The 57,204-nt window shown below is 66.5% G+C and carries 49 protein-coding genes (2 of these 49 cut by a window edge); 18 read left to right on the top strand and 31 right to left on the bottom strand.

All coding sequences use genetic code 11. The features are described 5' to 3' along the window. The 6 genes from ruvC to U5760_RS05380 form a co-directional block, all read right to left on the bottom strand. On the bottom strand, positions 1-203 hold the beginning of the coding sequence (gene ruvC, locus U5760_RS05405; protein WP_322010187.1) for a crossover junction endodeoxyribonuclease RuvC. 340 nt of this gene lie to the left of the window's left edge; only the first 203 of its 543 coding nucleotides appear in the window; its start codon is at positions 201-203; its stop codon lies beyond the left edge, outside the window. 177 nt (positions 204-380) lie between these two features. Continuing rightward, on the bottom strand, positions 381-1,946 hold the full coding sequence (gene purH / locus U5760_RS05400) for a bifunctional phosphoribosylaminoimidazolecarboxamide formyltransferase/IMP cyclohydrolase (protein ID WP_322010185.1): 1,566 nt from the start codon (positions 1,944-1,946) through the stop codon (positions 381-383). Positions 1,947-2,005: 59 nt separating this feature from the next. After that, the gene (locus tag U5760_RS05395; protein ID WP_028226532.1) at positions 2,006-2,239 is read right to left on the bottom strand and encodes a Fis family transcriptional regulator; all 234 of its coding nucleotides are present in this window, start codon (positions 2,237-2,239) and stop codon (positions 2,006-2,008) included. After that, the gene (gene dusB, locus U5760_RS05390) at positions 2,236-3,306 is read right to left on the bottom strand and encodes a tRNA dihydrouridine synthase DusB (RefSeq protein ID WP_322010182.1); all 1,071 of its coding nucleotides are present in this window, start codon (positions 3,304-3,306) and stop codon (positions 2,236-2,238) included. Before dusB ends, U5760_RS05395 begins: the two co-directional genes overlap by 4 nt. Positions 3,307-3,561: 255 nt before the next feature. Then, complete coding sequence (locus U5760_RS05385) at positions 3,562-4,842, bottom strand: UbiH/UbiF/VisC/COQ6 family ubiquinone biosynthesis hydroxylase (protein WP_322010180.1); 1,281 nt, start codon at positions 4,840-4,842, stop codon at positions 3,562-3,564. Further along, positions 4,839-6,284, bottom strand: a complete 1,446-nt coding sequence (locus U5760_RS05380) for an aminopeptidase P N-terminal domain-containing protein (RefSeq protein ID WP_322010178.1) — start codon at positions 6,282-6,284, stop codon at positions 4,839-4,841. The genes U5760_RS05385 and U5760_RS05380 overlap by 4 nt, the downstream gene beginning before the upstream one ends. A 286-nt stretch (positions 6,285-6,570) precedes the next feature. Between U5760_RS05380 and U5760_RS05375 the strand changes: the two genes are divergently transcribed. After that, complete coding sequence (locus tag U5760_RS05375) at positions 6,571-7,182, top strand: glutathione S-transferase family protein (RefSeq protein ID WP_322010176.1); 612 nt, start codon at positions 6,571-6,573, stop codon at positions 7,180-7,182. A gap of 67 nt (positions 7,183-7,249) precedes the next feature. Here the strand turns inward: U5760_RS05375 and U5760_RS05370 are convergent, their stop codons facing one another. From U5760_RS05370 to U5760_RS05360, 3 genes are all read right to left on the bottom strand, one after another. Then, positions 7,250-8,857 (bottom strand): FMN-binding glutamate synthase family protein, encoded by a 1,608-nt coding sequence (locus tag U5760_RS05370; RefSeq protein WP_322010174.1) that lies wholly within the window; start codon positions 8,855-8,857, stop codon positions 7,250-7,252. Positions 8,858-9,148: 291 nt separating this feature from the next. Next, positions 9,149-10,384 carry a tRNA 2-thiouridine(34) synthase MnmA gene (gene mnmA / locus U5760_RS05365; protein WP_322010172.1) on the bottom strand — a complete coding sequence of 412 codons (1,236 nt, stop codon included), beginning with the start codon at positions 10,382-10,384 and terminating at the stop codon, positions 9,149-9,151. Positions 10,385-10,397: 13 nt separating this feature from the next. Next, the gene (locus U5760_RS05360; RefSeq protein WP_322010170.1) at positions 10,398-10,949 is read right to left on the bottom strand and encodes an NUDIX hydrolase; all 552 of its coding nucleotides are present in this window, start codon (positions 10,947-10,949) and stop codon (positions 10,398-10,400) included. A gap of 299 nt (positions 10,950-11,248) precedes the next feature. Between U5760_RS05360 and U5760_RS05355 the strand changes: the two genes are divergently transcribed. Genes U5760_RS05355 through U5760_RS05345 form a run of 3 tightly spaced genes read left to right on the top strand, consistent with a single transcriptional unit; the run spans position 11,249 to position 14,194 of the window. Next, positions 11,249-12,400, top strand: coding sequence for a Re/Si-specific NAD(P)(+) transhydrogenase subunit alpha (locus U5760_RS05355; protein ID WP_322010169.1), 1,152 nt, complete (start codon positions 11,249-11,251; stop codon positions 12,398-12,400). 19 nt (positions 12,401-12,419) lie between these two features. Continuing rightward, positions 12,420-12,743 (top strand): NAD(P) transhydrogenase subunit alpha, encoded by a 324-nt coding sequence (locus tag U5760_RS05350; protein ID WP_322010166.1) that lies wholly within the window; start codon positions 12,420-12,422, stop codon positions 12,741-12,743. Further along, complete coding sequence (locus tag U5760_RS05345; RefSeq protein ID WP_322010164.1) at positions 12,740-14,194, top strand: NAD(P)(+) transhydrogenase (Re/Si-specific) subunit beta; 1,455 nt, start codon at positions 12,740-12,742, stop codon at positions 14,192-14,194. Before U5760_RS05350 ends, U5760_RS05345 begins: the two co-directional genes overlap by 4 nt. 105 nt (positions 14,195-14,299) lie before the next feature. Here the strand turns inward: U5760_RS05345 and U5760_RS05340 are convergent, their stop codons facing one another. The 8 genes from U5760_RS05340 to U5760_RS05305 form a co-directional block, all read right to left on the bottom strand. Further along, positions 14,300-14,986 (bottom strand): YafY family protein, encoded by a 687-nt coding sequence (locus U5760_RS05340; RefSeq protein ID WP_322010162.1) that lies wholly within the window; start codon positions 14,984-14,986, stop codon positions 14,300-14,302. 154 nt (positions 14,987-15,140) lie between these two features. Next, positions 15,141-15,530 carry a VOC family protein gene (locus U5760_RS05335; protein ID WP_322010161.1) on the bottom strand — a complete coding sequence of 130 codons (390 nt, stop codon included), beginning with the start codon at positions 15,528-15,530 and terminating at the stop codon, positions 15,141-15,143. 208 nt (positions 15,531-15,738) lie between these two features. Beyond that, positions 15,739-17,064 (bottom strand): class I SAM-dependent RNA methyltransferase, encoded by a 1,326-nt coding sequence (locus U5760_RS05330; protein WP_322010159.1) that lies wholly within the window; start codon positions 17,062-17,064, stop codon positions 15,739-15,741. A gap of 144 nt (positions 17,065-17,208) precedes the next feature. Then, the gene (locus U5760_RS05325) at positions 17,209-19,389 is read right to left on the bottom strand and encodes a site-specific recombinase (protein WP_322010157.1); all 2,181 of its coding nucleotides are present in this window, start codon (positions 19,387-19,389) and stop codon (positions 17,209-17,211) included. 55 nt (positions 19,390-19,444) lie between these two features. Further along, positions 19,445-20,164, bottom strand: a complete 720-nt coding sequence (locus U5760_RS05320; protein WP_322010156.1) for a PqiC family protein — start codon at positions 20,162-20,164, stop codon at positions 19,445-19,447. Next, entirely contained in the window at positions 20,161-21,801 is a 1,641-nt protein-coding gene (locus U5760_RS05315; protein WP_322010155.1) for an intermembrane transport protein PqiB, read from the bottom strand. The genes U5760_RS05320 and U5760_RS05315 overlap by 4 nt, the downstream gene beginning before the upstream one ends. Next, positions 21,794-22,456, bottom strand: coding sequence for a paraquat-inducible protein A (locus tag U5760_RS05310; RefSeq protein WP_322010154.1), 663 nt, complete (start codon positions 22,454-22,456; stop codon positions 21,794-21,796). Before U5760_RS05310 ends, U5760_RS05315 begins: the two co-directional genes overlap by 8 nt. A 10-nt stretch (positions 22,457-22,466) precedes the next feature. After that, entirely contained in the window at positions 22,467-23,243 is a 777-nt protein-coding gene (locus U5760_RS05305) for a paraquat-inducible protein A (RefSeq protein ID WP_322010152.1), read from the bottom strand. Between the two features lie 275 nt (positions 23,244-23,518). Here U5760_RS05305 and U5760_RS05300 point away from each other — a divergent pair, with 275 nt between their 5' ends. Further along, positions 23,519-24,100, top strand: coding sequence for a YceI family protein (locus U5760_RS05300; protein WP_322011059.1), 582 nt, complete (start codon positions 23,519-23,521; stop codon positions 24,098-24,100). Positions 24,101-24,220: 120 nt separating this feature from the next. Here U5760_RS05300 and secF read toward each other — a convergent pair whose 3' ends face one another. From secF to queA, 5 genes are all read right to left on the bottom strand, one after another. Further along, complete coding sequence (secF, locus tag U5760_RS05295; RefSeq protein ID WP_322010150.1) at positions 24,221-25,171, bottom strand: protein translocase subunit SecF; 951 nt, start codon at positions 25,169-25,171, stop codon at positions 24,221-24,223. 15 nt (positions 25,172-25,186) lie between these two features. Further along, a complete protein-coding gene (gene secD, locus U5760_RS05290; protein WP_322010145.1) occupies positions 25,187-27,241 on the bottom strand; it encodes a protein translocase subunit SecD in 2,055 nt (684 codons plus the stop codon). Positions 27,242-27,359: 118 nt separating this feature from the next. Continuing rightward, complete coding sequence (yajC, locus tag U5760_RS05285) at positions 27,360-27,686, bottom strand: preprotein translocase subunit YajC (RefSeq protein WP_322010143.1); 327 nt, start codon at positions 27,684-27,686, stop codon at positions 27,360-27,362. Positions 27,687-27,941: 255 nt separating this feature from the next. Further along, the gene (gene tgt / locus U5760_RS05280) at positions 27,942-29,141 is read right to left on the bottom strand and encodes a tRNA guanosine(34) transglycosylase Tgt (RefSeq protein ID WP_322010141.1); all 1,200 of its coding nucleotides are present in this window, start codon (positions 29,139-29,141) and stop codon (positions 27,942-27,944) included. Between the two features lie 101 nt (positions 29,142-29,242). After that, the gene (queA, locus tag U5760_RS05275; RefSeq protein ID WP_322010140.1) at positions 29,243-30,340 is read right to left on the bottom strand and encodes a tRNA preQ1(34) S-adenosylmethionine ribosyltransferase-isomerase QueA; all 1,098 of its coding nucleotides are present in this window, start codon (positions 30,338-30,340) and stop codon (positions 29,243-29,245) included. Positions 30,341-30,523: 183 nt separating this feature from the next. Between queA and recG the strand changes: the two genes are divergently transcribed. From recG to ubiA, 7 genes are all read left to right on the top strand, one after another. Next, a complete protein-coding gene (recG, locus tag U5760_RS05270) occupies positions 30,524-32,845 on the top strand; it encodes an ATP-dependent DNA helicase RecG (protein ID WP_322010139.1) in 2,322 nt (773 codons plus the stop codon). Positions 32,846-33,025: 180 nt separating this feature from the next. After that, positions 33,026-33,985 carry a hydrogen peroxide-inducible genes activator gene (locus tag U5760_RS05265; RefSeq protein WP_322010138.1) on the top strand — a complete coding sequence of 320 codons (960 nt, stop codon included), beginning with the start codon at positions 33,026-33,028 and terminating at the stop codon, positions 33,983-33,985. 258 nt (positions 33,986-34,243) lie between these two features. Further along, positions 34,244-34,384 carry a hypothetical protein gene (locus U5760_RS05260; RefSeq protein WP_322010137.1) on the top strand — a complete coding sequence of 47 codons (141 nt, stop codon included), beginning with the start codon at positions 34,244-34,246 and terminating at the stop codon, positions 34,382-34,384. Between the two features lie 66 nt (positions 34,385-34,450). Then, positions 34,451-35,896, top strand: a complete 1,446-nt coding sequence (locus tag U5760_RS05255) for a catalase (protein ID WP_322010136.1) — start codon at positions 34,451-34,453, stop codon at positions 35,894-35,896. 109 nt (positions 35,897-36,005) lie between these two features. Continuing rightward, positions 36,006-36,182, top strand: coding sequence for a hypothetical protein (locus U5760_RS05250; protein WP_322010135.1), 177 nt, complete (start codon positions 36,006-36,008; stop codon positions 36,180-36,182). Positions 36,183-36,352: 170 nt separating this feature from the next. After that, on the top strand, positions 36,353-36,841 hold the full coding sequence (locus tag U5760_RS05245) for a Dps family protein (RefSeq protein ID WP_322010133.1): 489 nt from the start codon (positions 36,353-36,355) through the stop codon (positions 36,839-36,841). Between the two features lie 134 nt (positions 36,842-36,975). Next, complete coding sequence (ubiA, locus tag U5760_RS05240; protein WP_322010131.1) at positions 36,976-37,839, top strand: 4-hydroxybenzoate octaprenyltransferase; 864 nt, start codon at positions 36,976-36,978, stop codon at positions 37,837-37,839. A 63-nt stretch (positions 37,840-37,902) separates the two neighbouring features. Here ubiA and proC read toward each other — a convergent pair whose 3' ends face one another. From proC to U5760_RS05210, 6 genes are all read right to left on the bottom strand, one after another. After that, the gene (gene proC / locus U5760_RS05235) at positions 37,903-38,718 is read right to left on the bottom strand and encodes a pyrroline-5-carboxylate reductase (RefSeq protein ID WP_322010129.1); all 816 of its coding nucleotides are present in this window, start codon (positions 38,716-38,718) and stop codon (positions 37,903-37,905) included. Between the two features lie 36 nt (positions 38,719-38,754). Then, a complete protein-coding gene (locus U5760_RS05230) occupies positions 38,755-39,453 on the bottom strand; it encodes a YggS family pyridoxal phosphate-dependent enzyme (RefSeq protein WP_322010128.1) in 699 nt (232 codons plus the stop codon). Between the two features lie 163 nt (positions 39,454-39,616). Next, on the bottom strand, positions 39,617-40,846 hold the full coding sequence (gene glcF / locus U5760_RS05225; RefSeq protein ID WP_322010126.1) for a glycolate oxidase subunit GlcF: 1,230 nt from the start codon (positions 40,844-40,846) through the stop codon (positions 39,617-39,619). 18 nt (positions 40,847-40,864) lie between these two features. Beyond that, on the bottom strand, positions 40,865-41,953 hold the full coding sequence (gene glcE, locus U5760_RS05220) for a glycolate oxidase subunit GlcE (protein ID WP_322010124.1): 1,089 nt from the start codon (positions 41,951-41,953) through the stop codon (positions 40,865-40,867). A 117-nt stretch (positions 41,954-42,070) separates the two neighbouring features. Further along, entirely contained in the window at positions 42,071-43,564 is a 1,494-nt protein-coding gene (locus tag U5760_RS05215; protein WP_322010122.1) for an FAD-linked oxidase C-terminal domain-containing protein, read from the bottom strand. Positions 43,565-43,678: 114 nt separating this feature from the next. Further along, positions 43,679-45,094, bottom strand: coding sequence for an FAD-binding oxidoreductase (locus tag U5760_RS05210; RefSeq protein WP_322010119.1), 1,416 nt, complete (start codon positions 45,092-45,094; stop codon positions 43,679-43,681). A gap of 199 nt (positions 45,095-45,293) precedes the next feature. On the opposite strand from U5760_RS05210, the gene U5760_RS05205 reads away from it, so the two are divergent. Both U5760_RS05205 and hmpA read left to right on the top strand, forming a co-directional pair. Beyond that, a complete protein-coding gene (locus U5760_RS05205; protein ID WP_322010118.1) occupies positions 45,294-45,866 on the top strand; it encodes a cob(I)yrinic acid a,c-diamide adenosyltransferase in 573 nt (190 codons plus the stop codon). 194 nt (positions 45,867-46,060) lie between these two features. After that, positions 46,061-47,296, top strand: coding sequence for an NO-inducible flavohemoprotein (hmpA, locus tag U5760_RS05200; protein WP_322011058.1), 1,236 nt, complete (start codon positions 46,061-46,063; stop codon positions 47,294-47,296). 43 nt (positions 47,297-47,339) lie between these two features. Here the strand turns inward: hmpA and U5760_RS05195 are convergent, their stop codons facing one another. The 3 genes from U5760_RS05195 to U5760_RS05185 form a co-directional block, all read right to left on the bottom strand. Continuing rightward, positions 47,340-48,344, bottom strand: coding sequence for a GlxA family transcriptional regulator (locus U5760_RS05195; RefSeq protein ID WP_322010116.1), 1,005 nt, complete (start codon positions 48,342-48,344; stop codon positions 47,340-47,342). A gap of 191 nt (positions 48,345-48,535) precedes the next feature. Beyond that, positions 48,536-48,988, bottom strand: coding sequence for a GDP-mannose mannosyl hydrolase (locus U5760_RS05190; protein ID WP_322010114.1), 453 nt, complete (start codon positions 48,986-48,988; stop codon positions 48,536-48,538). A 320-nt stretch (positions 48,989-49,308) separates the two neighbouring features. After that, on the bottom strand, positions 49,309-51,264 hold the full coding sequence (locus tag U5760_RS05185; protein ID WP_415914046.1) for a hypothetical protein: 1,956 nt from the start codon (positions 51,262-51,264) through the stop codon (positions 49,309-49,311). A 597-nt stretch (positions 51,265-51,861) separates the two neighbouring features. Here U5760_RS05185 and U5760_RS05180 point away from each other — a divergent pair. From U5760_RS05180 to U5760_RS05165, 4 genes are all read left to right on the top strand, one after another. Then, the gene (locus U5760_RS05180) at positions 51,862-52,866 is read left to right on the top strand and encodes a GlxA family transcriptional regulator (RefSeq protein ID WP_322010112.1); all 1,005 of its coding nucleotides are present in this window, start codon (positions 51,862-51,864) and stop codon (positions 52,864-52,866) included. Between the two features lie 131 nt (positions 52,867-52,997). Then, positions 52,998-54,497 (top strand): mannose-1-phosphate guanylyltransferase/mannose-6-phosphate isomerase, encoded by a 1,500-nt coding sequence (locus U5760_RS05175; protein ID WP_322011054.1) that lies wholly within the window; start codon positions 52,998-53,000, stop codon positions 54,495-54,497. A gap of 31 nt (positions 54,498-54,528) precedes the next feature. Beyond that, on the top strand, positions 54,529-55,917 hold the full coding sequence (locus U5760_RS05170) for an undecaprenyl-phosphate glucose phosphotransferase (RefSeq protein WP_322010110.1): 1,389 nt from the start codon (positions 54,529-54,531) through the stop codon (positions 55,915-55,917). 105 nt (positions 55,918-56,022) lie between these two features. Continuing rightward, positions 56,023-57,204 carry the 5' portion of a polysaccharide biosynthesis tyrosine autokinase gene (locus tag U5760_RS05165; protein ID WP_322010109.1) on the top strand. 1,044 nt of this gene lie beyond the right edge of the window, so 1,182 of the gene's 2,226 nt are visible here — the first part of the coding sequence; the start codon lies at positions 56,023-56,025; the stop codon falls past the right edge of the window.

Below are 57,204 nucleotides of genomic sequence, written 5' to 3'. Positions count from 1 at the left end.
ACCTTTTCGATCGCGGCCTGATCGGGCGCATGCTGGCGGATCAGCGTGGCGACGCCCTCGTAGATCGTGCCGAGGCGCGTGGGCAGATCGGCGTCGCCCGTGCGGATCACGCCGCTCGCGATATACGTGAGCTGATGGCCGCGACGCTCGATCACGCCGAAGCCGGTTACGCGCAGGCCGGGGTCGATGCCGATGATTCTCATGAAAGCCGTAAAAAACCGATGTGCCTGCGATGGTACAACGAACGCCCCGCCTGCCGCGAGCCGTGCCGTGCCGCAAAAGGTCCGAAAGCGGGCGACAAAAAAGCCCACGGGACGGTGTCCGGCGGGCTTTCGGGCTGCTGCGCGGCATGCGGCGCAGCAGGGTTCACAGGCACAAGCTTAGTGGCGGAAGTGGCGGATGCCCGTCATCACCATGGCGATGTTGTGCTCGTCGGCGGCGGCGATCACTTCGTCGTCGCGCATCGAGCCGCCCGGCTGGATCACGCAGGTCGCGCCAGCGTCTACCACCACATCGAGGCCGTCGCGGAACGGGAAGAACGCATCCGAGGCGACTGCCGTGCCCGCGAGCTTCAGACCCGCGTTTCCGGCCTTGATGCTGGCGATGCGCGCCGAATCCACGCGGCTCATCTGGCCCGCGCCCACGCCCATCGTCATGCCGTTCGCACAGAACACGATGGCGTTCGACTTCACGAACTTCGCGACGCGCCAGGCGAACAGCAGGTCGTCCATTTCCTTGGGCGTCGGATGGCGCTTCGTCACCACGCGCAGTTCGTGCGGCTGCACGTTCTTCGCGTCGAGCGACTGCACGAGCAGGCCGCCGCCCACGCGCTTGAGGTCGAAGGCGTTATGGCCGTCGCCCAGTGCGATTTCGAGCAGGCGCACGTTCTGCTTGGCGGCGAACACGGCCTTCGCGGCTGCCGAGAACGACGGCGCGATCAGCACTTCGACGAACTGCTTCGACACGGCCTGGGCGGCCGCTTCGTCGACTTCGCGGTTGAACGCGATGATGCCGCCGAACGCCGAGGTCGGGTCGGTCTGGAACGCCTTCGCATACGCTTCGTGCGCATCGGCGCCCACGGCCACGCCGCACGGGTTCGCGTGCTTGACGATCACGCAGGCGGGCGCGTCGAAGGTCTTCACGCATTCCCAGGCCGCGTCCGAATCGGCGATGTTGTTGTACGAGAGTTCCTTGCCCTGCAGCTGCGTGTAGTTCGCGAGCGCGCCGGCGGGCGTCGCGAGATCGCGGTAGAACGCCGCGCTCTGGTGCGGGTTCTCGCCGTAGCGCAGGTCCTGCACCTTGTCGAACGCGAGGTTCAGCACGGCCGGGTACGTGTTGCGCGACTTGTGGTCGAGTTCGGCGGTGAGGCTCGTGAGGTAGTTCGTGATCGCGCCGTCGTACTGCGCCGTGTGCGAGAACACCTTGGTCGCGAGGCGGAAGTTCGTCGCGTAGCTCACGGTGTTGCCGTTCGTGCGCATTTCCTCGAGCACGGTGGCGTAGTCGGCCGGATCGACCACCACGGTCACGTCGCGGTGGTTCTTCGCCGCCGAGCGCAGCATGGTCGGGCCGCCGATGTCGATGTTCTCGATCGCGTCCGCAAGCGTGCACTCGTCCTTCGCCACGGTCTGCACGAACGGATACAGGTTCACCACCAGCAGGTCGATGGTGGGAATGTCGTGCTGTTGCAGCGCGGCCATGTGCTCGGGCAGGTCGCGGCGCGCGAGGATGCCGCCGTGCACCTTCGGGTGCAGCGTTTTCACGCGCCCGTCGAGCATTTCCGGAAAGCCGGTGTAGTCGGCCACTTCGGTGACGGGAAGGCCCGCGTCCGCGAGCAGTTTGGCGGTGCCGCCGGTCGACAGGATCTTGACGCCGAGTGCGGACAGCGACTTCGCGAAGTCGACGATGCCCGACTTGTCGGAAACGGAGATGAGCGCTTGCTGGATCATGATGGAGGAGGGAGCCGAAGAGATCGAGGATGCCGCGCCTGAGGCCCTGCAGCCGGCCGTTACAGCAGGCCGTGCTGCTGGAGCTTCTTGCGCAGCGTGTTGCGGTTGATGCCGAGATACTCGGCGGCCAGCGACTGGTTGCCGCCGGCCTGCTCGAGCACCACCTCGAGCATCGGTTTTTCGACGATCGAAATCACCATTTCATAAACGTCGTGCGGGTTGGAGCCGTCGAGATCCTGGAAATACATGCCGAGGCTCTCGCGGACGCATTGTTCGATGTTGTGCTTGCTCATGCTGCCAGTCGATCGTTTGTTTCGCCTTCGCCGCTTTCGGGGGTGTCGAGCGTTTCGTCCTCATAGACGAGGCGCTCGGAACGCGTCTTCTGTTCATCGAAGAACGCGTTGACGGCAAGGAGCTGTTCGCGCGTGGTGTCCAGCGTATTCATGCGATGCCGGAACGCATTGGCGCCGCAAAGGCCGCGAGTGTACCAGCCGATATGCTTGCGCGCAGTACGGACGCCCGTAAATTCGCCATAAAACGCGTAATGGTCTTCGAGGTGCTCGTTCATGATCGACTGGATTTCATCCACGCGCGGCGGCGGCAGCAGCTCGCCCGTGGCGATGAAATGTTCGATCTCGCGAAAGAGCCACGGCCGCCCCTGCGCGGCGCGGCCGATCATGATCGCGTCGGCGCCGGTCGCGGCGAGCACCTCGCGCGCCTTCTGCGGCGTCGTGATGTCGCCGTTGGCGACCACCGGAATGCGCGCGGCGGCTTTCACCGCGGCAATCGTTTCGTACTCCGCTTCGCCGTGATAGAGGTCCGCGCGCGTGCGGCCGTGCACGGTCAGCATCGAAATGCCGCAGTCCTCTGCGATGCGCGCCACGGTCAGCGCATTGCGGTTCTGGCGGTCCCAGCCGGTGCGGATCTTGAGCGTGACGGGCACGGCGTCCGGGCCCACGCCCACGGCGTCCACCACGGCCTTCACGATGCGCGCGACAAGCGGCTCGTTCTGCAACAGCGCCGAGCCCGCCGCGACGTTGCACACCTTCTTGGCCGGGCAGCCCATGTTGATGTCGATGATCTGCGCGCCGTTGGCCACGTTGTAGCGCGCGGCTTCGGCCATCATCGCGGGATCGGCGCCGGCGATCTGCACGGCGATGGGCTCGACCTCGCCCGCATGATTGGCGCGGCGCAGGGTCTTTTCGCTCTTCCAGAGCTGCGCGTTCGACGCGACCATCTCCGAGACCGCGTAGCCCGCGCCGAGACGCTTGCACAGCTGACGGAACGGCCGGTCCGTGACGCCCGCCATGGGGGCGACGAACAGGTTGTTACGCAGAGTGTGACGGCCGATGGTGAGCATGACGCGCGTTTTGCAGATGCAGGCAGAAGCCGCCGTCGCGCCTCATTCACGCGAGCGTCAAAAACGCTCGGAAACGGGCAGGCGCGGTCGCGGCCGGAAAAGGGGAATCGCGTATTTTAGCGTTAACGGCATGGGCGGTCGCGTTGCGTAGGCTGCAACGTTGTCGCGCAGCGCCACTTCGGCAGCACGCCGCACGCTTGCCATAAAAGCGATTCGACCCCACGTTGCCCCAGCCTGCTGGCGGGGCCTGTTTCGTCAGGTCCGCTGGCCGAACATCATTTGCCGGGCAAGCGCCGTCTTGACGGGCGGCACGAATTCGAGCGCGGTGAGCGCGAGCCCGCGCAGCGCCGCGAGCGGCGCGAAATCGACGGTGAAAAGGCGCGCGAGCGTATCCGTTGCGCCGATCGTCATGCGCCGGTCGAGTGCGCGCTGGCGCCCGAAATCGGCGAGCGCGAGCGGCGACGCGCCATGGTGCGCGAGAGCGTCGGCGAGCGCGTGCGCGTCGCGCAGGCCCAGATTCAGCCCTTGGCCCGCCACCGGATGCAGCGTCTGCGCCGCGTTGCCCACCGCGGCGATGCGGCCGTGGCCGCTCACGAGCGCATCGAGCGCCGAGAGGCCGAGCGGGAACGCGGCGCGGCCGTGAATCTGCGTGAAGCGGCCCATGCGCGAGCCGAACGCGGCGTCGAGTTCCGCGAGGAACGCGGCGTCGGTTAGCTGGGCGCGGCGCTCTGCTTCGTCGGGCGAGGCGCACCAGACGAGCGCGTAATCGGCGCCGCGCACGCCGCCCATCGGCAGCAGGGCGATCGGGCCTTCGCTCGTGAATCGCTCCCAGGCGACGTGCGGCTGCGGTGCCGACACCGTCACCACGCCGACCAGCGCGGTCTGGCCGTAGTCGCGCGTGCGCCGGGTCTCGCCGTTTTCCTCTGCGGCGGCTTCTCGTGCGGCGTTGGCGCTTGCATCGGGGTCGCCGTGCGCGGCCCGATCCGGGCGGGGCCGGTAGAGGCCGCCTTCGGCGTTGACGAGAATGCGCGTGCGCAACCGGCGTTCGGTGCCCGCGACGACGACGGGCAGCGTCACCCCGTCGTCTTCGACGACGGGGTCGAGCGCCTGGGTGCGATGCAGCCAGTGCACGGGCGTAGCGCGCACGGCTTGCGCGAGTGACTGCACGATCGCGCCGTAGCGCGCGACGTAGCCGAGCGCCGGCAGCTCGTAGTCGTGGCGGTCGATCAGCGTGCGGCCGAAGTGGCCGCGCTGCGAGACGTGAATACGTTCGATGGCGGTGGCGTCGTGCGGCCAGGCCAGCGCTTCGAGCAGCGTGCGGCTGCCTTGCGAGACGGCGATGGCGCGCGGGTCGCCGGCGCTGTCCTCGGGCTCGCGTGCGTCGATCAGCGCGACCGACAGCGTGGAGGTCGCGCTGCGCCGCGTGAGCCAGCCGGCGAGCGCCATGCCCACCGGCCCGGCGCCGACGATGGTCACGTCATAGTCGAACGCAGCGGCGGCGGTCGTCGCCTCGGGGGTATCGGCTGCCGCGCTCATGACTTGCGCGCGTCCTGCATCAGCTGCTCGATGGCGGCGGCTTCGACGGGCACGTCGCGCGTGATGAGCTCGCACCCCGTCTCCGTCACGATTGCGTTGTCCTCGATGCGGATGCCGATGTCCCAGTAACGCTCGGGCACGTCTTCGGCGGCGCGCACATACAGGCCCGGCTCGATCGTGAGCGTCATGCCCGGGCGCAGCGTGCGCCACGGCGGCGGCGCGTCGCCCGGGGTCGCGCTGTCGTGGGTGCCGCGCTCGCGGTAGTCGCCCGCGTCGTGCACGTCCATGCCGAGCCAGTGGCCCGTGCGGTGCATGTAGAAGCGCGCGTAGGCGCGCCGCTCGATCACCTCGTCCACGTTCGCGAACTGCTGGCGGTTCAGGATGCCGGTGTCGAGCAGGCCTTGCGCGAGCACGCGCACGGCGGCGTCGTGCGGCGCCTCGAAGTTCACGCCCGGACGCGTCGCGTCGACGGCCGCCTGCTGCGCCGCGAGCACGATGTCGTAGAGCTCGCGCTGCGCGGCGGTGAAGCGGCCGCTTGCCGGGAAGGTGCGCGTGATGTCGGAGGCATAGCCGTTCAGCTCGCACGCGGCGTCGATCAGGATCAGGTCGCCTTCGCGCGCCACCGCGTTGCCGGCCGGGTAGTGCAGCACGCACGCGTTCGCGCCCGCGGCGACGATCGAACCATAAGCCGGGCCTTGCGCACCGTGCTTGCGGAATGTGTAGAGCAGCTCGGCTTCGAGCTCGTATTCGTGGATGCCCGGGTGGCACGCGGCCATGGCGCGGCAGTGCGCGAGCGCCGAGATCTTCGCCGCGCGGCGCATCGTGTCGAGTTCGTGGGCGTCCTTGAAGAGACGCATGTCGTCGATGAGCGGCAGCAGGTCGTAGGTGGCGGCAGGCGCCGTCACGCCGCTGCGCCCTTGTGCGCGCACGGTGTCGATCCAGCCTCTCACCTGGTTGTCGAAGCGCTCCGATGCGGCGAGCGCATAGTGCAGCGCGGGCCGGTTGGCGATCAGCTGCGGCACGCGGGTGTCGAGTTCGTCCCAGGCGTGGGCGGCGTCCATGCCGAACGCTTCGCGCGCTCCCTCCGGACCGAAGCGAAAGCCTTCCCACGTCTCGCGCTCCGCGTTCTTCGCGCGGCAGAACAGGATCGAGGCGGGCTGGTTGTCGTTCGCGTTGGCGTCGAGCACGAGCAGCGCTTCCGGTTCCGTGAAGCCGGTCAGGTAGTAGAAGTAGCTGTCGTGCCGGTAGGGGTAGTCGGCGTCGCGGTTGCGCAGCGCTTCGGGTGCCGTGGGCACGAGCGCGATGCCGCCGCCTCGCTCGCGCATCGCGGCGAGCACGCGTTCACGGCGTGCGCGGTAGAGCGCGGCGCCGCCGTCGGGGCCATGCGGCGCGTCGGCGGTGGGATGGGGAGCGTGCGGGGCGGGCGTGAGGGTCGTGTCCATCGTGCGATTGTAGCGCCGTGTCCGGCTACCTCGCTCGACTCCCCGCTTACCGCGCCTCACAGGAATCGCGGCCCCTGTGGAAAGACCTCACATCGCCGGTTGGCCGCAGGGTTGCACCCATGCCGCGCTGTTTGCCTCGCATCCCGGCGCAACCCTCGCCGATGTTGCATCCAGCCCACATCTCATCCGATTCGTTATCTCGTAATCGTAGTCGGCGCCGGGTGCTGCGTCGGAACCGTGTCAATCCAACGTATACTGCCGCCGGATTACAGAAAAGGCAGGTGCGATGAAACTTATCGGTTCGCTCGGCAGCCCGTATGTCCGCAAGGCGCGGATCATGCTCGCCGAAAAGAAAATCGACTACAAGCTGGAGCTCGAGAACGTGTGGTCCGACGACACGGCGATCCACGACTTCAACCCGATCGGCAAGGTGCCGTGTCTCGTGATGGAAGACGGCGAGGCGGTGTTCGACTCGCGCGTGATCTGCGAATACGTGGATACGCTTTCGCCGGTGGGCAAGCTGATTCCGCCTTCGGGGCGCGAGCGGGTGGAAGTGCGTTGCTGGGAAGCGCTCGCCGACGGCATTCTCGACGCGCTCGTGGCGATCCGCCTCGAAGGCACGCTGCGCACGCCCGAGCAGCGCAGCGACGCGTGGATCGCGCGCCAGCGGCGCAAGGTCGACGAAGGCCTGAACGCGATGGCCAAGGGCCTCGCGGGCAACCCCTGGTGCGCGGGCAACCGCTACACGCTCGCCGATATCGCGGTGGGCTGCGCGCTCGGCTATCTCGACTTCCGCACGCCGGAGCTGAACTGGCGCGACCCGCATCCGAACCTTGCGCGCCACTTCGAGAAGCTCTCGCAGCGGCCGTCGTTCGTGGATACCTTCCCGCAGGGCTGATCCCCTGAAATGCCAAACGGCGGCCGAGGCCGCCGTTTGTCTTTGTTGCCCGGGGAGCGCGGCGCGATCAGACGATCTTTTCCGCCTCCGGCGCGAACGAGTCGCTGCGCGCGACCGGCCACCACTTCTCGTACAGCTGGTAGCGATAGCGGCCTTCCAGCAGATCGCCCGGCTTCAGGTACTTGAGCAGGTCGGACATCAGCTTCACTTCGTACGAGGAAATGCGCCGCACGATGTGATGCGCGCGCAGATCCTGCGGGCCCGCGAGACCCGCGGCCTGGAGGATTTCCTGCAGCGCATGCAGCGTGTTGTGATGGAAGTTGAACACGCGCTCGCCCTTGTCGGGCACGTTCAGCGCGCGCTGGCGCACCGGGTCCTGGGTCGCCACGCCCGTCGGGCAGCGGTCCGAATGGCACTTCTGCGCCTGGATGCAGCCCACGGCGAACATGAAGCCGCGCGCCGAATTCACCCAGTCCGCGCCGATCGCGAGTGTCTTCGCGATATCGAATGCGGTGATGATCTTGCCGCTCGCGCCGATCCTGATCTTCTCGCGCAGGCCGATGCCCACGAGCGTGTTGTGTACGAGCAGCAGGCCTTCCTGCAGCGGCGTGCCGATGTGGTCGGTGAATTCGAGCGGCGCCGCGCCCGTGCCGCCTTCGGCGCCGTCCACCACGATGAAGTCCGGCAGGATGCCGGTTTCGAGCATGGCCTTGGCGATGCCGAAGAATTCCCACGGATGCCCGATGCACAGCTTGAAGCCGGTGGGCTTGCCGCCCGAGAGCGTGCGCAGGCGATCGACGAATTCGAGCAGGCCGCGCGGCGTGGAGAACTCCGAATGGCGGGCCGGCGAAACGCAATCCTGGCCGATCGGAATGCCGCGCGTTTCGGCAATTTCGGGCGTGACCTTGGCGGCCAGCAGCATGCCGCCGTGGCCGGGCTTCGCGCCCTGCGAGAGCTTCACTTCGATCATCTTCACCTGCGGCTCGCTCGCGAGACGCTGGAACTTCTCGGCGCTGAAGGTGCCGTCGTCGTTGCGGCAGCCGAAGTAGCCCGAAGCGATTTCCCAGATGATGTCGCCGCCGTTCTCGCGGTGATACTTCGAAAGCGAGCCTTCGCCCGTGTCGTGTGCGAAGCCGCCTTTCTTCGCGCCCAGGTTGAGCGCGCGGATCGCGTTCGCGGAAAGCGCACCGAAGCTCATGGCCGAGACGTTGAAGATCGACATCGAGTAGGGCTGCGCGCGGTTCGCGCCCACCAGCACGCGGAAGTCGCAGCCGCCGATCTTCGTGGGCGCGAGCGAGTGGCTGATCCATTCGTGGCCCACGGCTTTCACGTCGAGTTCGGTGCCGTACGGGCGGCTGTCGACGGCGTTCTTCGCGCGCTGGTACACGAGGCTGCGCTGCGCGAGCGAGAACGGTTTTTCGTCGGTGTCGTCCTCGACGAAGTACTGGCGGATCTCGGGCCGCACGAACTCGAAGAAGAACCGCAGATGACCCCAGATCGGATAGTTGCGCAGGATGGCGTGGCGCTCCTGCGTCATGTCGTAGAGACCGAGCAGGACAAAGAGCGCCGGCACGATGGCGCACAGCCACGAAAGATGATGCAGCGCCGCGGCGGCGACGCAGGCCACCGTCAGCAGGACGGCAATCCACATCGCCAGATAACGTCGGGAAAACATGGGGGGACTCCTGTGTCGACCGGCGTTCGCGCCTGGGCGCTGGCTCCGGTCCCGTGCAACATGGTTGCGATTCTTGATCGTACGCGCGCGTTTTACCCGTCTGGGCGGGCTCGACGCGCTGCCATCCGCGCCGTCCGGTGGCGCGGATGGCGCAAATGATGCCGCAAGTTTGTGAAACTGGCTGGGAATCCGGCAGAAGAAGTGCGTTGCGCGTCGGAGCGCAAGAAGGCTGCGTGGGGCCGGAGTCAGCGCGCAATGGCTGACGCCCGGTGACCCAGGAGGAGAGGAGGCTTACGCCTCGCTTGCCGGGCTGTCGAGCAGCGCGGGCTTTTTGCCGGCTGCGCCTTGCGCCGGCTTCGCGCGCTTCGTTCGCTTTGCGCGCACGGGCGCAGGCGGCGGCACGGCCGGAACGTGCTGTTCGAGCGTCTGCACGGCTTCGATGATCCCGCCGCCGAGGCACACGTCGCCGTCGTAGAGCACCGCCGACTGGCCGGGCGTCACGGCCCACTGCGCGTCGGGGAAGTGCAGGGCGAACTGTCCGTCGCCGAACGCGCCGGCCTCGCGGAAAACGCAGCGGGCATCGGCTTGCCGGTAGCGCGTTTTCGCGCCGCACGCGTGGCCCTCTGCCGGCGGTTCGCCCGCCACCCAGCTCACGTTGCCCGCGCGCAGATCGTGCGCGAGCAGCCACGGATGATCGTGGCCCTGCACGACGTAAAGCGTGTTCGAGGTCATGTCCTTGCCCGCGACGAACCACGGCTCGCCGCTGCCGTCCTTGCTGCCGCCGAGGCCGATGCCCTTGCGCTGGCCGAAGGTGTAGAACGCGAGGCCGATATGCTCGCCCACCACCTTGCCGTCGGGCGTCATCATCGGGCCGGGCTTCGTCGGCAGGTAGCGGTTCAGGAAGTCGCGGAACGGCCGTTCGCCGATGAAGCAGATGCCCGTCGAATCCTTCTTCTTCGCGTTCGGCAGTCCGATCTTTTCGGCGATCTCGCGCACCTTGGTCTTGGGGATCTCGCCGAGCGGGAACATCGTCTTCGAAAGCTGCGCCTGGTTCAGGCGGTGCAGGAAGTACGACTGATCTTTCGTGTGGTCGAGGGCTTTCAGCAGTTCGAAACGACCGTCGCGGTCGGGGTTCTGGCGCACGCGCGCATAGTGGCCCGTGGCGATGGTTTCCGCGCCCAGCGACATCGCGTGATCGAGGAACGCCTTGAATTTGATTTCGGCGTTGCACAGCACGTCGGGGTTCGGCGTGCGGCCGGCCGAATATTCGCGCAGGAATTCCGCGAACACGCGGTCCTTGTACTCGGCGGCGAAATTCACGGCCTCGACATCGATGCCAATCAGGTCCGCTACCGACACCACGTCGATCCAGTCCTCGCGCGTCGAGCAGTATTCGCTGTCGTCGTCGTCTTCCCAGTTCTTCATGAAGAGACCGACCACGTCGAATCCCTGCTCCTTGAGCAGCCATGCGGTGACCGACGAATCGACGCCGCCCGACATGCCTACCACGACCTTACGTTTGCTCATTGCTCTGCTGCCTTCAACCTTGAGGACTCGCCTTGGGTTCTGCGCGTTGTTTCGTGCGTTGTTCCGCCTGTTGTTCCGCTTTCGGTTCCGCTTTGGGCCCAACCGCATGCACATGCACGAACTCGACCGGCACCCGCACTCCCGCGAGGTAATCGTCGATGCACTTCATCACGAGCGGCGTGCGGTGCCGCTCCGGCGCGGCGCGCAGTTGGTCCGCGCTCATCCAGACCGTGCGGACGATATCGGGGTCGAGCGCGCGGTCTTGCGGCGCAGCGGCAACGCTGCCGCAATACGTGAAGCGCAGATAGGTCGCGCCGCTTTCGCCCGGCTTGCCGAAGTGCGTCATGTACACGCCCACCAGCGCTTCGGGCGTGAACGCGTAGGCGCTCTCTTCGAGCGTTTCGCGCACCACCGCCTCGGTCAGCGTTTCGCCGGCCTCGAGATGGCCGGCGGGCTGGTTCAGGCGCAGGCCGGCCGGCGTGTGCTCTTCGACGAGCAGAAATTGCCCGTCGCGCTCGATGATCGCCGCCACGGTGACGTGCGGGGCCCAAGTGTCCTCGTTCATGGTCCGCCATTTTACCGGGACACGCCCCGCGCTGCTGGCGGCGGGCGTGGCCGGGGCGCGGGGGCGCCGCGCGTGGCCCACTGGCATGGGCGGCCCTACCGGACGGTCGGTCGGCTCCGGCGCACCCCGCCGAGCATGCCGCAGCGCGCAACCCCGGCTTTTCGCGGGGTCGATCCGCCCCCGGCTTTCGGTTAAAGTGGTGCGTCCTTATGCCGTTGCACTAGAAAAGAATACTTGCCGGCGTACCTTGCCGGCCCCCCGAATCTTTAAAGCGCTGGAAGGTCGAGGAGGATTCAACGATGCATATCGGAGTACCCGCAGAAACGCGGGCGAACGAAAGCCGCGTGGCCGCGACGCCGGAGACAGTCAAGAAATACGTCGCGCAGGGCCACACCGTGACGCTCCAGAGCGGTGCGGGCACGGGGGCGAGCTTTCCCGACGAGGCGTACCGCGCCGTCGGCGCCCAGATCGCCGATGCGGCCGCCGCCTTCGGCGCCGACCTCGTGCTCAAGGTCCAGTCCCCAACGCTCAGCGAACTGCCGTTCATGAAACGCGGCGCCGTGCTCGTGGGCATGCTCGATCCCTTTAATGCGGAGAATGCGGCGAGGCTCGCGGAAGCGGGCGTGACCGCGTTCGCGCTCGAAGCCGCGCCGCGCACCACGCGCGCGCAGAGCCTCGACGTGCTCTCTTCGCAGGCCAACATCGCCGGCTACAAGGCGGTGCTGGTGGCGGCGAACCTCTATCCGCGCTTCATGCCCATGCTGATGACGGCCGCGGGCACCGTGAAGGCGGCGCGCGTGCTGATCCTGGGCGCGGGCGTGGCGGGGCTGCAGGCCATTGCCACGGCGAAGCGCCTGGGCGCGGTGATCGAGGCTTCGGACGTGCGCCCCGCGGTGAAAGAGCAGATCGAGTCGCTGGGCGCGAAATTCATCGACGTGCCCTACGAGACCGACGAGGAGCGCGAAGCCGCGCAGGGCGTGGGCGGCTATGCGCGGCCCATGCCGCCGTCGTGGCTCGCTCGCCAGTCGGCTTTGGTGCACGAGCGCGCGAAGCAGGCCGATATCGTCATCTCCACCGCGCTGATTCCGGGCCGCGACGCGCCCACGTTGCTGCCCTCGGAAACGGTGCAGGCGATGAAGCCCGGTTCGGTCGTGATCGACCTCGCGGCGGGACGCGGCCCGGTGGCCGATCCGGCCACGGGACGGCGCGGCGGCAACTGCCCGCTGACCGTCGCGGACGAGGTGGTGACGCACCACGGCGTGCGGATCTGCGGCTACACGAACCTCGCTTCGATGGTCGCCGCCGACGCGTCGTCGCTCTACGCGCGCAACCTGCTGGACTTCCTGAAGCTGATTCTCACGAAGGAAGGCACGCTCAACATCGACCTCGCGGACGACATCGTCGCGGCCACGCTGCTGGCCCGCGACGGGGCCGTCACGAAGAAGGCATGACGAGGAGGAGAACGAAGACATGGAAGTCATCAACCACACCGTCATCAACCTGATCATCTTCGTGCTGGCCGTGTACGTGGGCTATCACGTGGTCTGGAACGTCACGCCCGCGCTGCACACGCCGCTCATGGCCGTGACCAATGCGATCTCGGCGATCGTGATCGTCGGCGCCATGCTTGCCACGGGCCTGACCGTCGGTTACGCGGGCAAGTTCTTCGGCACGCTGGCCGTGCTGCTCGCGGCCGTCAACGTGTTCGGGGGCTTTCTCGTCACGAGGCGCATGCTCGAGATGTTCCGCAAGAAGGAGCCGAAGAAGCTCGAACAGAAGGAGGGCGCACGATGAGCATGAACGTCGTTACGCTGCTCTACCTGGTGGCTTCGGTCTGCTTCATCCAGGCGCTCAAGGGGCTCTCGAACCCGAAGAGCGCGCGCGCCGGCAACGTGTTCGGCATGACCGGCATGGCCATCGCGATCCTCACCACGCTCGCGCTGATCGTGAAGGAGTCCGCGCAGTTCGGCTCGAACCTCGGGCTCGGCCTCGGGCTGCTGTTCGGGGCGCTGGTGATCGGCGGGGGGCTCGGCGCTTACGTGGCCGGGCGCGTCGAGATGACGAAGATGCCCGAACTGGTGGCCGCCATGCACTCGCTGATCGGTCTCGCGGCGGTGTGCATCGCCTACGCGGTGGTGTCGGAACCCGCCGCGTTCGGGCTCGTGGCCGAGGACGCGCCGTATCCGGGCTTCCTGCCGTACGGCAATCGCATCGAGCTCTTCATCGGCACGTTCGTGGGGGCGATTACCTTCAGCGGTTCGGTGATCGCGTTCGGCAAGCTCTCGGGCAAGTACAAGTTCCGTCTGTTCCAGGGCGCGCCGGTGATCTATGCGGGCCAGCACCTCATCAACCTGATGCTGGCGCTCGGCATGATCGGCTTCGGGATTCTGTTCTTCCTCACGCAGTCGTGGCTGCCGTTCATCGTCATGACGCTGATCGCGTTCGCGCTGGGCGTGCTCATCATCATTCCGATCGGCGGGGCGGACATGCCCGTCGTGGTGTCGATGCTGAACTCTTATTCGGGGTGGGCGGCGGCCGGCATCGGCTTCTCGCTGAACAACGCGATGCTCATCATTGCCGGCTCGCTGGTGGGCTCTTCGGGTGCGATTCTCTCGTACATCATGTGCCACGCGATGAATCGCTCGTTCTTCAACGTGCTGCTGGGCGGCTTCGGCGGCGAGGCGGGCGAAGCGACGGCGGGCGGCGCGAAGGAACAGCGTCCGGTGAAGTCGGGTTCGGCCGACGATGCGGCGTTCATGCTCGGCAATGCGGAGAGTGTCGTGATCGTGCCGGGCTACGGTCTCGCGGTGGCGCGCGCGCAGCATGCGCTGAAGGAGCTCACCGACAAGCTCGTGGAGAAGGGCGTGGACGTACGCTACGCAATTCACCCGGTGGCGGGCCGTATGCCGGGGCACATGAACGTGCTGCTCGCGGAAGCCGAGGTGCCCTACGACATGGTGTTCGAGATGGAGGACATCAACAACGAGTTCGGTCAGACCGACGTGGTGCTGGTGCTGGGCGCGAACGACGTCGTGAATCCGGCCGCGAAGAACGATCCGAAGTCGCCGATTGCGGGCATGCCGATCATCGAGGCGTACAAGGCGCGCACGGTGATCGTGAACAAGCGGTCGATGGCGGCGGGGTATGCCGGGCTCGACAACGAGCTGTTCTACATGGACAAGACCATGATGGTGTTCGGCGACGCCAAGAAGGTGATCGAGGATATGGTGAAGTCGGTGGAGTAACGACCGATCCAGTCCGCCGCAACCGGTAGAAGAGAAAGAAGGAAAAAGCGCGCAGCGATGCGCGCTTTTTCGTTTGATGCTCAGACCGCTTCCACGACCACGCAGCTAGCGCGAAGGCGCTTTCACGCGCCGCATGTAGTCGGCGAGCCGGCGCCCGCTGACATCGGGAAAAGGCTCCAGCACCTCGACCTCGCCCATGCGCGCGATGTCGAAATTGCGGAAGTCCTCGCGCAGTTCGCACCATGCGCCCACGGTCCAGCGCGCGCCCCAGTACACGAGCCCGAGCGGCCACACGCGCCGTTGCGTATGCGCGCCGAGCCGGTCGCAATAAGCGAAGCGCACGACGAGCCGCGTATCGACGGCACGGTGCAGCGCGTCCACTTTCTCGGAGAACGCCCGGTCGACGTGAAACGACGGCACGAACACGGCAAGGCGTTCGAGTACCACACGCTTGTCCGCCGGCATGGCGGCCGCGATCTTGGCGAGCGCGCTGCGCGCGCCGCCTGCCAGCGCGGCGCCGCCCCACGATTCGGCCATGCGCGCGCCGACCGCGAGGGCCGTGAGTTCGTCGGCGGTGAAGGCGAGCGGCGGCAGGCTCGCGCTGCGCGCAAGACGATAGCCGATGCCCGCCTCGCCCTCGATCGGCACGCCCGAGAGCTGCAGGTCCCGCACGTCGCGATAGACGGTGCGCGGCGAGACTTCGAGCCATTCGGCAAGCTGCTGCGCCGTGGTGAGACGGCGGCCGCGCAACAACTCGGCAATGCGAAAGAGACGGTCTGCGCGACGGGACATGGGCGCTTGCGTGGAGTCGACGAAGGGGCGGCCGGGGGCCTGAGCGCGGCCGCTGCCGCGATGATAGCGCCGCTTGCGCGAACGCAGGCGCGCGAGGGGCGGCCGTTCTCGAACACGACGCCCCCGCGCGTTTCAGACTGGCTTCAGTCCGGCATCACACCAGCTTGGGCGCATGCAGCCCGACGCGATTGCCCTCGGTATCGATGAAGAAGCCGATATAGCCGTAGTTGTTCGGCAGCTCCACCGCAGGCCCCTGCTTCTTGCCGCCGGCCTTCACGACGCGATCGAGTACGGCCGTCACCGAAGGCTGCGCGTTCAGGTACACGAGCACGCCTTTCGGATCGGGCTTCGAGTCCTGCGGATTGAAGACGATGCAGCCGCCGGTATCGGCCTCGGTATGCGCGAAGAGGGCCATGGGCACGCCGCCGACCACGTCACGCTGCAGCGACGTGTCGAGCGCCGCTTCATAGAAGCTGGCGGCGCGCTCCAGATCGTGCGCGGGGATTTCGAACCACGAGATGACACGGGACACTTCGGACGACATGATGCGCTCCTCGAATGCGGACTGCTGACGGTGGAAACGGCTGGATCGCCAGATGGCGTAGGAGGAGTGTGCCGGCCCCCTGCTGACAACGTACTGTCAGCAGGGGGCGCAGGCGAACTTGTCAGCAGCTAGTGGAGCTTGTTCCGGAGTGCGAAGGCTATTGGTTGCCCGCTCGTTGCGAGCGGGCGCAGGGATAGGCTCGGTGTGCTCAGGCGTTTTCGTTCGCCTGCGTGCCGCCGCCGTTCGCGGGACGCTGGCGCACGCTGCCCGCGATCAGGTCGAAGCGGAATAGCCGGCATTCGAGCGCGCCGTTGTAGAGCGGCGTCTTCGCCGATTCGCGCAGGCGCAACTGCCCCGGCAGCTTGCGGTCCGAAGTCAGCACGAACGCGCGCCAGCCCGTGAAGCGCTGCTTGAGCGCGTCGCCCAGCGCCTGGAAGAACTCGCTGTCCGGTGCATCGTCCTGCGTCTGCGCGCGGCGAAAGCCTTCGTCGCCGCCGTTGTCTTCGCCGCGCAACTCGCGGGCCGTCGGGCGCGCCTCGCCGCGTGCGTTGCGGCCGCGCACCTCGATGCGCTCGCCGTACGGCGGGTTGGCCACGAGGATGCCGGGCGCGTCGGCGGGCGGCGTCATGTTGCGTGCGTCGAGCTGCTTGAGCGGCACGTTGCCGAGCCCGGCGCGCGCGAAGTTGGCGCGCGCCTTTTCGAGCATCACGTCGGAAATGTCGCTGCCGAAAATCAGCAGATCGTGGTGCGGGCGGCTTTGCGCTGCGTTGCGGGCCGTGTTGGCCTCGCTCTTCAGATGGCGCCACGCCGCCGAATCGAATTGCTTCAGGCGCTCGAAGCCGAAGCTGCGGTCGAGCCCCGGCGCGATGTCGAGCGCCACCTGGGCCGCTTCGGCGAGGAACGTGCCGCTGCCGCACATCGGGTCGTAGAGCGGCGTGCCGGGCGTCCAGCCTGTGAGGCGCAGGATGCCGGCCGCCAGGTTCTCGCGCAGCGGCGCCGCGCCCTTGTCGAGGCGCCAGCCGCGCTTGAAGAGCGGCTCGCCCGAGGTGTCGAGATAGAGCGTGCAGTCGCCCGCCGTGAGGAAGGCGAAGACGCGCACGTCGGGATACGCGGTGTCGATGCTCGGGCGCGCGCCGGCCTTCGAGCGCATGCGGTCGCAGATGGCGTCCTTCACGCGCAGCGTCGCGAATTCGAGGCTGCGCAGCGGCGACTTGATCGCCGTGATGTCGACGCGCAGCGTTTCGTTGGGCGTGAACCACTGCTCCCAGCGCTGTCCGGCGGCGAGCGTGTAGACGTCCTGCTCGCTGCGGTACGGGCCCTGGGCGATTTTCAGCAGCACGCGGCTCGCGATGCGCGAGTGCAGGTTCGCGGCCATGCCGCCGGCCCAGTTGCCGCGCAGATGCACGCCGCCGGGCACTTCGGCGCCGACCGCGAGTGCGCCGGGCGGCAGGCGCCCCGAGGCGATTTCGGCCAGTTCGGCGGCGAGCGCGGCTTCGAGGCCGCGCGGGCAGGGGGCAAAAAATTCGAAAGACATGAGGGGGGAAGGGACGCTGCGGGGAAGGCGCTATTGTACGCGGGTTGCGGCGGCGCCCCGAGTGGAGCGCCGCGTGCATGGCGCCAGGTGTGTCCGTGCCATGCCTGCCGGCGCTTTGCCGATGTCAGTCGATGTCAGCCGATGTCAGTGCGCGCCTGCCTCGTCGGCATTGCTGGCTTTGCGCCGCGGCCACACGAGATCCACCGGATGCCGCGAAATGCGCCGCCAGATCGCGCGCATGAGCGGCCGCACGTCCTTGCGCCCCAGGTCGCGCGAACGCAGCGCCATCTGCAAGGCGAGCGCGAAGCTCACCGTCACGTTGAGGACCGCCATGCTCGCCACGCCCGCGACTGCCCACCAGAGCTCGCCGGACCCGAGTGTGGAGGTGCCGAGCACCCCCATCGCCACGCCGATCGATCCTGACGACAAGGTGACGTGGCGCACCTCGAAGTGGAACGCGATGGCCGAGACCACCGCCGGCACGACCCCGAGCATCAGCCCGAGCGCGACATTGCCCCATACGCCTGCCGCGTTGCTGCGGCAAAAGTGGGCAAAGCGCGCGGCGCCCGCGGCCCCGAGCGTCATGCGCAGGCGCCGGTTCCAGGCGAGGGCGTCTTCCACGCGATGCAGCACGAACCAGTTGTCGGCCCAGCCGGCAAAGAGGCTCGACGCCCACAGCAGCACGCCCGTGAGCGCCGCGTAGAGCGGCGTCGGCCCGGCGAGCGAGAACGACTGGAGCGTGGCGTGCGCCTTGGCGGGCGAGATCAGGTTGACGTGAAAGAGCCAGCCGCAGACCAGCTGGATCGCAAGGCAGGCGGGAAACACGAGCAGCACGTTGCCGAGCACGGCCGCCGCCTGGGTGCGGATGAGCGCCACCACCGACGAGACGAAGCGTGCCTGCCCGGCCGGCTCGTCGGCGCCGTCGAGCTCGCGGGCGAGCGTGGGCGCCGTCATCGCGGGCTGCTTGGTGGCGAGCGAGAAGTGGCAGAAGTGCATGACGAGGAAGCTCACCGCATAGTTCAGCCCCGCGAACACGCCTTCGATCATCGACGGCAGATGCGCCCCCGTCACGCCGAACTTCACGTACACGGTGACCGCCGTCACGAGGCCGCCGCCGGCGGCCATGCGCAGCATGGTCAGGTATTCGGCGCGGTCGCGGGCGATGTAGTGCTCGCCGGTATCGGCGGATAGCTCGACCACCTTGCGCGAGAGCAGCGCGAAGTTGCTGCGTACGAGGTGCAGCACGCTCTGACTCGCCTGGTTCGCCTTCACGAGATCCGCGACGAGGCGCGCCTGCATGCTCAGGTCGCTGGCGGCCATCCAGGCGTCGAGCAGTTGCTCCGCGCGCTGGATACGCATGCGCATGCGTTCCACCTGGAACACCGTATCGACGCGCACGCCGTTGCGGTAGAGGTGGGCGAAGACGTCGTCGGTGGCTTCGCGGCAGCCGTCCAGCAAGACGCGCAGCCACGTCACCTCCTGCAACAGACGATCGGGCTCGCCCGAGTCGCGGGCATTTTCCACGGCCAGCATCGCCCGCGTGAGGCGGAAGAACGGCAGGCGCTCGACGGCCACGCGGGCGTCGTCGCCGGACAGGCGGCTGCGCACCGTCGGCGAAAGGCCCGTCGAGCTGATCTGGCAGGTGAGGTTGTGCAGCGCCGTCAGCAGATCCACGGAAAGGTCGCTGCGCCCGGGCATGGCGGCCGCGGGCGCGTCGGATTCCGCTGCGCTGGCCGTAGTGGCGGGAGCTGTCCCGGCGACGGTTGTTTCCTGTTCCGCTCCGACGATCAGGTCCTTCAGGCGGCTCAGCAAGTCCGGCGGCAGCGTAGCGATCCATTCGGGGTCGTGGGCGGCCGGAAACATCAGCGTGAAGAGCGCGGCGAGGTCGCGGCGGTTCGGCGCGGGCGGAATCAGCTGCGCCTGGATGCGCTCCGAGAGCGCGCCGAGGAGACCCGAATGCACGGGCATGCCCGCATCGCAGAGGAGCGAGATGCTGTCGGACTCGCGCACCAGCTTGCGCACCATCGCGCCCACATTGGCTTTCCAGGCCGGATTGCGGTCGAGCACGTGCAGCAGATAGCGCACGCGCGCGTGCTCCGGCGGCCCGCGGCGCGGCGCGTCGGCCGGCCCGGCGGAGAGCGGGGAGGGCGACGCGGCGTCCAGCTTGCCGCCGCGGTGGATCCAGTGCGCGAGTTCGATCAGCCAGTCGCTGCGCTCGGCGTAGGGCGCATCGGCATTGGCGACGGCCAGCAGCGCGTCGAGCTGGTGGCCGGCGCTGCGCGAGGCGCGCCATTTTTTCCAGAGGGTCTTGACGGTACGGAACATAAGGGAAAGCGGAAGTGTCGGCCCAGCATAACGGCTGCGGGCCGGCACGGGGGAATCAGCCAGCGCCGGAGTCTGCCGGCGCCGCCGCCGGGCAGGCGATGGGGGGCATCGGCCTTGGCCGGCTGGTGGTCTTGCTGCCCGGCGTCATGACGGGCTGCGGCGCGGCGGCGAGCGCGCGCACCCCGCTCGCGATCGCCGCCGAGAGCGCGGCGACCGCGCGCCGGTGTCCTTCGACGAGCGCGTCGTAGCCGGTGCCGACCTTCTCGTCGAGCACGCTGCGGCAGGTCATGACCTGCTGCGAGGCGAGCGAGCGCACGCTCCAGACCGCATCGATGAGCGCATGCGAATCGGGCCACGACTCGAAGCGCTGAACGCGCACGCTCACGCGGTACACCGGCACGCCTTCGGGCCGCGGCGAACCATATACGTCGATGGTGCCCAGCTGCTGCGTGAGGTCGCCCGAGAGCGCGCGGCGGATCTCGTCGCCGGGCAGCGACGCCCAGCGCCGCTGCTCGAGCACGTCGACGCGGCTTGCGTCCGTCTGTACGACGAACTGCGCCTTGGCGACCTGCGGCGGCACGTCGATCGGCGCGAGCTCGATCAGGAGGGCCGGGTTCGCGCTCGCCACGGGCGGCGCGGTGCGCGCCGCGTCGTCGGTCGGGCTCAGCGTGTAGAAGTGGCTGGGCGGCGACGCGCAGCCGGCCAGCACGGCCGCGGCTGCCGCAGCGGCTGCGGCCAGAGCGGTGGTCCGCGTGAAGAGCCGGTTGAACGTCATGGGTTGTCTCCTGATTTGCCGCGCAACAGCGACTCGGGGTGGCGTTCCAGATAATCGGACAGCGAGTTGAGCGACTGCAGCGTGCGCGTGAGCTGCTGCATCGCTTCGTGCACGTCCGACTGCAGCGGCGAATCCTGCTGCAGCGTGGACTGCGCTGCGGCAAAGGTCTTCTGCGCTTCGTCGAGCGTGCCGCGCAGTTGCGGGAGCAACTGGCCGTTCACCTGGGTGAAGAGCTGGTTCGCGTTCTTGAGCGAGTCGTTCAGATTCGTGCCGATCTGGTCGAACGGAATCTTGTCGAGCTTCTTCGCGATGTCGGCCACCTGCAGTTGCAGCTCCTCGAGCGAGTTCGGGATGGTGGGCAGCTGGATCGGATCGTGGTCGAGATCCACCTTGGCCGACGGCGCCTTCGGGAAGATGTCGAGCGCGACGTAAAGCTGGCCCGTGAGCAGGTTGCCCGTGCGCAGCTGGCCGCGCAGCCCGCGGTCCACGAGACGCTGCAGCAGCTCGCGGCTTTGCGGCGTGTACGGCGCCGGCGCTTCGCCGTTGTGCACGCGGCGCGACAGGCGCAGCGGGTACAGGTCCACGGTGACCGGCATCGCGAAGTTATGCTCCTTCGGGTCGTACTCGATGCCGATGTCGGTGACCTGGCCGAGCACGATGCCGCGGAAGTCCACGGGCGCGCCCACCGAAAGGCCGCGCAGCGACTGGTTGAAGTACATGACCACGCGCACCGGCGCGCCGTCCGGCTCGCGCATGGCGTCCGTCTCGTTGTCGGCGAGGTTGAAGGTCGCATTGTCGGGCGCCTGCGGGCCGAGAGCCTTGCCGGGGGGCGCCTGGAACGCGAGGCCGCCTACCACGATGGTCGCGAGCGACTGGGTATCGACCTTGATGCCGCTCGAATCGAGCTGCACGTTCACGCCGCTCGCGTGCCACCAGCGCGTGTTGGTGCCCACGTACTGGTCGTACGGCGCGCTCACGAACACCTGTACGGTCACGCCGGTGCCGTCCTTGTCGAGCGAGTAGCCCGTTACCTGCCCGACCTGGATGCGCCGGTAGAAGATCGGCGTGCCGATGTCGAGCGAGCCGAGCGTGTCGCTGTGCAGCGTATAGCGGTGGCCCTTCTCGTCGATCGTCACGGCGGGCGGCGCTTCGAGCCCGGTGAAGTCGGTGGCCGTGTCCTTCGAGCGGCCGGCGTCGGCGCCGATATAGGAACCCGAGAGCAGCGTGGAGAGGCCCGAAACGCCGCTTGCGCCCACGCGCGGACGCACCACCCAGAAGCGGCTGTCCTTCACGGCGAACGCTTCGGCGTCCTTGGTCAGCTCGACGGTGACGAGCACGTGCGAGAGGTTGGGCGAGAGCTTGATCGCGCGCACCGAACCGATATCGACGTCCTTGTACTTCACCTTGGTCTTGCCCGGCTCGAGGCCTTCGGCGCTCGCGAAGCTGATGGTGATCGTGGGGCCGCGATCGACCACGGACTTCACCACCAGCGCGATGCCGATCAGCGCCGCGACGAGCGGCACGATCCAGACGAGCGAAGGCAGCCAGCGCTTCGGCCTGACGATCTCAGGCTCCGGCAGCTCGGGCGGGAGCGGGCCGCCCGCGGAAGGCGGGGTCGGTCCTTTCGGGTTATTCATGGGCGCGATCCTGATTGTGTTGCGTGGGGTTCTGTGTGTCGTCGTCCACGGGGTCCCAGATGAGGCGCGGGTCGAACTGCATCGACGCCATCATGGTAAGGATCACGACGCAGCCGAACGCGATGGCGCCCGGGCGCGCGGTGATCACTGCAAGCGACTGGAAGCGTACCAGCGCCACTGTCAGCGTCACGACGAAGATGTCCAGCATCGACCAGCGGCCGATGAATTCGACGATCCGGTAGAGCTTCGTGCGCTCGACGGGGCGCCACGTCGAGCGCCGGCCCGCCGTGAAGGCGAGCAGCGCGAGGACGAAGAGCTTGAGCATCGGCACGAGAATGCTGGCGATGAAGACGATGACCGCGAGCGGCCACGAACCCGAGGTCCAGAAGTACACGATACCGCTCATGATCGTGTCGTCTTCGTCGCCGACGAGCGACGCTGTGTGCATGACGGGCAGCAGGTTGGCCGGGATGTAGAGCAGCGCCGCGGCGATCAGCAGCGCCCACGTGCGCGTGATGCTGTCGGGATGGCGCTCGTGCAGCGTCGCGTGGCAGCGGTCGCAGCGCGGGTGCGGGTTGCCGCGTTCGCGCGGCTGCACGTGCCCGCAGGCATGACACGAGACGAGGCCGGCTTCGGTGGCGGTCAGATATTTCATGGCGGCGCCTTCAGTGCGGGGACGAACCCGAGGGCTTCGGGTTGCCGCCCGGGGGCTTCGGCGCGGCCGGGTCGTAGATGTCCGGCGTGCCGGGGAGGCCGGGCAGGCCGGTCGCGTCGGCGCTGCCGGACGCGGCTGCGTCGTCGGAAGCCGGGATGCCCGCGTGCCGCCTCGCTTCGCGATCGCGCAGCGCGTCGGCGATGTCCCAGAGCGTGCGGGAATCGAACGTCAGCACCACGGTGAACATGAGCGTGAGCGCGCCGAACGCGAAGAGCGCCGTTTCGGGAATCACGCGCGCGAGGCTCACCATCTTCACGATCGTGATCAGCACGCCGAGCATGAACACTTCGAGCATGCCCCAGGGCCGCACGAACTCGATGGCGCGCAGCACCTGGTTGAAGCCCGGCGGAATCACGCCGCGCCGGATGGGCAGCAGGACATAAAGCAGGGCGACGAGCTCGGTGAGCGGAAAGAGGATCGTCGCGCAGAACACCATGACGGCGACGATCTCCATGTTTTCGCCCCACAGGATCACGAGCGCGCCGAAGAGGCTCGACTCCGAGGTGATGCCGTTGGCATCGAGCTCGATGATCGGAAACGACTGGGCGATGATGAAGGTGATGAGGGCGGCGACGGTCATCGCGCAGATCCGGTCGATCTGCGCCGACCCGCTGCTGTAGAGGGTCGCGCCGCAGCGCGAGCAGCGGGCGGTTTGCCGGCCGAGCAGCTGGGGCTTGCGGTAGAGCGCGTCGCATTCGTGACACGCGATCAGTTTGTCCTGGGCCATGCGGGCAGATGACGCAAAACGACGTGAACGGGAACGGGCAACGCCGCCGCCTGCGACCTGGGTTCGCAGCGGCCGTGCGCCATGTTACCAAAGGCCGGCCTGGAGGCGACGAATGGCGGCGGCCGGGGCCTCGCGGCCGCACGACGGGCCCGGAGTGTGCCACGTTTGCCCAATTGGCGTATGGTAGGGCGCCAGAACCGGCGCGCGCGGGGCGCGGCGGCGCGTTTTGCGTACCTCTTGCCGCCATGGAGGCGTCTTTGAAAACCTTGTTTCGCATGACCGTCACGACTGCTGCAGCCGCATCCGCCGTTCTCGCGGGATGGTGGGCGGCCCCGGCCTTCGCCGCGGACACCTATCAGCTCGATCCCAACCACACCTATCCGAGCTTCGAAGCCGACCACATGGACGGACTCTCGATCTGGCGCGGCAAATTCACGAAGACCACGGGCACGGTTACGCTCGACCGCGCCGCGAAGACGGGCACCGTCGACGTCACGATCGACCCGGCTTCGGTGCAGACCGGCAACGCGGAACTGGACAAGCACGTGGCCGGCCCCGAGTTCCTCGACGCCGCAAAGTACCCCACGGCCACTTACAAGGGCACGCAGATCGTGTTCGACGGCGACACGCCGAAAGAAGTGATCGGCACGTTCACGCTGCACGGCGTGACGCGGCCGCTCAATCTGGAGATCGAATCGTTCAAGTGCATGCAGCACCCCATGCTCAAGCGCGAGGTGTGCGGCGTGGAGGCCGAAGCCGAATTCAACCGCGACGACTACGGCATCGACATGGGCAAGAAGTACGGCTTCAAGATGCAGACGAAGCTGCACATCCAGGCCGAAGGCATCAAGCAGTAGAGTCGCCAGGCAGCAACGGGCGCCGCGCTCGCCTGGCGCGAGTGCGAAAAAAAGCCGGTTCGCGAGAACCGGCTTTTGCGTGCTGCTTTCCTGAAGCGTTCCTGAGCAGGCGAGGGCGGCTTAAACCTGCGCCCCGGCGTTCGGATCGTTCGGATCGTACTTTTCCTTCTTTTCCTTGATGAGATCCTCGCGCTTCACGCCGAGCCACATGGCGAGCGCCGCCGCGACGAACACCGACGAGTAGATACCGAACAGGATACCCACCGTCAGCGCGAGTGCGAAGTAGTGCAGCGTCGGGCCGCCGAGGAAGAACATCGAGAGCACCATCATTTCCGTAGAGCCGTGGGTAATGATGGTTCGCGACATCGTGCTGGTGATGGCGTGGTTGATCACTTCCACCACGGTCATCTTGCGCTCGCGCCGGAAGGTCTCGCGGATCCGGTCGAAGACCACGACCGATTCGTTCACCGAATAGCCGAGCACCGCGAGCACCGCCGCCAGCACCGAGAGCGAGAACTCCCACTGGAAGAACGCGAAGAAGCCGAGAATGATCACCACGTCGTGCAGGTTCGCGATCACGCCGGCCACGGCGTATTTCCACTCGAAGCGGAACGACAGGTAAATGACGATGCCCACCACCACGCACGCGAGCGCGAGCAGGCCGTCGGTGGCGAGCTCCTTGCCCACCTGCGGACCGACGAACTCCACGCGCTGCAACTGCACCTGCGGGTTGCCTTCCTTGAGCGTGGCCATGACCTGATCGCTCTGCTGGGAGGAGCTCAGGCCCTGCTTGATCGGCAGGCGGATCAGCACGTCGCGCGAGGTGCCGAAGTTCTGCACCTGGGCGTCGCCGTAACCGATCTTGCCGAGCGAGTCGCGCACCGGCTGGAGATCGAGCGCCTGCGGATACTGCACTTCGATCACCGTGCCGCCCGTGAACTCGATCGACAGGTGCAGGCCGCGGTGCACGAGGAAGAACACCGCCGCGATAAAGGTGATGAACGAGATCGCGTTGAAGATCAACGCGCGCTGCATGAACGGAATGTCCTTGCGGATGCGGAAAAATTCCATGATCTTGACTCCGTATCAGCGGGACGAACCCGTGTTGTCCGGGCTGCCCGGACCGTTTCTGCGGCGCACGACAGGCTTCGCGCGCGCCGAACCCTTGGCGGCGGCCTTCGCTTTTTCACGCGGCTTCGCTGCGTTGGCGGCGAGGGCGCGACCCGTATCGGTGTGGGCGTCGTCGTGCTCGAGCGCGGCCGTGCTGCCCGCGCCCGCCAGTTCCGGCTCCGGACGCCACACCTGGCCCACCGCGAGCGACTTGAGCTTCTTCTTGCCGCCGTACCAAAGGTTCACGAGACCGCGCGAGAAGAACACGGCCGAGAACATCGAGGTGAGAATGCCGATGCAGTGCACGATCGCGAAGCCGCGCACCGGGCCCGAGCCGAACGCGAGCAGCGCGAGACCGGCGATGAGCGTGGTCACGTTCGAGTCGAGAATCGTGGCCCAGGCGTGCGCATAGCCGTTCTGGATGGCCAGTTGCGGCGGCGCGCCGTGGCGCAGCTCTTCGCGGATACGCTCGTTGATCAGCACGTTCGCGTCGATCGCCATACCGAGCGCGAGCGCGATAGCCGCGATGCCGGGCAGCGTGAGCGTGGCCTGCAGCATCGAGAGCACCGCGATCAGCAGCAGCAGGTTCACGGACAAGCCGATCACCGAGATCAGGCCGAACAGCATGTAGTAGGCGATCATGAACACGGCGATGGCGGTAAAGCCGTAGATCACCGAGTCGAAGCCCTTCTTGATGTTTTCCGCGCCGAGGCTCGGGCCGACCGTGCGTTCCTCGATGATGTCCATCGGGGCCGCGAGCGAGCCCGCGCGCAGCAGCAGCGCGAGGTCGGCGGCGGCTTGCGGCGTGGGCTGGCCCGTGATCTGGAAGCGGTCGCCCAGTTCCGACTGGATCGTCGCCACCGTCAGCACTTCGCCCTTGCCCTTCTCGAACAGCACCATCGCCATCGGCTTGCCGATGTTGTCGCGCGAGACGTCGCGCACCGAGCGCCCGCCCGCCGAGTCGAGACGGATGTTGACCGACGGACGATTGTGCTCGTCGAAGCCCGCCGAGGCGTCGATGATGCGGTCGCCCGTGAAGATCACCTGCTTCTTGAGCCACACCGGGGCCTGGTTGCCCTGGGTGAAGAGCTCGTCGCCCGGCGGCACCGGCGCGGCCGGGTCGGGATGCAGGCCGAGCGGGTCGGCCAGACGCGCTTCGAGCGTGGCCGTGCGGCCGATGATGTCCTTCGCCTTCGCGGTGTCCTGCACGCCCGGCAGTTCGACCACGATGCGGTCGTCGCCTTGCTGCTGGATCACGGGCTCGGACACGCCCAGTTCGTTCACGCGGTTATGCAGCGTCTGGATGTTCTGCTTGAGGGCCGCTTCCTGAACCGCCTTCTTGACCGCCGGCGAGAACGTGCCCACGAGCTGCACGCCGCCATCGGGCGCGTTCTGCGTGGCCCACTGGAGCTCGCTCACGCCGGTGGCGAGCACCTTCTGCGCGTCGGCGGCGACGGCCGGATCGGCGAAATTGATGACGATCGACTGATCGACGCGGTTCACGCCGCCGTCGCGGATGGTCTTGTCGCGCAGCAGCGTGCGGGCGTCCGAAGCGTCGGAATCGAGCTTCTTGCTGAGCGCGCCGTTCATGTCCACCTGGAGCAGGAAGTGCACGCCGCCGCGCAGGTCGAGACCGAGATACATCGGCAGCGCGTGCAGGGCCGTCAGCCAGTGCGGCGAGGCGCTCTGCAGGTTCAGCGCGACGACGTAGACGGGGTCGCTCGGGTCGGGGTTGAGCGCTTTGGTGAGCGTGTCTTTCAGGCGCAGCTGGGTGTCTTCGTCGGCAACGCGCACGCGGATGTTCGCGTTCATCTGCGAGTTGTCGAACGTGACGTCGTCGGCCTTGATGTTATTCGCGGCGAGCGCGGCTTCGACCTGCGCGAGCGTGTCGCTGTCGAGCTTGACGGTGGCCTTGCCGCTCGACACCTGGACCGCGGGCGCTTCGCCGAAGAAGTTGGGCAATGTGTACACGAAGCCGATGGCGAGCGCCACGACCATCACGACATATTTCCAGAGGGGATAACGGTTCATTGGTTGGCCCAACGGGGGAGGGGAATGGCCTTCTCGATGCGTGCGCGTGGGGCGGGAGCCTCGCGCGCGAGGCCGCCCGGTGCCGGCGGCGGCCTCAATCGGGTGCGCTCGCGACGGCTTACAGCGACTTGATCGTGCCCTTCGGCAGGATCGTTGAAACCGACGACTTCTGCACGGTGATTTCGTTGCCGTCCGAGATTTCGACGCCGACATACGCTTCGCCGACCTTCGTGATCTTGCCGACGATACCGCCGCTGGTGATGACTTCGTCGCCCTTGGCCATGGCCGCGAGCATGTTGCGATGTTCCTTCTGACGCTTCATCTGCGGACGGATCATGATGAAGTACAGCACAGCGAACATCAGGATCAGCGGCAGAAACTGCATCAGGCTGGATTCTGCGCCGCCTGCGGAACCTTGTGCGAAGGCACTGGAAATGAACGACACGTTGGTCTCTCCGTTTATACGATCGGCATACGATCGGGACGATCAAAAATCGAGCCGGTTATTCTACCACCGGCGCCAGTCGGGACGGCGACACAAAATAGGCTTTCCGATCAAGCGTTTAATGCGGGGTTGCCGCGTTCGGTACTCGATCTGGAGGGGTTCGTCGGGGCTGTTCTGGCCCCGGCCGGTAGCGCCCAGGTCGCCGTCTTCGAAGGCAAATTGTAAGTTTTATGGGGGCGCCGCGCGCCTTTTGCTTCAGTCGACGCCGCGCGCGCGGTTCTCGTGGAAGCGCTGGCGGAACGCCGCGAACGACTTCGTTTCGATCGCCGCGCGGATCTCGCTCATCAGTTCCAGGTAGTAGTGCAGGTTGTGGATCGTGTTGAGCTGCGCGCCGAGGATCTCGCCCACGCGGTGCAGGTGGTGCAGATAGCCGCGCGTGAAGTTGCGGCAGGTGTAGCAGCCGCATTGCTCGTCGAGCGGGCGCAGCGAATTGCGGTGCGTCGCGTTGCGGATCTTGACGTCGCCGAAGCGCGTGAAGATCCAGCCGTTGCGCGCATTGCGCGTGGGCATCACGCAGTCGAACATGTCGACGCCCGACGCTACGCCCGCCACCAGATCCTCGGGCGTGCCCACGCCCATCAGGTAGTGGGGCTTGTCGGCGGGCAGCTTCGGCGCGATGTGTTCGAGCACGCGCATCATGTCTTCCTTGGGCTCGCCCACCGACAGGCCGCCGATCGCGAAGCCGTGGAACGGCATGGCCGAGAGGCCCGCGAGCGATTCGTCGCGCAGGTCCTCGAACATGCCGCCCTGCACGATGCCGAAGAGCGCGTTCGGATTGCCGAGGCGCTGGAACTCGTCGATGGAGCGCTGCGCCCAGCGCATCGACATGCGCATGGAGTCGGCCGCTTCCTGGTGGGTGGTCGGCACGCCGTGGGTCGCATAGGGCGTGCACTCGTCGAACTGCATGACGATGTCCGAGTTCAGCACCTTCTGGATCTGCATCGAGACTTCGGGCGAGAGGAACAGCTTGTCGCCGTTCACCGGCGACGCGAAGCGCACGCCGTCTTCGGAGATCTTGCGCAACTCGCCGAGCGAGAACACCTGGAAGCCGCCCGAATCGGTGAGGATGGGGCGGTTCCAGCCCATGAAGCGATGCAGGCCGCCGTGCGCCTCGATGGTTTCGAGGCCCGGGCGCAGCCACAGGTGGAAGGTGTTGCCGAGGATGATCTGCGCGTGCATTTCCTCGAGCTCGCGCGGCTGGGTGGCCTTGACCGTGCCGTAGGTGCCCACCGGCATGAAGATCGGCGTTTCGACCACGCCGTGGTTCAGCGTGACGCGGCCGCGGCGGGCGAGGCCGTCGGTGCCGAGGAGTTCGAATTTCAGGCCATTTTGCGGGCGCTCGCCCAGATAGGCGCCATGTTCGGCGCGTGCGTTGCTTTGATGACCGTCGGTCATGCGTGGACTCCTGTGCCACCGGAGAACAGTCCGGCGCAGATGATGATAACTGCCGCGTTTTCGCTCGCGGCAGTGGGGAAAAGCGGCAGGTGAAGCGCGTGTTACGCGTTCAGCGCGTCGTCGGTTCTCGTCAGCAGCATGGCGTCGCCATAGCTGAAGAACCGGTAACGTGCCTCGATCGCATGACGATACGCCGCGCGGATCGTCTCGATGCCCGCGAATGCCGAAACGAGCATCAGCAGCGTCGATTTCGGCAGGTGGAAGTTCGTCACGAGCCGGTCCACTACGCGGAACCTGTAGCCCGGCGTGATGAAGATATCGGTTTCCGCCGAGGTCGCCGCCAGCGCGCGGCCGGCGTTCTCCGCGTCGCGCGCGGCGGCTTCGAGCGCGCGCATCGAGGTCGTGCCCACGGCGATCACGCGGCCGCCGCGCGCGCGCGTGGCCGCGATCTTGTCCACGAGCGACTGCGGCAGTTGATACCACTCGCTGTGCATCTTGTGCTCGTCGATGTTCTCCACGCGCACCGGCTGGAACGTGCCCGCGCCGACGTGCAGCGTGAGCGTCGCGCGTCCCACGCCCATCGCGTCGAGCTTCGCGAGCAGCGCGTCGTCGAAATGCAGGCCCGCCGTGGGTGCGGCGACCGCGCCGGGATTCTGCGCGAACACGGTCTGATAGCGCGTTTCGTCGGTCGCGTCGGCGTCGTGCGTGATGTACGGGGGCAGCGGCAGACGGCCGAACTGCTCGATGAGCGTGAGGCAGTCGTCGGGAAAATGCAGCGTGTAGAAGGGCTCCACGCGTTCGCCCACGGTCACGTCGAAGGCGTCGGCGAGGCGCAGCACCGTGCCGGGCGCGGGGCTCTTGCTCGCGCGGATCTGCGCGAGCGCCGTGCGAGCGCCGGTGAGGCGCTCGACGAGCACCTCGATCTTGCCGCCGCTGGCCTTCTGGCCGAAGAAGCGCGCCTTGAGCACCTTGGTATCGTTGAAGACGAGCAGATCGCCCGGCGCGATGCACTCGGGCAGCTCGGCGAAGCGGCGGTCGGTCAGACGCGGCGGCTGGCCGGGCAACGGATCGGTTAACTGGCCTGGCAACTGCGCACGGGTATCGACTTCCAGCAGGCGGCTTGCGGTGCGCTCGGGCAGCGCGGTCTGCGCGATCAGCTCGGCGGGGAGGTCGAAATCGAAATCGGAAAGCTTGAACATGCGGCTGATAAAACGGAAAGGCGTGGGGGCCGGAATGGCCGCCGCGGTCTCGCGCGGCTATGATGGCGGGACGACTCGCGCCGTAGCGGCAGGCGTTGCTCGTGCAGCGGTGCTGCCGGGACGGTTCGCCCAAGGCATGCCGCGTCACGCCGGAAAGCCGTTATTGTACTTGTGAAGCTGCCTATGCCCCCATCCGCCCGTCTGAAGTCCGAAACCGAAACGCCCGACGATCCGCGCGAGCGCGCCGCCGTGCGCGAAGCGGAGCAGGGCGCGGCGGCCGGCCCGGACGAGGCGCAGGAGTTGCTGGATACGCCGAAGGGCAAGAAGAAGGGCAAGCAAAAAGAGAAGCCTAAGGACAAGCCCGCCGTCACGAAAACCGCCGACAAGCTCGCCAAACTCGGCCTCACGCGCGAAATCGACCTCGTGCTGCATCTGCCGATGCGCTACGAGGACGAGACCACGCTCACGCCCATCGGCGAGCTCTTGCCCGGCGGCATCGCGCAGACCGAGGGCGTGGTCTTCGACAACGAAATCGCTTACCGCCCGCGCCGCCAGTTGCTGGTGAAGCTGCGCGACGACCACGGCGACGAGCTGATCCTGCGCTTTTTGAACTTCTACGGCTCGCAGGTCACGCAGATGGCGCTGGGCAAGCGCCTGCGCGTGCGCGGCGACGTGCGCGGCGGTTTCTTCGGCATGGAGATGGTGCACCCGGCCGTGCGCGTGGTCGACGACGACACGCCGCTGCCGCAGGCGCTCACGCCGGTCTATCCGTCCACGGCCGGCGTGACCCAGGCCTATCTGCGCAAGGCCATCGACAGCGCGCTTTCCCGCGCGTCGCTGCCCGACCTGCTGCCTGAAGCCATCGCGCGCGAATTCCTCGAACCGCTCGGGCTGCCGCCGCTCATGGAGTCGGTGAAGACGCTCCATCATCCGCCCATCGGCGCCGACGAAACCGGGCTCATGGACGGCACGGATCCCGCGTGGACGCGAATCAAGTTCGAAGAGCTGCTCGCGCAGCAGCTCTCGCTCAAGCGCGCGCACGCGGAGCGCCGCACGCGCGCGGCGCCGGCCATGCCCTTGCGCGCGTCGGCGGCGGACGGTGCTGCGAGTGCGGTGAGTGCTGCTACCGGCACCGGCTCGGCCAACACAGCCGCCGGTCCAGCCGCGCCGCTCGTTGAGCGTCTGCGGGCTTCGCTGCCGTTCCAGCTCACGAACGCGCAGCAGCGCGTCGTGGCCGAGATCGCGCACGAACTCGAACTGCCGCATCCGATGCAGCGGCTCCTGCAAGGCGACGTGGGCAGCGGCAAGACCGTGGTGGCGGCGCTCGCTGCCGCGCAGGCCATCGATGCCGGCTACCAGGCGGCGCTCATGGCGCCCACCGAAATCCTCGCCGAGCAGCACGCGCGCAAGCTGCGCGGCTGGCTCGAACCGCTCGGCGTGCAGGTGGCGTGGCTCGCGGGCAGCCTCAAGGCGAAGGAAAAGCGTGCGGCCATCGAAGCCGCGGCGCTCGGCACGGCGCAGCTCGTGATCGGCACGCACGCGATCATTCAGGATGCCGTCGAATTCGCGCGGCTCGGCCTCGTGATCGTGGACGAGCAGCACCGCTTCGGCGTCGAGCAGCGGCTCGCGCTGCGCGCGAAGGCGCAAAACGCGAAATCGGCCGAACACGGGGCGCGCGAGTTCCAGCCGCACCAGCTGATGATGTCGGCGACGCCCATCCCGCGCACGCTCGCGATGACCTACTACGCGGACCTCGACGTTTCCACCATCGACGAACTGCCGCCCGGCCGCACGCCGATCCTCACGAAGCTCATTTCCGACGCGCGCCGCGAAGAGGTGATCGCGCGCGTGCGCGCGGCGGCGCTCACGGGGCGCCAGGTGTACTGGGTGTGCCCGCTGATCGAGGAAAGCGAGACGCTGCAACTGCAGACGGCCGTCGAGACATACGAAACGCTCGTCGCCGCGCTGCCGGAACTGAGCGTGGGCCTCGTGCACGGCCGCCTTTCCTCGACGGAGAAGGCCGCCGTCATGGACGCCTTCTCGCGTAACGAAGTACAGCTGCTGGTGGCGACGACGGTGATCGAAGTGGGCGTCGACGTGCCCAATGCCTCGCTGATGGTGATCGAGCACGCCGAGCGCTTCGGCCTCGCGCAGCTTCACCAGTTGCGCGGCCGCGTGGGGCGGGGCAGCGCGGCTTCGGTGTGCGTGCTGCTCTACAGCGGGCCGCTTTCGCTCACCGGCCGCGCGCGCCTGCAGACCATGCGCGAAACCACGGACGGCTTCGAGATCGCCCGCCGCGACCTCGAGATCCGCGGCCCCGGCGAATTCCTCGGCGCGCGCCAGTCGGGCGCGGCGATGCTGCGTTTTGCGAACCTCGAAACCGACGGCTGGCTGATCGAGCCCGCGCGCAGCGCGGCCGAGCGCCTCCTGCACGACTGGCCGCACGTCGTCACACAGCATCTGAACCGCTGGCTGGGCGCACGCGAGCAGTATCTAAAAGCGTGAGTGAATGAAGGTATGGCCGGGAACCTGCAAAAGAACCCGCAAAGGAACCGGCGCGGGCGGCAATCGTCTGAGCCATTCACTGTTCCTGCCCGAATATGGGCGTTGAATATTGGCGAATCGCCGCCATAGGTGTATAAGTACAAGCTATTGATTCACCTCTTCTGATTGGTCCCTAAAGAAATGACGCTCACTGAACTGAAATACATTGTCGCGGTTGCCCGCGAGCGCCACTTCGGACGGGCAGCGGAAGCCTGTTTCGTGAGCCAGCCGACCCTTTCGGTGGCCATCAAGAAGCTCGAAGACGAACTGAACGTGCAGATTTTCGAGCGCGGCACGAGCGAAGTGAGCGTCACGCCGATCGGCGAGCAGATCGTCACCCAGGCCCAACGCGTGCTCGAACAGACCCTCGCCATCAAGGAAATCGCCAAGCAGGGCAAGGATCCGCTTGTCGGCCCCCTGCGCCTCGGCGTGATCTACACGATCGGGCCGTACCTGCTGCCTACGCTCGTCAAGCAGATGATCAAGCGCGTCCCGCAGATGCCGCTCATGCTGCAGGAAAACTACACGCTCAAGCTGATCGAGCTGCTCAAGCAAGGCGAGATCGACGTGGCGATCATGGCGCTGCCGTTCCCCGAAACCGGCCTCACGCTGCGCCCGCTCTACGACGAACCCTTCGTGGTGGCGCTGCCCTCGGGCCACGCGTGGGAACAGCGCGAGAAGATCGACCCGGACGACCTCAAGCAGGAAACCATGCTGCTGCTCGGCAGCGGTCACTGCTTCCGCGACCACGTGCTGGGCGTGTGCCCCGAACTCATGCGCTTCTCGCAGAACGCGGACGGCATCCAGAAGACCTTCGAAGGCTCGTCGCTCGAAACTATCCGCCATATGGTCGCGAGCGGCGTGGGCATCACCGTGCTGCCGCGCATGTCGGTGGCCGAAGTGAAGCCGCACGCGGGCGGCGCCGATTCGGGACTGCTCTCGTACGTGCCGTTCGACGAACCGGTGCCCGACCGCCGCGTCGTGCTTGCCTGGCGCAAGAGCTTCACGCGCATGCCGGCGATCGAGGCGATCGTCGATGCCATCCATGCCTGCGAACTGCCGGGCGTGAGAAGGATCGAGGCGCCCGCCGAGGTGGTCTGACACACGCTTTGGTGGATCCGGCGCCTCTTCGTGGTTGGGCGCCGGCTGCTTCCTCCGCCTCGTTTTCCCCCGGTTCTCCCGCGCCCGCGTTTTCGCGGCGACTGACTCGCGTGCCTGAATAGCCGTCGTTGGATTTTCGAATCCGACCCTGAGAGTCAAAATCTATTCGATACATAAAATAAATCAAATTCTATATATCGATAGCCATTGATAAAGTTCCTCCTGCCGATACGCCAATGCGTTCATCTGGAGGAAGCGATGCAAACCAACGTCCCTAACGTTCCCCACGTTCCCCACGTCCCGTCTCTCGCGGCCCAGCCGGTGTCCGCTCCGCGCGCCTTCAGCGGCCTGCGCACGGTGGCCTTCTCGCTGCTCGTCGATCGCGCGCTGTCGGCCTGACGCCGCACCGCCTCGCGCTATTCCCGCACCACCCGATTTGTTGCTCAAAGACACAAGGAATCCAGCATGTCCGAACGTACCCTCACCTCGGCCTCAGGCGCCCCCGTCGTCGATAACCAGAATTCGCTGACGGCCGGCCCGCGCGGCCCCGTCATGCTCCAGGACGTGTGGCTTCTCGAAAAGCTCGCGCACTTCGACCGCGAAGTGATTCCGGAGCGCCGCGTGCATGCCAAGGGCTCGGGTGCGTTCGGCACGCTCAAGGTGATGCACGACATCTCGCGCTATACGAAGGCCAAAGTGTTCGCGGAAGTGGGCAAGGAAACGCCGCTCTTCATGCGCTTTTCGACGGTGGCGGGCGAGCGCGGCGCGGCCGATGCCGAGCGCGACGTGCGCGGCTTCTCGATCAAGTTCTACACGGAAGAGGGTAACTGGGATGTGGTGGGCAACAACACGCCGGTGTTCTTTATCCGCGATCCGCTCAAGTTCCCGGACTTCATCCACACGCAAAAACGCGATCCGCGCACGAACATGCGCAGCAACGTGGCCGCGTGGGACTTCTGGTCGCGTCATCCCGAATCGCTGCATCAGGTCACGATTCTCATGAGCGATCGCGGGATTCCGAAGAACTATCGCCAGCAGCACGGCTTCGGCTCGCATACGTTCTCGTTCATCAATGCCGCCAACGAGCGCTTTTACGTGAAGTTCCACTTCAAGTCGGCGCAGGGCGTGGAGAACTACACCGACGCCGAAGCGGCGCAGGTGGTGGCGCAGGACCGCGAATCGGCGCAGCGCGATCTGTACGAGTCGATCGGAAAGGGCAGCTTTCCGAAGTGGCACTTCCGCATCCAGGTGATGCCCGAAGCCGATGCGGCGAAGGTGCCGTACAACCCGTTCGACATCACCAAGGTGTGGCCGCACAAGGACTATCCGCTGATCGACGTCGGCACGATCGAGCTCAACCGCAACCCGGAGAACTACTTCGCGGACGTCGAGCAGGCCGCCTTCACGCCGGCCAACGTGGTGCCGGGCATCGGCTTCTCGCCGGACCGTCTGTTGCAGGGGCGTCTCTTCTCGTACGGCGACACGCAGCGTTATCGACTCGGTGTGAACCATCACCAGATTCCGGTGAATGCGCCGCGCTGCCCGTTCCACTCGTTTCACCGTGACGGCGCGCTGCGCACCGACGGCAACCAGGGCGGCACCGTGAACTACGAGCCGAGCCGCTTCGGCGACTTCGCGCAGCGTCCGCAGGCCGGCGAGCCGGCGCTCGCGGCGGGCGCGGTCGACCACTACGATCACCGTGAGGACGACGATTACTACAGCCAGCCGGGCGCGCTCTTCCGGCTGTTCGACGCGGGCCAGCGCGAGCGGCTCTTCGCGAACATCGCGCGCGCCATCGCGGGTGTGCCTGCGGAGATCGTGCAGCGTCAGATCGAACATTTCCGCCGCGCCGATCCGGCCTACGCACAGGGCGTGATTGCGGCGATCGCGGAACTTGCCGAATCGAAGTAAGGCGTGTGCGGCGCATTGCCGCGTAACGCTGACCCAATGAAGCAGCATGGCGGCGGGGCCGGTTCAGGGCACCGCCGCCATTGAACTCAAGGACTCAAGGAGAGAGATCATGACCCGTGCAATGACGATGACGCTTCAGGCCGCCGGCTTTGCCGGCGCGGACGATGCGGACAAGGTGCTGGCGCGCGCGACGTTCACGCTGCGCCGGGGCGCCGGCCTGGCAATCGTTGCGGGCGGCGTGGCCGTACTGATCCTGGAAGCGATCGTGCGACTTCATGGCGGCTGAACGCCGGGAACGCACAGCAGGTTTTCCATGTCCGACAGACAGGGCCAGATGCGCGAGTCTGGACTGTTTTCCAAGATAAACTGACGCCTGTTCGAAGGTTCGCGGGTCGCTCCACGCCGAGGCGCCGGAGCGCCACCGGCGGTGCGTCTCATAGCTAACAAGGAGTGGTCATGGCCAAAAAAGCAATCGTGCAGCACGTGAATATCGGCATTAGCGACAAGGACCGCAAGAAGATCGCGGAAGGGCTCTCGCGCTTGCTCGCGGACACCTACACGCTGTATCTGAAGACCCACAATTTCCACTGGAACGTCACGGGGCCGATGTTCAACACGCTCCACTTGATGTTCGAGACGCAGTACACCGAGCTGGCGACGGCCGTGGACGCGATCGCCGAGCGCATTCGCGCGCTGGGCGTGGCAGCGCCCGGCAGCTATAAGGAGTTCGCGAAGCTTTCGTCGATTCCGGAGGCCGATGGCGTACCGGTGGCGGAAGAGATGATCCGTCAACTCGTGGAAGGCCAGGAGGCCGTGGTGCGCACCGCGCGCGCGATTTTCCCGGCAACCGAAGCCGCGAATGACGAACCGACGGCCGACCTGCTCACGCAACGCATGCAGACGCACGAAAAGACGGCCTGGATGCTGCGTTCGATGCTGGCTTGAGGGCCACGCAGGGTTCGGGCGGGCTTGAAGCGGCGCGATCTTGAGCGGAGCAATCCAGGCGAGGTTTGAAGGCTACGCGGCGCCGGGTTGCCGCGCTGGCCTACAATAGCGGCATCGTTTTTCCCGCCACGATCATGTTCGCCCGACTCCCGCTCTATCTGCGGCTTGTCCGCATGGACAAGCCGATCGGCAGCCTGCTGCTGCTGTGGCCGACGCTCAACGCACTCTGGATTGCCTCGAACGGCCATCCGTCGCTATCGCTCCTCGTGATCTTCACGGTGGGCACTGTGCTGATGCGCTCGGCGGGCTGCGCGATCAACGACTACGCAGACCGCGATTTCGACCGCCACGTGAAGCGCACGGCCGAGCGGCCCCTCACCTCGGGCCGCATCCGCGCCTGGGAGGCCGTGGCGATCGCGGCCGGTCTGGCGCTGGTTTCCTTCCTGCTGATCCTGCCGCTCAACACGCTCACCAAGCAGCTTTCGGTCGTGGCGTTGTTCGTGGCGGCGTCGTACCCGTTCACGAAGCGCTTTTTCGCCATCCCGCAGGCCTACCTCGGCATTGCGTTCGGCTTCGGCATTCCGATGGCGTTCGCCGCTGTGCAAGACCAGGTGCCGGCGCTCGCGTGGATCATGCTGATCGCGAACGTGTTCTGGTCGGTGGCCTACGACACCGAATACGCAATGGTCGATCGCGACGACGACATCAAGATCGGCATCCGCACCTCCGCGCTGACCTTTGGCCGTTTCGACGTGCTCGCCGTCATGCTGTGCTACGCCGTCACGCTGGGCATTTACGTGTGGGTAGGCGTCGTACTGGGCTTCGGGTTGCTTTACTGGATCGGCTGGGCGGGAGCCGCAGGGTGCGCCGTCTATCACTACACGCTGATCAAGGACCGCGAACGGATGCTGTGCTTCGCAGCGTTTCGCCACAACAACTGGCTGGGCGGCGCGCTGTTCGTCGGCATCGCCGCGCACTACGCCATCGCGGCGATGTGAAGCGGCGCGGGCCGCTTCATTGACTGCTTCGTCGTCTGCTTCATCGCCCGTTTCGCCGGCTGCTTACTGCTTGCCGAATTCCTCGCCCATTTCTTTCGCGCGTGCGTCCGCGGCCAGTGCGCCGCGCACGATGGCATCCTTGATGCCGGACGCTTCGAACGACGCGAGCGCCGCCGCGGTCGTGCCGCCCTTCGAGGTCACGCGCTCGCGCAGCACCGAGGGCTGCTCGTCCGATTGCAGCGCGAGTTGCGCTGCGCCCGTGAACGTGGCGATGGCGAGCGCGCGGCCCTGCTTTTCGTCCATGCCGAGCTGGCGCGCGGCTTCCTCCAGCGCTTCGATGAAATAGAACACGTAGGCCGGCCCGCTACCCGAGATGCCGGTGACCGCGTCGATCTTCGCTTCGTCGTCGAACCACACTGTCTGACCTACCGCGCCGAGCACGTCGGACGCAAGCTGGCGGCCCGCGTCATCGACGCCGCGGCTCGCGACGAGACCCGTTGCCCCCATGCCGATGAGCGCGGGCGTATTGGGCATGGTGCGCACGATGCGCGTGTGCCCGTTGAGCCAGCGCGAGAGATCGTCGATCCGGATGCCGGCCATGATGCTGATCACGACCTGGTGCGGCGCCAGATGCGGCGCGAGCCCTTCGGCCACGGCCTTGGCGATCTGCGGCTTGACCGCGAGCAGCACCGCGTCGTATTGCGCGAGCGCCGCGTCGGCGGCCGCACCCGTATGCACTCCGAACTGATCGGCATTGCGCTTGCGCACGTCTTCGTTCGGATCGATCGCATACAGGTTGGCGGCGGGCACGCCCTTGCGGATCAGGCCGCCGATGAGTGCGGCGGCCATGTTGCCGCCGCCGATGAAGGCGATTTTCATGATGATGGAAAGAGTCCGGTTATCAATGCAGTGCAATCAGTGGGAGTAGTCGCGCGCGCCGAAGATCGCGGTGCCGATCCGCACGAGGGTGGCGCCTTCGAGTACGGCCGCCTCGAGGTCGGCCGACATGCCCATCGACAAGGTGTCCAGCGCGAGGCCGCCGGCGCGCAGCGTATCGAAGAGCTCGCGCAGTTGCCGGTGGGGCGCGCGCTGCGCTTCGAGCGTGGCTTCCGGTTCGGGGATCGACATCAGCCCGCGCAGCCGCAGATTGGGCAGTGCCGCGATTGCCTGCGCGATCTGTGCGGCTTCCTCGGGCGCGACGCCGCTCTTGGTGTCTTCGCCGCTCACGTTCACCTGCAGGCAGACATTGAGCGGCGCCATGCCCGCGGGCCGCTGTTCCGAAAGACGCTGCGCGATCTTCAGGCGATCGACCGAATGCACCCAGTCGAAGCGTTCGGCCACGAGCCGTGTCTTGTTCGACTGCAGCGGCCCGATGAAATGCCACTCGAGGCTCGCGCGCAGGTCGGCGAGCGCCTCGATCTTTTCGACCGCTTCCTGCACGTAGTTCTCGCCGAAGGCGCGCTGGCCGGCGGCATGTGCGGCACGCACGTCTTCTGCGGGAAAGGTTTTCGAAACCGCGAGCAGTGCGACCGAATCCGGTTCGCGCCCGGCATTGCGGGCAGCGGCGGCGATGCGCTGGCGTACGGCTTCGAGGTTATGGGCGAGATCGGTCATGGGAGCGGGGCGGCCGCCCCATTGAAGCGGCGGACACGGAAACGAACCAGAAAGAACGAGGCAATTATACGGATTGCGCCCGAAGCGAAACATAGGCCGAACGGCCAGCTGTTTGCGCGCGGCGCGTTTCGTTACGCTCGATCCGTGTTCGATTCCTGCGCGCCTAGTTCGCGGCCAGCATATGTTCTACGAGCTCGATCCAGTGCGTGACCGGCAGCGCCGTGCCGCTTTGCAGGTGCGCGATGCAGCCGATATTGGCGGAGACGATCAGTTGCGGCTCGAGCGCCTTGAGGCGGTCGAGCTTCTGGTTGCGCAGCGTGTAGGACAGGCGCGGCTGCGTGATCGAATAAGTGCCGGCCGAACCGCAGCACAGATGGCTGTCCGCGGGCAGGCGCACGTCGAGGCCCAGCGCGCCCAGTACTTTTTCCACGCCGCCGCGCAGTTGCTGGCCGTGCTGCAGCGTGCACGGCGGATGCCATGCCACGGTATGGATGCCGCGCCGGCGCGTGGCCGCCACGAGCTGCTCTTCGAAGGCGGGCAGGATTTCCGAGAGATCGCGGGTGAGCGTCGCGATGCGACGCGCCTTTTGCGCATAAGCCGGATCGTTGCGCAGCAGGTGGGCGTATTCCTTGACCGTTGCGCCGCAGCCCGAGGCGTTCATCACGATCGCCTCCACGCCCTCTTCGACGTAGGGCCACCAGGCGTCGATATTGGCGCGCACGTCGTCGAGCGCTTCGTCCGCGTAGCCCATGTGCAGGCGAATCGCGCCGCAGCAGCCGGCCTCGGGAGCGATCACGGTCTGGATGCCGAGCGCATCGAGCACGCGCGCCGTCGCCACGTTGATGTTGGGCATCATCGAAGGCTGCACGCAGCCCGCGAGCATCAGCATCTTGCGGGCGTGCTGCGTGGTCGGCCAGGCGAGGGCGCGCTGGCGCACCGGCACCTTGTCGCGCAGGCGGCGCGGCAGGAGCGGGCGGATCTGCTGGCCGATGCGCATGGCCGGCGAGAACAGCGCGCGCCGCGGCAGGACGCTGGCGAGCAGCCGTCGCACGATCTTCTGGCGCAGCGGCCGCGACACGTTTTCTTCCGCGTGCTTGCGGCCGATCTCGACGAGCCGCCCGTATTGCACGCCCGAGGGACAGGTCGTTTCGCAACTGCGGCAGGTGAGGCAGCGGTCCAGATGCGTGAGCGTGCTCTTCGTTACGGCCGCGCCTTCCACCATCTGCTTGATGAGGTAGATGCGCCCGCGCGGGCCGTCCAGCTCGTCACCGAGCAACTGGTAAGTCGGGCAGGTGGCCGTGCAAAAACCGCAATGCACGCATTTGCGCAGGATCGCGTCGGCTTCGTCGCCGTCTGCCGTGTTCCGGATGAAGTCCGCGAGGTTCGTCTGCATTGCCGCGTGCCGGTGAGATCAGAAGTCGGAGTACAGGCGGCCGCGATTGAAGATGCGGGCCGGGTCGAACGCGGCCTTCAGACCGCGATGGATTTTCATGAGCGGCGCCGGCAGCGGCGTGAACACGCCGGCGCTGCGGTCGTACTCGCGGCCAGTGCGGAACATCGTCGCGTGGCCGCCCGCCTGCTTGGCCGTGATGCGTACGGTTTGCGCATCGGTTTCGGTGATCCACCAGCGCTGGGCGCCGCCCCATTCCATGAGCTGGGCGCCGGGCAACTGCAGAGGCTCGGCGATGGAGGGCAGCGCGAGGCGCCAGAGCGCCGCGTTGGGCGCGATGGCCGCGAAGAAGGGATCGGTCTGCTCGCGCAGGCCGGCCCAGAAACGCTCGGCTTCCACCGCGTCCACCACTTCGCCGCCCAGCGCGGCACGCGCGGACTTCACGGCTGCTTCCGCGCCCGCGAGGCGCACTGCCAGCGTACCGTTGCGCCACGCGCTCGCTGTCATGGGCAGAGGCCGGCCGCCCCATTCATTGAGCTTGCGCACGGCATCCGTGCCGTTCATGTCGAATTTGAGCGTCGTTTCGGATTGGGGCGCGGGAAGTACCTTGACCGAGAGTTCGAGCATCAACCCGAGCGTGCCGAGCGATCCGGCGAGAAGGCGCGCCACGTCGTAGCCGGCCACGTTCTTCACCACCTGGCCGCCGAAGTGCAGTACCTCGCCGTGTCCGTTCATGATCGCGGCGCCCAGCACGAAGTCGCGCGCGGCGCCGGCGAAGGCCCGGCGTGGCCCGGCGATGCCCGCGGCGATGCAGCCGCCGAACGTGGCCTGTGCGCCGAAATGCGGCGGCTCGAACGCCAGCAGCTGGTCGTGGGCGGCGAGCGCCGCCTCGATTTCGAGAAGCGGCGTGCCGGCACGCGCCGTGATCACGAGCTCGGCCGGATCGTAGGCCACGATGCCCCGGTGCGCGCGGGTGTCGAGGATTTCGCCTTCGAGGGCTTGCCCATACCAGTCCTTCGTGCCGCCGCCGCGTATGCGCAATGGGCGTCCGTCGGCACTCGCCGCGCGTATGCGGTCGGACCAGACGGCGACGATGTCGTCCTCTTCCATGGCTTGCTTGTCGTTGTCGTTGGTTCGATTGTACCGGCCGGCTCCTCGCTGACAACCCGGAGCGGACCCGTATCGCGCCCCGGGCGGTGCATCCGCCCGGGGCGCGCCGATACGGGCTCAGAAGCGCGGAAGCTCGGGGTGGGGCAGCAGGTTGCCGCGCACGTGCATCTTGCCGTACTCGGCGCAGCGGGCCCGGGTGGGGATGCCCTTGTCGGGATTGAGGAGGCCGGAGGGGTCGAACGCGCGTTTCACCGCGTGGAACGCATCGCGCTCCTGGGGCGAGAACTGGACGCACATCGAGTTGATCTTCTCGATTCCCACGCCGTGTTCGCCGGTCACGGTGCCCCCGAGTTCGACGCAGGTTTCGAGAATATCGGCGCCGAAGGCCTCGGCGCGGTGCCACTCGTCGAGGTCGTTGCCGTTGAAGAGAATGAGCGGGTGCATGTTGCCGTCGCCCGCGTGGAACACGTTGATGCAGTGCAGCCGGTAATGGGCCTCCATCTCGTGAATGCGCGCGAGCAGCGGGCCGATGCTGCGGCGCGGCACCGTGCCGTCCATGCAGTAGTAATCGGGCGAGATGCGGCCCGCGGCGGGAAACGCGTTCTTGCGCCCGGACCAGAAACGCAGCCGCTCTTCCTCGGTGCGCGAGATCTGGATGCGGGTCGCGCCGTGCTCGCGCAGCACGAGCACGGTGCGCGCAATTTCGTCGGCCACTTCTTCGGGCGTGCCGTCGGACTCGCACAGCAGGATGGCAGCGGCATCGAGGTCGTAGCCTGCTTTCACGAACTCTTCCACGGCCCGGGTGGCCGGCTTGTCCATCATTTCGAGGCCGGCCGGAATGATGCCCGCCGCGATGATGCCGGCTACGGCGTCGCCGCCTTTCACCACGTCGTCGAAGCTCGCCATGATGACCTGGGCGGTTTGCGGGCGCGGGATCAGCTTGACGGTGACTTCGGTCACGATCGCGAACATGCCCTCGCTGCCGATCATCACGGCAAGCAGGTCGAGGCCTGGCGTGTCGGGCGCGAGCGAGCCGAACTCGACGATCTCGCCGTCCATCGTCACCGCGCGCACGCGCAGGATGTTGTGCACGGTGAGGCCGTACTTGAGGCAATGCACGCCGCCCGAATTCTCGGAAACATTGCCGCCGATCGTGCAGGCGATCTGCGAGGACGGGTCGGGGGCGTAGTAGAGGCCATAGGGCGCGGCCGCTTCGGAGACGGCCAGATTGCGCACGCCTGGCTGAACCGTTGCCGTGCGCGCGTACGAATCGACTTCGAGAATGCGGCGAAAGCGGGCGAGCGACAGCACGATGCCGTGCCGGATCGGCATGGCGCCGCCGGAGAGGCCCGTGCCCGCGCCGCGCGGCACGATCGGCACGTCGAGGCGGCGGCAGATCTGCACGATGCGCTGGACCTGCGATTCGGTTTCGGGCAGCGCGACCGCGAGCGGCAGGCGCCGGTAAGCGGCGAGGCCGTCGCACTCGTAGGCGACGGTATCTTCTTCCCGATGCAGCAGACAGTGCGCAGGCAGCACCGCCATCAAGGCCTGCACCACTTCGCGCTGGCGCTGCGCAAGCACTTCCGGCGACATCTCGGCCGGTGCGTTCATGTGTCCTCCCGCTCGTCTGCGCTGGTTGGGGTACTGCCTGGGCGTGGGCGCACTGCGCGGTTCAGGCCGCGAAGATGGCGGCCGGCGTACGTGGGCCCTTTGATTGCAGGACGCTCAGGCCGCCCACGAAAAGATCTTGCCCGGATTCATCAGGTTGTGCGGATCGAGGGCGTGCTTGATCGCGCGCATCGTATCGACAGTGTCGGCGCCATGTTCTTCTACGAGGAAGTCCATCTTGTGCAATCCCACGCCGTGCTCGCCCGTGCAGGTGCCGTCCATGGCCAGCGCGCGTTCGACGATGCGGCGGTTCAGGCGCTCCGCTTCTTCGATCTCTTCGGGTTTGCTGGCGTCGATCAGCATGGCCACGTGGAAGTTCCCGTCGCCCACGTGCCCGACGATGGGGCAGGGCAGCGGCGAGGCCTTGAGGTCGGCTTCTGTTTCGACCACGCACTCGGCGAGCCGCGAAATGGGCACGCAGACGTCCGTCGTCACCGCGCGGCAGCCGGGCCTCAACTGCAGCATGGCGAAATACGCGTTGTGGCGGGCGTTCCACAGGCGGCTGCGGTCTTCGGGGCGCGTCGCCCATTCGAAGCCTTCGCCGCCGTTTTGTGCGGCGAGTTCCTGCACCAGTTGCGCCTGCTCCTGCACGCCGGCTTCGGTGCCGTGGAACTCGAAGAAGAGCGTAGGCGCTTCACGCAGCGTGAGGTTCGAATGGCGGTTGATTGCGCGTACGGCGAGCGAATCGATGAACTCCACGCGCGCGATGGGCACACCCATCTGGATCGTCTCGATCACGGTACGCACGGCTTCGGCCATCGAGTGGAACGTGCAGACGGCGGCCGATACCGCTTCGGGCTGCGGATAAAGGCGCACGGTGATCTCGGTGATCACGCCAAGCGTTCCCTCGGAGCCCACGAAGAGCCGCGTGAGGTCGTAGCCCGCCGAAGATTTGCGCGCACGCGTGCCGGTCTTGATGATGCGGCCGTCGGCCAGCACCGCGGTGAGGCCGAGCACGTTCTCGCGCATCGTTCCGTAGCGCACGGCGTTGGTGCCCGAAGCGCGCGTCGCGGACATGCCGCCGATGCTTGCATCCGCGCCCGGATCGATCGGGAAGAAGAGACCGGTGTCGCGCAGCGCCTCGTTGAGCGCCTTGCGCGAGATGCCGGGCTCGACGGTCACGGTGAGGTCTTCGGCGTTGATCGAGAGCACGCGGTTCATCTGCGAAAGATCGATCGAGACACCGCCCTGCACGGCCAGCAGGTGGCCTTCGAGCGACGATCCATTGCCGTAGGGAATGATGGGCACGCCGTATTGCGCGCACAGTTTCACGATGGCCTGGACTTCGGCGGTGCTCTGCGCATATACGACGGCGTCGGGCAATTGCGGATCGAAGCGCGACTCGTCGCGGCCGTGATGGGCGCGCACGGCTTCGGAGGTGGAGACGCGGTCGCCGAAGGTGCGCTCCAGCTGGTCGAGGAGTTCGGCGGGAAACGGGCGGCGTGCGAGGGCCGGCGGCGCGGGATGATTCACGCGGAGTCTCCTTCATGTAGGCGTGTCGTGCTGTGCGGCCCATTTTACGCTGAAGGAGGGCAGCGGGGCGCGCGCCCCCGGGGCGGCGGTCCCGAGACAGCGCATTCGCGGCCTGCGCGACTTTGCTGCATCGCATCAAATCTATAATGGACCCCACGCGCCGCTGGTGCGCAAAAGACCCGCTTCAGGAGGACGCATCATGGGCAATCGGCTGAGCAGAATCGTCACGCGCACGGGCGACGACGGGACGACCGGTCTTGGCGACGGTAGCCGCGTGCGCAAGGACAGCTTGCGAATTGCGGCCATCGGCGACGTGGACGAGCTGAACTCGCAGATCGGCGTGCTGCTTTGCGAGAGCTTGCCCGACGACGTGCGCACGGCGCTCACGGCCATCCAGCACGATCTCTTCGATCTGGGGGGCGAGTTGTGCATGCCGGGCCACACGGTCATGACCGATGCGCATCTGGCACAGCTCGACGGCTGGCTGGCTCACTACAACGCAACATTGCCGCCGCTCAAGGAATTCATCCTGCCGGGCGGTTCGCGCGCGGCGGCACTCGCACACGTGTGTCGCACCGTGTGCCGGCGCGCGGAGCGAGCGGTGGTGGCGCTGGGGGCATCGGCTTCCCCTGATGAGACGCTCGCCGAAACGCCGCGACGCTACGTGAATCGGCTGTCGGATCTGTTGTTCGTGCTCGCTCGCGTTCTCAATCGCGCGAACGGTGGGGACGACGTGTACTGGCGGCACGAACGCGGGGCAAAGGCTCAATAACAACGCGCAGTAACGATGCGCAGTTAACGATGAATTGGCAGCGCGCCGACAACGCAAAGCGTGCCCCGATCTCCGCGCACCCGGCTGTTCAAGCACTGGCACGACAGCCCGCCATGGCACCAAGAACCTGGGCCAGAATCCCGGCCCACCCAGTGCGACAAAATGCCTGGTCAGGTTCTCTGGCTTAAACATGTATTGTTTTTACATCTTTAAGCCGGAGAACCCGAATGACTGCGCTGACCGCCCACCAGATGGCCCTCGTCAAGGCCACGGCTCCCGTTTTTGCCGAGCATGGCCCCACCATCACGAAGCACTTTTACAAGCGCATGTTCAAGGCGCACCCGGAGCTCAAGAACCTCTTCAACCAGACGCACCAGCAAAGCGGCAGTCAGCCCGAAACGCTGGCGCGCGCCGTTTATGCCTACGCGGCGAACATCGACAATCTGGCGGTGCTGGGCGACGCCGTCAGACACATCGCGCACAAGCATGCAAGCCTCAACATCCGTCCCGAGCACTATCCGATCGTGGGGCGCCATCTGCTGGGCGCGGTCGTCGACGTGCTGGGCGACGCGGTCGATCAGCCCACGCTCGACGCCTGGACCGTCGCCTATGGACAGCTCGCCCAGATCCTGATCGGCGCCGAGGCGAAGTTGTACGAGGCGGCGTCGTGGAGCGGCTTGCGGCCCTTCAAGGTGATCCGCAAGCAGGTGGAGAGCGCCGAAATCACCTCGTTCTATCTCGCGCCCGCCGACAGCGCCCCGGCCGGCGGCTTCGAGCCGGGCCAATACGTGAGCGTGACGCGTTTCGTCGAGCGCCTCGGTGTCGATCAGCCGCGCCAGTACAGTCTCTCGGACGCGCCGCACGGCCGCTGGCTGCGTATCTCGGTCAAGCGCGAAGCGGGTCGGGACGACGTGCAGCCGGGCCACGTCTCGAACCTGATGCACGATGGCGTCGAAGAAGGGACGATCGTCCACGTGAGCGCGCCGATGGGTGAGTTCACGCTCGATCGCAGCAAGAGCACGCCGGTTGTGCTGATGAGCGGCGGCGTGGGCATCACGCCGATGGTGTCGATGCTCGCCACGTTGCTGGCGGCGCGCAGCGACCGCGCGGTGACTTTCGTCCATGCCTGCCGCGATGCAAGCGTGCATGCTTTCCGCAACTGGCTGCGCCATGCCGCCGCCGAGCATCCGAACCTGAAGCGCGCGGTGTTCTACGAGCGAGTGGGGGCGAGCGACCGCGCCGGCATCGACTACGATTTCGAAGGCCGTATCGACATCGGCCGAATCGAAGAATCCGTGTTGCTGCCCGACGCCGATTATTATCTCTGCGGGCCCGTTGCGTTCATGCGCGAGCAGCGCGAGGCCTTGCTCGCGCGCGGCGTCGACGAAGCGCGGATTCACACGGAGATCTTCGGCTCCGGCATGCTCTGACGCGCAACGCGCCTCACGGCACGGGGCCCCCGACTTTTGGCTCTTAGTCGCCCGGCCCGCGCCGGTTCACGGCGCGATACCCCGATGGCGAGATCGACAGCCTGCGCCGGAAGATCCGCGCGAGCCGCTCGCCGCGCGGCACGCCGCAGCGTTGCGCGATCTCGCTGATCGGCAGGTTGGTCTGCGCGAGCAGCAGGCAACTTGCATCGAGCCGCGTGCGCAGCAGGTATTCGGAGGGCGTGAGACCGGTATGCATCTTGAAGTGGCGCAGAAAGTTTCGCATGCTCATCTGCGCGACGCGCGCTGCATCCGCGACCGAGACCGGCTGGTGATAGTTCTCGCGCAGCCAGTGCGCGGCGAGGCTGATCTTGCCGTTGGCGCTGTCCGCTTCGCCGTCGTCGAGCATCGGGCCGAGGCGCTCCCACGCGCCCGGCATCGAATCTTCGGAGACCCGCTGAGCCAGCGCATCGCCGTGATTGCGCTTGACGACCTTGAGCGCCGCGACGAGCGCTTCGGGCGGAGCGACCACCGAAGCGCTCGCGTGGCGCGCTTCGAGCGCGCGGCGCAGACGCTGTGCCGAAGCGGCGGTGTTCAGTCCTATACGCAAAAACGACACGTCGGCGGCGGCGAGCAGCGCGCGTCCTTCGCCGAGCGCGCGAATCACGCGCACCTTGGGGGCGAGCGTTTGCAGGCGCGCGATGAGCCGTGCGTTGTCGCGCGCGTCGCTGGCGCCGGGGCCGCCCGCAATGAAAAGGGTATCGAAGCCGTTGCGCAGCGGCCCGTACAGGCTTTCGGTCCAGATGCGCAGCGCGCAACTGCTGCCCACGCTGCCGCCCGCTTCGGAAAGCATCGCGACCGAATAGGGGGGCGGTGCGCCGAGGCTCGCATCGTTGGCGAGACGAAACACGTCGGCAAGCAGGCTCACGTCACCGATCGGGAAGCCCTCGAAAACCAGAATGCCGATACGCTTGGCCACGGGTCCGAACTTGAAGTGAGCGCCGCGCGGCAGGAAGGCAGCTTGCCGGCAGACCACCCTATCGATGTGCATGGCCGGTTCCTCGCGCAGGAATGGATTTGCAGGAGTCCGTGACGTTCGCCATGGCGGCCAGGGCTTGCGCACGTATCTCGCCTGTGCGCTTCATCATAGGCCGCACGTTGCGAGCGGCAGGCGGCTCAGTCGGAAAATGCCGAGAAGTTGGCAGATTGGCTCGATATGCGCGCGGCTGTCCGGTCGGCGCGCTAGCGAAAGTAGTTCTTCGCGTTCTCATGCACGTCGTCGCGCGCGAGCAGCTCTTCCGGTGCGAGCCATGCATATTGGCTATGCTGGTCGAAGCGGCCGACCGGCACGGTGCTGTCCAGCGTCAAGGCATAGGCCAGCACGACATAGTGTGTGCCGATGCCGTTTTCAGCCGCGAAGTTGTCGGGATACAGATGCTCGTATACGCCGCAAAAGCGTGCGGCCGTGCGCTGCACGGCGGCGATGCCGAGTTCAGTTTCGACGATGCGGGTGAATGCGCCGTCCAGACGCTCGTCCTTGAGAATGCGCCCGCCCGGCACGAACCAGGTGCCGCGCGCGGGGCGATTGCGGCGCCGGCCGACCAGCACGCGGCCTTCGGCGTCCTCGACGATCAGGTCGATCGCGACGAGTGGCGCAAGCCGCACGACGTCGAGAAATTCCGTGGGCGACAGCATGAGCGAGCCCGTTCGTGGCAGGAAAAAAGACGGCCCGCGGCGTGGACGCGAATCGCACGACGCACACGGTGTACGCAAAAAACGGCGCACGAAGCACGCACAAAGCACGCACGAAGCAGGTTGCGCGTTCATGTGCAGTCTAGGCCGTGCGATATTGCACCGCACTGTCCTGAGCCGCCTAAGTCTCGCTGTCATGGGCCAAGATGTGCGCTGTGATGGGGCATCGCGGCCGCAGGCGACTATAGTGAAGCCGCAATGAAACCGCCGCAGTGAACCTGCCGTATTGAACCTGCTGTATGAACCTCCGGAAGGACGGCGCCTTACGGCGCGACGTAGCCCGCGGGCGTGATGGCGTTGGCCTTGATGACGGCCGCGTTGCCCGAGACCACGTAAACCGGCGATTCCGTCAGGTTGAGCGGCAGCGTGCCGTCCTTGTAAGCCGTTTTGGTCTCGTTGCCCATCATGTCGAACACACTGACCTCGCCCGAGCGGCCGCGTGCGTCGACGGGCAGGGCCCAGTTCGTGGCGCGCGTTGCGTCGAATCCTGTCTTTGCGCTCCAATGTGCGTTGTCGTGACTCCAGAGGGCGGTGATGACCTTGCCGTCGGGCCGCGCGAAGGCATAGGCATAGACACCTGGCGGCGTGCCGCGCAACGGGCCGAGTGTCGCGGTGCCGTCGATCAGCCGCGTCATGGCTGCGACCGCGAGCGCGGCCGGCTTCGGGCTGATGTTCGAGGACCCATACGCTCCCTGCGCATGGTCGAGTTCGAAGAAAAGGCCATAGCCGGGTGTGGTCTCCGGCATGTCTGCCCCGTAAAAAACGAACGTGACGTTGGCGCCTTCGCCCAGCAGGATCAGGTGCGTGCGCGCCACGACCGCGCCCTGTGCGTAGAGCGTTTGCGCGTCGGGATAGTGCGGACCGTAGGCGCTGCCGATGTCGTAGCTGATGCCCGTCTCCGTCACGAACAAGGGGGCACCGGGCTTGAGCAGGTCGCGCATCGTCGCGCGCAGATCGCGCATCGCTTCGGGCAGGCCAGGCGTGTCGCCCGGTGCATTGACGAGCCGCTCGGGCGGATGCGAGGGGCTCGTGCCGAAGTCGTAGTAGCCGTGAATGGTCACGCCGTCGAGATAGCGCGTAATGCCTAGTTGTGCGAAATGTTTGAGCCACTTCGTGTTGTCGCCCACACCCGAATAGGTGAGGCCCATCACGACCGCATTGGGATCGGTGGCATGAATGCCCTCCCAGACCGACCGGTAGAGATCGACGAAATGGGCGTCGGTATCGCGCCAGGGCAGGCCGCCGTCCGGATCGGGTTCCCACGTGACCTGGTAATAGTTGCGCGACTGACGTGGAAATATCTTCGCACGCACGTGTGCCGAATCGGTGCCCACACGCGTCATATAGTCGTGCAATGCCGCTTCGGAGACCGGCGCATAACTGTGCGTGTCCTGGCCGTTCGGACTCGCCCATGAGGGAATGCCGTCGAGCAGGATCAGCCGCATGATGTCGCCGGAGCGAAATCCGGTCGCGAGTTCGGCAGTGGCGGGTTCGAACGTGTTCGGGCCTTTCGGCTCTTCGTTATACCAGTTGCGGTTGTCGTTGGCCCAGGCGAGCCCGAGGTCGGTATAGAGCGGCCGGAAGCCGTCGCCGCCGCAGCAGTGCTGGCCGGGCGCGAGGTAGGCCGTGCCCTGGCCGCCGAAGCGGTGCAGATCCTGATGCGCGAACGCTGGCGGCGGCAGTGTGGAGGAAATGTCGGGCAGCACGCCGAACGTCGTTATGCCCGCCGGGCGCGTGCCGCGCTGGGGCAGCGTGGCCGCCGGTTGTGAGGCGAGCGAGGCCGAGAACGCGAAATAACCGGCCTGCGGCATCGTGCAGGTGAGCGACGTGACGCGCGCGCCTGCCGCCACTGGAAAACTGCCGCTTGCCTGCGGGCGGCTCCAGGTGTCGGCGATCTGCCATTGCACCTTGTCGTCGGCGTGGGTCCGCGTGACCACTTCGATACGCACGCTGCGCCCGTGCGGGAAAAGACGCGTGCCGTCACTGCCAGGCGTGTCGGCCGAGATGGGCGAGTCGCCTGCGCCTGCGCCGTCGCGGCTCGTCGCGCTGTGGCAGACGGCGTCGTCTGCGGCGTCTGCGGCCTGGCACGGCATCGAGGCGAGCAGCGCGCCGGTCGCGAACGCAGCGAGCACGAGGCGCGCGACGCCGCGGGGCTTCGATGCGGACGCAACGGCGGCGGGCAGGATCATCGGCGCGCTCACGAGAGGATGAAAAGGCAAGACTAGTGGCTTTCGCCTGTCGCGTCGCGCCAGGGTCCAGTCTTTTCGCGCAATGCCGGGCACGCCGCGTGCGTGGGATGCCCCAGTGCGCGCGCATGCGGCCATTCTTATAAACGCATGCATACCTTATCTGATTTTGTGCGATGCAGAATCCTTTTAGGAGATTTAATATCTGCTTTGCGCGCACCGGAACGGCGCTTAAACCCGCTTTAACGTCTTTTTATCAGACGAATAGAGGCGCCGTTTTCACCCTTCCTTATCATCCGTTTTTTCTTCCATCCCGCAGAAAATGCAACGACCGGAAGACATCGCGGAATTCATCGTATTAAAGCCGAAAATACTGATCGGGCCGTATCGGCGGGCAGTTTTGTCTCATCAAAGCAATCAAACGATTCACGGTTTTCAATCAATTGCTTTTTGGTGCAAACCGTAACGTGCGTGCTTCAAAATGGTCCGCGACCGGACTGAATGCGCCAATGTCTCGGCAGTTTCGGTCAGTCGTCGCTACGCCGAATTTTATACGCATATGATGCACTGCACACGGAATGCTATTACCAGGACTTTTCACTTTGGACGGGGGACGTTTAGGGGAAAAGCATGGCGTACGCAAGTCTGGATTTGCCATCGTTCACTCACCCGCATCTCGTCACCGCGGGTATTAACCGGGAGATTCGTCATATCGCAATTCTCTTGTTCGACGGTTGTTCGCTGCTTGGGGCAGGAATCGTGGCCGAAGTCTTTCATATGGCCAATGAACTTTCGTCGGACACGGATCGCCGTTTTCCCTATGACGTAAGCATTCTTTCCGCCGATGGCGGCAATGTCACATGCTCGTCATCGGTGAGGGTCTGGACGGATGGACTCGATGCGCGTCACTACGTCGGCTTCGACGCGCTGTTTGTCGCAGGTGGCAAGGGCGCCTTCGCCGCCGCCAATGACGAGCGCCTGATCGCATGGCTTCGTCATGTGCATGCGAATACCGGCATGATCCGCCCGATCGGCGAGGGACGTTCGCTGCTGGAGGCCGCGAGCCTCTGCGGGCAACGCGTGCCGCGCGAATTCGGCACCTACGGGATGGCCGGAGTGCCGAATGGACGCGAGGATGCCGTGGGCGACCCCGGCGACCGGCTCGAATCCATGAAGAGCGCGCTCACGCTCGTCAAGCGCGACCTCGGCGTGGATGTGGCGCGTGCGGTGACTGAACGGCTGATGCCCGACTCGGGCGGCAATCTGATGCCGTTTCTCGGCGACGCGCTCGGCAGTGCGCCGGCCGACAAGGTGCGGGCCGCTGCGCGCTGGCTGCAGGAAAATTGCCAGCGTGCCATTTCGATTGCGGATGCCGCGCAGGTCGCCGCGATGAGCGAGCGTAACTTTCTGCGCCGTTTCAAACTGGAGATGGGCATTACGCCTTCGGATTACCTCCTGCACGCGCGCCTCGCGATTACGTGCAGTCTGCTGGCCGATTCGGAATTGCCAGTGGACAAGATCGCGCGCCGCACCGGCATGGGCAATGGCGACCGCCTTGCCAAGATCTTCCGCAAGCGCATGATGATTTCACCCACCGAGTATCGCGAACAAAGCCGACGCGAAGCTGGCGCCTGAGGGCGCTGCTTCGCCGGACTTTGGGGCGCGTGTCGAAAGACAGGCGACCATTTGAGATATATAGGAGTGCGAACATGAATGAAAGGCTGGCGATACCGCAAGATCTGCACCCGGGTGAAGTAAAAGTCGGCATGCCGGGAGAAACCGGCGCGCAGCAAGACGACGCGGCGGCTTGCACGCGCATCGTGCCGGTCGTGCTGGCGGGGGGATCGGGCACGCGGTTGTGGCCGATGTCGCGCGAGAACTTTCCCAAGCAATTGATCGACGTCGTGGGAACCGACACGCTGCTACAGGCGACTGTTCACAGGCTCGATGGATTTGGCGAGGGATGGCAGGTCGCCAGTGCGCCGATTGTCGTGTGCGGCGAAGAGCACCGCTTCGTGATTGCCGAGCAGATGCGCGCCTGCGGCAGGGACGCGCGGCTCATCGTCGAGCCTGCGCGGCGCGACACGGCGCCGGCTCTCACGCTCGGTGCCGCGCTTGCCAGTGCCAATGGCGAAGACGCGATTCTCATGGTGATGCCGTCGGATCACGCAATCTCCGACGTGGGCGCCTTGCAGCGCGCACTCGAATGCGCAGCACGTCATGCGCAGCGCGGTGCGATCGTCACGCTGGGCGTGCCCCCGCGCTCTCCCGAGACCGGTTTCGGCTATATCCGCATCGGCGGGGCGCTCGACGATGGCGCGCATCGTATCGATGGCTTCGTCGAGAAGCCTGCACCGGAACTCGCCGCCCAGTATGTGTCGCAGGGCGGGTACTGGTGGAACAGCGGCATCTTCGTGATGCGTGCAAGCGTATGGCTGAAAGCCCTTCAAGGGTTGCAGCCTGCCATGCACGACGCGTGCATGGCGGCGTTTGCCGAAGGCACGGCGGATGGGGCGGTGTTTCGTCCTTCGGCGCAAACCTTCGTCTGTTCGCCATCGGACTCGATCGACTACGCGGTGATGGAGCGGCTGGCGGGCAACGGTGTGGACGAACAGGAACTGCCGCAAGGCGTCGTGGTGCCGCTCGACGCCGGCTGGTCCGACCTCGGTTCGTGGGATGCGGTCTGGGCCGCCATGGAGAAGGACGAATGCGGGAACGTCGCGCGCGGTCGCGTGCTGTTCGAGGGTGCCGTTGCGAGCTATGCGCACTCGGAGGGGCGGCTCGTGGCATGCGTCGGGACGTCCAACCTGGTCGTGGTCGAAACGCCCGATGCCGTATTGGTTGCGGATCGTTCGAAAGTCCAGGACGTGAAAGGGCTGGTTGCCCGCATCAAGGCGCAGAACGCTCCCGAGGCCGACGAGCATCGCAAGGTGCGCCGTCCATGGGGCTATTACGACTCGATCGACAGGGGCGAACGCTTTCAGGTGAAGCGCATCGTGGTGGCGCCCGGCGGCCGGTTGTCGTTGCAATTGCATCATCATCGCGCCGAGCACTGGATCGTCGTGCGCGGCACCGCGCTCGTGACACGTGGCGAAGAGTCGTTCCTCTTGACCGAGAACCAGTCGACATTCATCCCGCTTGGCGTGCGTCATCGGCTCGAGAACCCAGGCAAGGTACCGCTCGAAATCATCGAGGTGCAATCGGGTTCGTATCTCGGTGAGGACGACATCGTCAGGCTGGACGATTCATACGGTCGCTACAGTTGAACGTTGCATTGCCGACCTCCAGGTGAGCGAAATGCGCGAGCTTCAAGGACTAATGGCGAGGTTGCTGGATGTCGCAGCGGTGATCGTCGGAGCGGTGGTGGCTTCGCAGATCCGCTTCGATGCCCTGCTGGGGCGCGGCTTCTACGACGTATTCGTGTTGTTCTCCGCGGCGTTTTCACTCGCGCTCTTTCCGGCGTTCGACATCTACCTGTCCTGGCGCGGCCGCTCCAAGGTGTTGCTGGCAGGGCAGGTGTCGCTTGCCTGGCTCGTGGTTCAGGGCTGCGCGCTGATCGCCATGTACTCGACCATGCACCACGTGGACATCGTCTCCCGCCTCTGGTTCGCCTACTGGACCGCCATCGCCGGCGGGCTCCTCATCACCTGGCGCCTCGGCACGCACGGCGTGCTCGCGCACGTGCGGCGCGCCGGTCTGAACCTGCATCAGGTCGCCATTGCCGGCTCGTCCACGCAATGCGACGAGATGGTCCGCCGCATCGAAGCGGATCCGAGCGCGGGTTTTCGCGCGAGCGTCCTCTACAGCACGAAGCCAGATACGCCGCCGGCCAGCGCCGCCCGCACCGCAATCTGCGAGACGATCGAAGGCTTTGCACAATACATCCGCGACTGCGACGTGCACGAGCTCTGGCTCGCGTTGTCGCTCGCCGACGAGCGTACCGTGGCGCGCCTCGTGACCGAGTTCCGCAACGACCTCGTGAACATCCGCTTCATTCCCGACGTGCGCTCGCTTGCGCTCTTCGACACCAGCAGCGTGATCGAGCTGCTCGGCGTGCCGGCGATCAACCTGGTCGCTTCGCCGTTGACGGCCAGCGCCCAGTTCAAGAAGGCCGTATTCGACCGTGTTTTCGCGAGCGCGGCGCTCGTGAGCCTCGTGCCGGTTCTGCTCGCGATCTCGGTCGCGGTGAAGCTGTCTTCGCCTGGCCCGGTGTTATTCAAGCAGCGCCGCAAGGGCGCGGACGGTCGCGTGTTCACCATCTACAAGTTCCGCACGATGCGTCTGCATGCCGAAGCGCCGGGCAAGGTGAGCCAGGCCACGCGCGGCGATCCGCGCGTGACCCGTGTGGGCGCCTTCCTGCGCCGCACGAGTCTCGACGAACTGCCGCAGTTCTACAACGTGCTGCGCGGCGATATGTCGGTGGTCGGGCCGCGTCCGCATGCGCTCGAACACGACGATCTCTACCAGCGTGTGGTGACGGGCTACATCCACCGCTACCGCATCAAGCCCGGCATTACCGGCTGGGCGCAGATCAACGGCTTTCGCGGCGAGACCGACCGCCTCGAAAAGATGGAGTTGCGCGTCGCGCACGATCTGTATTACCTCGGCCACTGGTCGTTCTGGCTCGATATGCGCATCATCGCGGCCACCATCGCCCACGGCCTCGTCAGTCCCAACGCCTACTGAGCGTGCGCACGGCATCGTCCGTGCGCGAAGCAGTGGACCCGCCGCCCGTGCGCGCGGGTTGCATCCGCTACATGAGGCGCTTCATCAGTTTGAGGGAGAGCGAAGATGGCGATCAACTATGACAGCGGCTACGCCATGGCGGGCGCCGACGAACGGTTTCTGGGCGAGTATCTGCAAACGCTCGTTGCGAACTGGCGCACCATCGCCGTCGTGACGCTCGCGTTCACGCTGCTCGGCACCACCTACGCGTTCCTCGCCCCGCGGACCTATCGCGCCGACGTGCTGTTCCATGTCATGGAAAAGTCCGACGCGAGCAAAAAGGACAACAGCCTGCCGCCGCTCACCGGCATGTTCGACACGAAGACCTCGGCCAACGGCGAGATCGAGATGCTCAAATCCCGTCTCGTCACCGAGGAAACCGTGAAGCGCCTGCATCTCGACATCACCGCGCGGCCGCGCGAAATGCCCGTTGTCGGCGGCATGCTGGCGGGGCTCGTGAACGGCAACTGGGGCGTGAGGCTGCCGTCGTTTCTCAAGCCGGCCGGTTATGCGTGGGGCGGCGGCGATATCGCGGTATCGCGTTTCGATACGCCCGAAGCGCTTTACGAGCGCGAGTTCACGCTGGTCCCGGGCGCGGACGGCTCCTACGTGCTGCGCGACCCCGACGGGATTGCGATTCTGCAGGGCCGTGTGGGCGAGGACGTGACGGCGAACACCGCCGATGGCCCGATCGCGCTGCATGTGGACCGCCTGAGCGGCGCGCCCGGCACGCCGTTCGCGCTCACGCGCGCGTCCACGCTCACGACCGTCGAGCGGCTGCAGCGCTCGCTCGACGTGTCCGAAGTGGGACTGCAATCCGACGTGATACTCGCGAGCCTCGAGGGCCACGACAGCAAGCTCACGGCGGAGATCCTGAACAACATGGCGCGCGAGTTCATCGCGCAGGACGTGGAAAGCCGCTCTGCCGAAGCCGAGCATATGCTCGCATTCCTCGACGACCAGTTGCCGCAGGCCCGCGCGCAACTCGACGCGGCCGAGCAGCGCTACAACAAGTTCCGTAACGAGCACGGCACGGTCGATCTGGGCGAAGAAAGCCGCTTGCTGCTTCAGCAGGTGGTGGACAACAAGACCCGGCTCGAGGATCTGCAACAGCAACGCGCCGAGCTCTCGCAGCGCTTCACCGAGCACCATCCGGCGGTGGCCGCACTCGATGCGCAGATCGCGAACCTGCAAGGCGAGCAGGCCACGCTCACGCGCAACGTCGCCTCGCTGCCCGATACCGAGCAG

The sequence above is a fragment of the Paraburkholderia sp. J12 genome, assembly GCF_905220215.1.
In the GTDB taxonomy this organism is placed as follows: domain Bacteria; phylum Pseudomonadota; class Gammaproteobacteria; order Burkholderiales; family Burkholderiaceae; genus Paraburkholderia.
Note: the sequence above shows the minus strand (reverse complement) of the source record. Positions and strands in the feature narration are given on the sequence as shown.

Bases quoted from the DNA above. Each gene is read 5' to 3' on its own strand.
- purH (WP_322010185.1), bottom strand. From the start codon at position 1,946: ATGATCCAGCAAGCGCTCATCTCCGTTTCCGACAAGTCGGGCATCGTC.
- U5760_RS05395 (WP_028226532.1), bottom strand. From the start codon at position 2,239: ATGAGCAAGCACAACATCGAACAATGCGTCCGCGAGAGCCTCGGCATG.
- dusB (WP_322010182.1), bottom strand. From the start codon at position 3,306: ATGCTCACCATCGGCCGTCACACTCTGCGTAACAACCTGTTCGTCGCC.
- U5760_RS05385 (WP_322010180.1), bottom strand. From the start codon at position 4,842: ATGAGCGCGGCAGCCGATACCCCCGAGGCGACGACCGCCGCCGCTGCG.
- U5760_RS05380 (WP_322010178.1), bottom strand. From the start codon at position 6,284: ATGGACACGACCCTCACGCCCGCCCCGCACGCTCCCCATCCCACCGCC.
- U5760_RS05375 (WP_322010176.1), top strand. From the start codon at position 6,571: ATGAAACTTATCGGTTCGCTCGGCAGCCCGTATGTCCGCAAGGCGCGG.
- U5760_RS05370 (WP_322010174.1), bottom strand. From the start codon at position 8,857: ATGTTTTCCCGACGTTATCTGGCGATGTGGATTGCCGTCCTGCTGACG.
- mnmA (WP_322010172.1), bottom strand. From the start codon at position 10,384: ATGAGCAAACGTAAGGTCGTGGTAGGCATGTCGGGCGGCGTCGATTCG.
- U5760_RS05360 (WP_322010170.1), bottom strand. From the start codon at position 10,949: ATGAACGAGGACACTTGGGCCCCGCACGTCACCGTGGCGGCGATCATC.
- U5760_RS05355 (WP_322010169.1), top strand. From the start codon at position 11,249: ATGCATATCGGAGTACCCGCAGAAACGCGGGCGAACGAAAGCCGCGTG.
- U5760_RS05350 (WP_322010166.1), top strand. From the start codon at position 12,420: ATGGAAGTCATCAACCACACCGTCATCAACCTGATCATCTTCGTGCTG.
- U5760_RS05345 (WP_322010164.1), top strand. From the start codon at position 12,740: ATGAGCATGAACGTCGTTACGCTGCTCTACCTGGTGGCTTCGGTCTGC.
- U5760_RS05340 (WP_322010162.1), bottom strand. From the start codon at position 14,986: ATGTCCCGTCGCGCAGACCGTCTCTTTCGCATTGCCGAGTTGTTGCGC.
- U5760_RS05335 (WP_322010161.1), bottom strand. From the start codon at position 15,530: ATGTCGTCCGAAGTGTCCCGTGTCATCTCGTGGTTCGAAATCCCCGCG.
- U5760_RS05330 (WP_322010159.1), bottom strand. From the start codon at position 17,064: ATGTCTTTCGAATTTTTTGCCCCCTGCCCGCGCGGCCTCGAAGCCGCG.
- U5760_RS05325 (WP_322010157.1), bottom strand. From the start codon at position 19,389: ATGTTCCGTACCGTCAAGACCCTCTGGAAAAAATGGCGCGCCTCGCGC.
- U5760_RS05320 (WP_322010156.1), bottom strand. From the start codon at position 20,164: ATGACGTTCAACCGGCTCTTCACGCGGACCACCGCTCTGGCCGCAGCC.
- U5760_RS05315 (WP_322010155.1), bottom strand. From the start codon at position 21,801: ATGAATAACCCGAAAGGACCGACCCCGCCTTCCGCGGGCGGCCCGCTC.
- U5760_RS05310 (WP_322010154.1), bottom strand. From the start codon at position 22,456: ATGAAATATCTGACCGCCACCGAAGCCGGCCTCGTCTCGTGTCATGCC.
- U5760_RS05305 (WP_322010152.1), bottom strand. From the start codon at position 23,243: ATGGCCCAGGACAAACTGATCGCGTGTCACGAATGCGACGCGCTCTAC.
- U5760_RS05300 (WP_322011059.1), top strand. From the start codon at position 23,519: ATGACCGTCACGACTGCTGCAGCCGCATCCGCCGTTCTCGCGGGATGG.
- secF (WP_322010150.1), bottom strand. From the start codon at position 25,171: ATGGAATTTTTCCGCATCCGCAAGGACATTCCGTTCATGCAGCGCGCG.
- secD (WP_322010145.1), bottom strand. From the start codon at position 27,241: ATGAACCGTTATCCCCTCTGGAAATATGTCGTGATGGTCGTGGCGCTC.
- tgt (WP_322010141.1), bottom strand. From the start codon at position 29,141: ATGACCGACGGTCATCAAAGCAACGCACGCGCCGAACATGGCGCCTAT.
- queA (WP_322010140.1), bottom strand. From the start codon at position 30,340: ATGTTCAAGCTTTCCGATTTCGATTTCGACCTCCCCGCCGAGCTGATC.
- recG (WP_322010139.1), top strand. From the start codon at position 30,524: ATGCCCCCATCCGCCCGTCTGAAGTCCGAAACCGAAACGCCCGACGAT.
- U5760_RS05265 (WP_322010138.1), top strand. From the start codon at position 33,026: ATGACGCTCACTGAACTGAAATACATTGTCGCGGTTGCCCGCGAGCGC.
- U5760_RS05260 (WP_322010137.1), top strand. From the start codon at position 34,244: ATGCAAACCAACGTCCCTAACGTTCCCCACGTTCCCCACGTCCCGTCT.
- U5760_RS05255 (WP_322010136.1), top strand. From the start codon at position 34,451: ATGTCCGAACGTACCCTCACCTCGGCCTCAGGCGCCCCCGTCGTCGAT.
- U5760_RS05250 (WP_322010135.1), top strand. From the start codon at position 36,006: ATGACCCGTGCAATGACGATGACGCTTCAGGCCGCCGGCTTTGCCGGC.
- U5760_RS05245 (WP_322010133.1), top strand. From the start codon at position 36,353: ATGGCCAAAAAAGCAATCGTGCAGCACGTGAATATCGGCATTAGCGAC.
- ubiA (WP_322010131.1), top strand. From the start codon at position 36,976: ATGTTCGCCCGACTCCCGCTCTATCTGCGGCTTGTCCGCATGGACAAG.
- proC (WP_322010129.1), bottom strand. From the start codon at position 38,718: ATGAAAATCGCCTTCATCGGCGGCGGCAACATGGCCGCCGCACTCATC.
- U5760_RS05230 (WP_322010128.1), bottom strand. From the start codon at position 39,453: ATGACCGATCTCGCCCATAACCTCGAAGCCGTACGCCAGCGCATCGCC.
- glcF (WP_322010126.1), bottom strand. From the start codon at position 40,846: ATGCAGACGAACCTCGCGGACTTCATCCGGAACACGGCAGACGGCGAC.
- glcE (WP_322010124.1), bottom strand. From the start codon at position 41,953: ATGGAAGAGGACGACATCGTCGCCGTCTGGTCCGACCGCATACGCGCG.
- U5760_RS05215 (WP_322010122.1), bottom strand. From the start codon at position 43,564: ATGAACGCACCGGCCGAGATGTCGCCGGAAGTGCTTGCGCAGCGCCAG.
- U5760_RS05205 (WP_322010118.1), top strand. From the start codon at position 45,294: ATGGGCAATCGGCTGAGCAGAATCGTCACGCGCACGGGCGACGACGGG.
- U5760_RS05195 (WP_322010116.1), bottom strand. From the start codon at position 48,344: ATGCACATCGATAGGGTGGTCTGCCGGCAAGCTGCCTTCCTGCCGCGC.
- U5760_RS05190 (WP_322010114.1), bottom strand. From the start codon at position 48,988: ATGCTGTCGCCCACGGAATTTCTCGACGTCGTGCGGCTTGCGCCACTC.
- U5760_RS05180 (WP_322010112.1), top strand. From the start codon at position 51,862: ATGGCGTACGCAAGTCTGGATTTGCCATCGTTCACTCACCCGCATCTC.
- U5760_RS05175 (WP_322011054.1), top strand. From the start codon at position 52,998: ATGCCGGGAGAAACCGGCGCGCAGCAAGACGACGCGGCGGCTTGCACG.
- U5760_RS05170 (WP_322010110.1), top strand. From the start codon at position 54,529: ATGCGCGAGCTTCAAGGACTAATGGCGAGGTTGCTGGATGTCGCAGCG.